Raw genomic sequence first — 57,671 nt, 5'->3', positions numbered from 1 at the left:
TCTCGAAGCAGCGCGGCGCGGAGATGTCCTCCAGGTTGATCCCGGCGAAGCCGGGGGCGATCGCCTTGACGATGGCGACGATCTCGTCGGAGTCCTGGGTGTCCAGGCAGATCGGCCAGGCGTCGATGCCGGCGAAGCGCTTGAACAGGGCGGCCTTGCCCTCCATGACCGGCAGCGCGGCCTCCGGGCCGATGTTGCCCAGGCCCAGCACCGCCGAGCCGTCGGTGACGACGGCCACACTGTTGCGCTTGATGGTCAGGCGGCGGGCGTCCTCGGGGTTCTCCGCGATCGCCATGCAGACCCGGGCGACGCCCGGGGTGTAGATCATGCTGAGGTCGTCACGGTTGCGGATCGGCAGCTTGGAGGACATCTCGATCTTGCCGCCGAGGTGCATCAGGAAGGTGCGGTCCGAGACCTTGCCGATCGACACGCCGTCGATCGTGCGCAGCTTCTCGACGATCTCCTCGCCGTGCACGACCGAGGAGGCCGCCACCGTGACGTCGATCCGCAGCGCCTCCAGGCCGGAGGCGGTGACGTCGAGACCGGTCACCGATCCGCCGGAGGACTCCACGGCCGTGGTGATCGCACTGACGGCGTTGCCCCTGGCCGGGACCTCCAGCCGTACCGTGATCGAGTTGGAGACACTGGGCACCGTCGCCATCGACGCTTCCTTCTTCCGTCTGTCCCGCAGGCTCAACATCTTGTTGAAGGCATCGCCTGCGCATGCTGGGACTCGATCGTCGCACCTTCCGAGGGGTAGCCAGAAATAACGTTCATTGAGTGTGCGGATCCGACAATCCCACCCGAACGCCGCCGGGCTCCCGCCGCTCACTCCTTGCCTCCTCCGGCCGATGCGTTACATTGGACGGGACACCGGCTCGATCCAAGCCCCCGGGCCCAACCTTCGTCCCTTCGAGGGACCACTTGCCGCGAGGCGAGCATGGCGGGTCGGTGTCATCAACGTCTGAAGGCCCCTCACCAACCGGTGAGGGGCCTTCGTGCTGCGGTCCGTCAGCCGTGCAGCAGCGCGGGCACGCCGGCCGCGTCCGGCAGGTCGTCCGGGCCGGAGAGCACGGTCAGCCGCTGGGTCGCGCGGGTCAGCGCCACGTACAGCACCCGCAGGCCCGCCTCCGACTCGCCGGCGATGCCGGTCGGGTCGGCCACCACGGTCGCGTCGTACTCCAGGCCCTTGGCCTCCAGACTGCCCAGCACCACCACGCGCTCGCCCAGGCCCTCGGCCCAGCCCGCCGCCTCGGTCCTGCGGTCCATCGGCACCACGATCGCCACGGTGCCGTCCACCTCGGTCAGCAGCCGCGACAGCTCGGCCCTGGCGGCCGCGCCGAAGGCCTCCGGCGAGGGGTCGGCGACGGCCGCGAAGCGCGGCTCCACGCCGACGTGGCGCACCGCGCTCGGCGAGGGGGTGCCCGGTGCGGCCAGCGCCAGCACCTTGGCCGCCACCTCGGCGATCTCGGCCGGGTTGCGGTAGTTCACGGTGAGCGTGAAGCGGCGGCGCGGCTTGCCGGCGAGCACCTCGTCCAGCGCGCCCTGGGCCTCCTGCGGGAACGGCCAGGAGGACTGTGCCGGGTCCCCGACGATCGTCCAGGTGGCCATCCGGGCCCGCCGGCCGATCATCCGCCACTGCATCGGGGTGAGGTCCTGCGCCTCGTCCACGATGACGTGCGCGTACTCCTTGCGCTCGACCGGCAGGCTGTCGCGCCGGCGGGCGCTGCGGTCGGCGAAGGTGGTGACCTCCTCCAGGCCGCTCAGCAGGTCCACCGCGTCCACCTCGCGGAACTTCGGGCGGGCCGGCTCGCCGAGCAGCACCTGGAGCTCGTCGATCAGCGCGACGTCGTGCGCGGACAGCGCGCCCTCGCCCGCCGCCGACAGGTGGCGCCAGGAGGCGGCCAGCAGCCTGGCCTCGTCCGGGGTGACGGCCCTGCGGGCGATCCGGTTGGTGTGCCGGTGCTGCCGCAGCGTGCCGAGCACCCGGCGCGGGGTCACGGCCGGCCACCAGGCGTCCAGGAAGTCCAGGAAGGAGGCCTCGTCCGAGACGTACTCGTCGAAGGACTCCTTCTCCTCCTGGCGCTGCTCGCGGGCGTAGTGGTCGGCGGGCTTCGGCAGGTCCCTGGTGGCCTGCTGCCACAGGGCGTCCAGCAGCAGCCGGCGGGCGCGCGGGCGCAGCAGGTTCAGCGGGGTGCCGCCGGAGCCCACCACGTTGCCGCGCACGGCCTTCAGCCGGCCGGCGTCCAGCTTCAGCACCTCGCCGCGGGCGACCACCTTCAGCTCCTCCGGGGCACCCAGCTCCAGCGCCGCCCGGGCGGCCCGGCGCAGCAGCTGCACCATCCGGGCCGAGCCCTTGACCCTGGCCGCCTCGGGGGTGTCGTAGGTGCCCGCCTCGATGCCGTCCACCAGCGAGCCGACGGCCCGGATGGCGACCTGGCCCTCCTCGCCGAGCGAGGGCAGCACGCCCTCGGTGTAGGAGACCAGCAGCGGGGTCGGCGAGACCACCAGGATGCCCCCGGCGTAGCGGCGGCGGTCCTGGTAGAGCAGGTAGGCGGCGCGGTGCAGGGCGACCGCGGTCTTGCCGGTGCCGGGGCCGCCGGTGACCAGGGTGGCGCCCGCGGCCGCGGCGCGGATCACCTCGTCCTGCTCCCGCTGGATGGAGGAGACGATGTCGCGCATCGAGTGGCTGCGGGCGCGGCCCAGCGAGGCCATCAGCGCGCCGTCGCCGACCACGGCCAGCTCCTCGCCGTCCAGGGTCGGGGTGAGGTCGGGACGCAGCAGGTCGTCCTCGACGCCGATCACCTTGCGGCCCTTGGAACGGATCACCCGGCGGCGGATCACCCGGCCGGGCTCGACCGGGGTGGCGCGGTAGAACGGCGCGGCGGCGGGCGCGCGCCAGTCGATCACCAGCGGACCGTACTCGGCGTCCAGCACGCCGAGGCGGCCGATGTGCAGGGTCTCGGCGACGGCCGGGTCGGCCCGGTCGAGCGGGGTATCCGACGGGATGCCGTGCTCCTCGGGGGCGTCCGCCCGTTGGAGGTCGATCCGGCCGAACAGGAAGTCCTCGAACTCGTTGTTCAGGCGTTGGAGGTGGGCGCCGGCCCGGTAGACCTGGGCGTCCCGCTCGGCGAGCGCGCCGGGAGTACCGACCTGGACCCGCTTGGCGGCGTCCTCCAGGATGTACTCGGCCTCGGCGAGCTTCTCCTCCAACCGGTGGTAGACGGTGTCGAGGTGCTGCTGCTCACCGGCGATCTCGCGTGCGCGGACGGTCTCGTGGTCGGTGGCGGGGGTGGTGGGCGTGTTGCTCTGCATGGCCTCGGTGGTAGCGGCGGAATCCGGCTCCGGAAAACGAGCGGACGGATGATCCTACGCCGCGACCCCCCGGCCGCGCTGCTCCGGAGCGGACAAAAGTCGAAGGCCGCCCTCCGCTGAGCGGTGGACGGCCTTCGGCATGAACATGGGGTGGTGGAGATGCCGGGAATCGAACCCGGGTCCAGTGGAGTTAATTCAGGGCTTCTCCGAGCGCAGTCCGCTGTGCTTTTCTCGGCCCTGGCGGTCACACGGACAAGCCGCCAACAGGCCCAGCTGCTGTTTGATTTCCCATCCACCCTCGCAGCCCGGGCGGACGGTTGAGTTCCCTAGATTATGCCAGGGTCCGGGTCGGGAACTCCCCGGTCTGACACCCAAGCGCTATCGGTGCTTATTAGGCAGCGAGAGCGAACTGCTGGGAATCGCGCTTAGAGTTGGCGATTATTTTTTTGCGACACGTGGTTTACGAGATCATTGCCGCGTTCCTCGGCTCGCTTCCCCTGTTTCAACATCCCCTGTCGAAACCGATCATCCCCATGTTTTTTTGAGAAACAGCTCGGACGGTGATCGTCCGTGTTGCTTGCGCCATACTACGCGAGGCGACGGGCGAGGGTCCAGCGGATTAACCCTGGCGCCGCCGGGCGGCCGCCACCGCACGGGCCGTCTCGCGGGTGTCCTGCTTCTCCCGCAGCGTCTGGCGCTTGTCGTAGAGCTTCTTGCCGACCGCGAGTGCCAGTTCGAGCTTCACCCGGCCGTCCTTGAAGTACAGCGAGAGCGGGACCAGGGTGTGACCCGCGTCGCGGACCTTGGTCTCGATCTTCTGGATCTCCATCCTGTGCAGCAGCAGCTTGCGCTTGCGCCGGGCCGCGTGGTTGGTCCACGTCCCCTGGGTGTACTCGGGGATGAAGACGTTGTCGATCCACGCCTCGTGGTTCTGGATGTAGGCGTAGCCGTCGACCAGGTTGGCCCTCCCCTCACGCAGCGACTTGACCTCGGTGCCGGTGAGGACGAGGCCGCACTCGTAGGTGTCGAGGATCGTGTACTCGTGTCGCGCCTTCTTGTTCTGCGCGATCAGCTTCTGTCCGGTTTCCTTTGCCATAGCGCGGCCATTCTCGCACTTCGACGCCGGATGGGGCAGCTGCTTTAGCGGCCGGGCTAGGCGAGGGTGCCGAGCCCGGACAGCACCCGCAGGGCCAGCCCGTCGGCCTCCTCGCCGGAACCGGCCGGGACGTCGGGGGTCAGGCCGGTGCCGTCCAGCGTGCGGCCGGCCGGGGTGTGGTAGCGGCCGACGGTCAGCTCCAGCACGGCGCCGTCGGCGAGCCGGCTGGGCTGCTGGACGGTGCCCTTGCCGAAGGTCCGCGAACCCACCACCACGGCGCGGCTGCGGTCCTGGAGGGCGCCGGCCAGCAGTTCGGCGGCGCTCATCGTGCCGCCGTCCACCAGCACCACCAGCGGGGTGCGCTGGTCGCCGCCGGGCGGGGCGGTCAACTCCCTGGTCTCACCGCGCTCCTGGTACGAGCCGACCGTTCCGCCGTCCAGGAAGATCCCGGCGGTGCCGGCCGCCTCGTCCACCAACCCGCCGGAGTTGCCGCGCAGATCGAGCACCACGCCGGCGTGGACGGCGCGCAGCGCGGCGCGCACCTGGTCGGCCACGCCGCTGGTGAAGCCGCGTACGGTCACCCGCAGCACGCCCTTGCCCAGCTGCTCCGCGGTGACCTGCCGACTGTCCAGCAGCACGCGCCGCAGTCGCAGTTCGCGCACCTCGGCGCCGCCGCGCCGGACGGCCAGGGTGACCTCGGAGCCGGCCCGCCGCTCGTCGCCCTGGCCGCGCAGCCGAGCGACCACCTCGGTCACCGGCAGGCGGTCCGCCTGGTCCTGGCCGATCCGCAGCAGCCGGTCGCCGGGGGCGATCCCGGCCGCGGCGGCCGGGCCGTCCGGCGCGACCTGGGCGACCTCGGTGACGCCGTCCTCACCCCGGCCGACCGAGAGGCCGACGCCCGGGTACCGGCCGTCCAGGCCCTGGCTGAACTCCGCGTACTCCTGGGCGCTGTAGTACGCGCCCCAGCGGTCGCCGCCGGCCGCGAGCAGGTGCTCGGCCTGCTGCTCGGACAGGGCGGCGCCGGCCGGGTCCGCCGGCAGGCCGCCGACGGCCGCCGGGGCGGTGTCGGCGGAGGGGCGGTGCGGCGGACCGCCCGGATCGCCCCAGGCACCGGTGGCCGCGCCGGTCAGCAGCACGGCGCCGAACACCAGGCTGAGAGCGGCCACCTGGCGGGCCCTGCGCGGATTCTGCAGCATGTCACGGGAGTGTAGACACCGGTCCGCGCGGGACGGGCCGCAACGGTGGACCGCGGAACGCCGACGGCCCCGGACGGCGCAGTGCCGTCCGGGGCCGTCGGGGTGTCCCCGAATCAGACCTTGAGGTACTTGCGCAGCGTGAAGAACGCCGCGACGCCGGCCATTCCCATGCCCACCACGATCAGCAGCGGTATCACCGCCAGCACCGAGCCGAGCCCGATGAAGTGGATGAACTGCACCCGGTCGGCCAGCCAGTTCTGGACGAAGAAGTGCCCGCCGACCAGCAGCCCGGAGGCCATCGCGGCGCCGAGCAGCGCCGAGAAGGCCGCCTCGGCGATGAACGGCATCTGGACGTAGAAGTTCGAGGCACCGACCAGGCGCATGATGCCGGTTTCACGCCGTCGGCTGTACGCCGACACCCGGACGGTGTTGACGATCAGCAGCAGGGCGACGAAGAGCATCAGCACCATGATCACGAAGGCCGCCGTCTGGAGGCCGTTGAGCAGGCCGAACAGGTTCTCCAGGATCTTCCGCTGGTCCTCGACCGACTTGACGCCGGGCTTGCCGGCGAAGGCGCTCTGGATCACGTCGTACTTGGTCGGGTCGTTGAGCTTGACCCGCCAGGACTGCGGCATGGCGTCCGGGCCCAGGACGGAGATGAGCGGGTTGTCCGGGTTCATCTCCTTCCAGTGCTTGTACGCCTCGGCCGAACTCTCGTACGTGGACGACTGGACCACCGAGGTCATCTTGTCCAGCTGGTCCTTGATGTCCTGGACCTGCTGGTCGGTGGCCGCGCCCTTGTCGCACTGGGGCGAGTTGCGGGCATCCGCCTTGGTGCAGAAGTAGATGCTCACCTCGACCTTGTCGTACCAGTACCCCTTCATGGAGTTCACCTGGTCGCGGACCAGGAGCGAGGAACCGGCGAGGGCGAGGGAGAGCGCGACGCTGACCACGACCGCGATGGTCATGGTCAGGTTGCGTCGGAGACCCACACCGATCTCCGACAGGACGAACTGGGCACGCATGCGGGAAACAACTCCAGGGTCGGTACTGCTCGTGGTCTGGCGGTCCGGGCCGGCGGCCCCACGGGTCAGCGCTGGTCGGTCAGTGCTGGTATCCGTAGACGCCGCGGGCCTGGTCGCGGACCAGCAGCCCCTTGTCGAGCTCGATGACGCGCTTGCGCATCTGGTCGACGATGGCCTGGTCGTGGGTGGCCATCAGCACCGTGGTGCCGGTGCGGTTGATGCGGTCGAGCAGCTTCATGATGCCGACCGAGTTCTGCGGGTCGAGGTTGCCGGTCGGCTCGTCCGCGATCAGCAGCATCGGACGGTTCACGAAGGCACGGGCGATCGCCACGCGCTGCTGCTCACCACCGGACAGCTCGCCCGGCATGCGGTCCTCCTTGCCGCCCAGGCCGACCAGCTCCAGCACCTCGGGCACCACCTTGTTGATGGCGCTCTTGGGCTTGCCGATCACCTCCAGGGCGAAGGCGACGTTCTGCGCGACCGTCTTGTTCGGCAGCAGGCGGAAGTCCTGGAAGACGGTGCCCAGCTGGCGGCGCATGTGCGGCACCTTCCAGTTGGACAGCTTGCCGAGGTCCTTGCCCAGCACGTGGACCGCGCCCGTGCTGGGCCGCTCCTCGCGCAGGCACAGGCGGAGGAAGGTGGACTTCCCCGAGCCGGACGAGCCGACCAGGAAGACGAACTCACCCTTCTCGATCTCCAGCGAGACGTTGTCCAGGGCGGGACGGTTCTGCTTGGGATAGGTCTTGGAGACGTTGTCGAATCTGATCACGGCTGCATCACGGAGGCCATCCTAGGCGGCGCCAGTCCTCGCTCGATCCGCCCCGGAGGCCCGGTCCGCGGGCGGGCGAAAGGAGGGCAGAGGGCCGCTCCCGGACTGGGACCATACGCGAATCGGCAACCGGCCCGCAGGGACCGCCCGTGACAGCGTCCGGACCATGGGAGAGAATGTCCGTTTATGCCCCGAATATTGCGAGGCATCTCACAGCCCGGGAGCCGGAACCGCCGGAACCTGGCAGAGTGGAGGGAGCGACCGCGCCCGGCCGCTCCCCCGTACAGGGCAGTCCATGGAACCAAAGCCCCGTCCGGTGCGTTGGCAACAGCAGCGAGGAGGAGATCGCATGACCTGCGACCATCTGGTGTGCGCCAACTGCAACGGCCGCGTCAGCGACGGGCGTTGCCCGGTGTGCCGGGCCAACCGGGCCCGGATTCAGGAGCAGCAGGGGCCGTTCGCCGCGCTCTCCCCCGCGGTGCTGCTGGCCCTGCTGGCCGGGCTGCTCGCGGTGGCGCTGATCGCGCGGCAGGCACTGGCCTGAGTTCCCCTGACGTACGAGAAGGCCCCCGACCGCTGCGGTCGGGGGCCTTCGTCATGTCTGCTGTCACCCGGCGTGCTACTCGGCGCTGGTCTCGCGCTGCTTGCGCCGGCGGATGCCGGCCTCGATGCTGTGCCTGATGTTCATCGAGGCCGGAATCCTCACGCCTCGTTCGAGGTTTCCCGCTGCTTGCGCCAGCGGATCCCGGCCTCGATGAAGCCGTCGATGTCGCCGTCCAGCACGGCCTGCGGGTTGCCGGCCTCGTACGCGGTGCGGACGTCCTTGACCATCTGGTACGGGTGCAGGACGTAGGAGCGCATCTGGTTGCCCCAGGAGCTGCCGCTGTCCTTGAGGGCGTCCATCGCCGCCTTCTCCTCCTGGCGGCGCCGCTCCAGCAGCTTGGCCTGGAGGACGTTCATCGCGGACGCCTTGTTCTGGATCTGCGAGCGCTCGTTCTGGCAGGAGACCACGATGCCGGTCGGGAGGTGCGTGATGCGCACCGCCGAGTCGGTGGTGTTGACGCCCTGGCCGCCGGGGCCGGAGGCGCGGTAGACGTCCACCCGCAGCTCGCCCTCGTCGATGTCGACGTGGTCGGACTGCTCGACGACCGGGAGGACCTCGACACCGGCGAAGGAGGTCTGCCGGCGGCCCTGGTTGTCGAACGGCGAGATGCGCACCAGGCGGTGGGTGCCCTGCTCGACCGAGAGGGTGCCGTAGGCGTACGGCGCCTTCACGGTGAAGGTCGCCGACTTGATGCCGGCCTCCTCGGCGTACGACGTGTCGTACACCTCGGTGGGGTACCCGTGCCGCTCGGCCCAGCGCAGGTACATGCGCATGAGCTGCTCGGCGAAGTCGGCGGCGTCCACGCCACCGGCCTCGGCACGGATGTTGATCAGCGCCTCGCGGGAGTCGTACTCGCCGGACAGGAGGGTGCGGACCTCCAGCTCCTCGACCGCCTTCTGGAGGGCGACGAGCTCGGTCTCGGCCTCGACGCGGGTGTCCGCGTCGTTCTCGGCCTCGGCGAGCTCGAACAGCACGCCCAGGTCGTCGATGCGGCTGCGCAGGCCCTCGACCCGGCGCAGTTCGCCCTGGAGGAAGGAGAGCCGGCTGGTCACCTTCTGCGCGTTCGCGACGTCGTCCCACAGGGTGGGGGCGGCTGCCTCCTCCTCCAGGACCGCGATGTCGGCCCGGATCTTGTCCAGGTCGAGGACGGCCTCGATCGACCCCATGGTCGTATCGAGGTTCTTGAGCTCTTCGGAAGGATCGACGGCTGCCACGCCCCCAGGGTAATGGTTCCGGGAGTGGTCATGGCGACACCCCCGGTTCCTCAGGAGTCCCGGCCGCCGTCACGCCCGGGGCCGGGCCCCGGCCTCAGGGCGCCCGCGAGGCCGTGCCCGACACCGCGGGACGGGCCGGGTGCCCCTCGTCGGGGACGGTGGCCGCGAAGGCCGTCCAGGCCGCGGCGGCGCCCGCCAGCAGCAGCACGGTGGCCAGCAGGACGGCCAGCAGCCGGCGGCGGCGCAGCAGGGCCTGGCGGTCCCTGCGGTGGCCGGGGGCGGCGCGCTGGGCGCGGGACTCGACCGCGTACGCGGCCAGCTCGTCGGCGGACGGGCGGCGCAGGCTGGTGTGGGTGTCCCGGGTGGAGTCCGGGGCGGCCCCCGGCACCAGCGGGACGGCCGGGCCGCGGCGACGCTTGTGGGCGCCGGGGGCTGCGTCGATCTCGGCGTAGACGGCCTCGCCCGGGGTCAGCTGCTCCTCGGCCGGGGCGCGGCCCTGGCCGGGCACGGCGAGCACCGGCAGGCCGGCCAGCGAGGGCAGCTGCTCGCGCAGCCTGGCGGCCAGCTCGGCGGCGCGCAGCCGGGAGGCGGGGGCCTTGGCCAGGCACTCGGAGATGATCCGCCACAGCCCGTCCGGGAGGCCGGGGATCGGCGGCACCTGCTCGGTGACGTGCCGGCGCAGCACCGCGCCGGTGTGGCCGCCGCCGAACGGGGTGAAGCCGGCCAGCAGCTCGTACAGCACGGTGGCGAGGGCGTAGATGTCGACGGCGGCGCGCGGCTCCAGGCCCTCGATGATCTCGGGGGCGAGGTAGTCGGGGGTGCCGATGATCCGGGTGGCCCTGGTCCGGCGCGGGGCGTCGACCAGGCGGGCCACGCCGAAGTCGGTGAGCTTGGCGCGCGGGGCGCCGCCCGGTCCCGGGGCGGCGGCGAGGTCGAGCAGGACGTTCTCCGGCTTGACGTCGCGGTGGACGATCCCGGCGGCGTGCGCGGCGGCCAGGCCGTCGGCGACGTCGGCGATGACCGAGGCGGCGGTCTGCGGCGGCAGCGCGCCGTCCCGCTCCAGCCGGGAGCGCAGGTCGGTGCCCTGGACCAGCTCCATCACCAGGGCGAGGTCGCTGCCGTCCACCACCATGTCGCGCACGCCGACCACCCGGGGGTGGTCGAGGCTGGTCAGCGCGGTGCGCTCCTGGACGAAGCGGCCGACCAGCACCTGGTCGGCGGCGAGGTCCTCGCGCAGCAGCTTGACGGCCACCGGGCCGTCGGGCCCCTCACCGAGCCAGACCGTCCCGGCCGAACCCCGGCCGATCACCTGGTGGACGGTGTACCGGCTGCCGATCTTGCGTGCCAATGCTGCTCCGTGGGCGGCGCGGGAGCGCTCCGGGGGTCCGGCGCGCTCGGTGGGGCGGGACAACAGCGACCAACCTACGCGCCCGGAGGCCCCGCGGGGGCCGCCCGAGGGGCCCGGGGCCGGAGTCTCGGCCGAGAAATCCCACAAACTGTCGACAAAGCGTCAATATCGACGTCCGGGGCGGTCCTGAGCCCCGGTCGGCTCCGGCCCGGCCCCGGACGGCGCTACTTGCCGACGACGCTGTTCACCCAGTCGCGCGCCGAATCGAACCAGCCCACGACGTTGTCCCAGTAGTGGGGCAGCGGCGTGAAGTTCCACAGCGCCGCCCCGGCCAGGGCCAGCACCAGCAGCACCATCAGGCAGCCCTTGAAGCAGCCGAGCCCCGGGATGTACATCCGGTTGCGGCTGCGCGGGCGCGGCTCGCGGGCGGGTGCGGGCTCGCGGCGGGCCGGCGCCGGCGGCTCCTCGCGGCGCTGCGGCGGGGCCTCCCGGTGCTGCGGCGCCGGCGGCTCGGCCCTGCGGGCCACCGGGGCGGGCGCGGGCGGCGGCGGGTAGCCGCCCTGCGACTGCGCCTGCCCGTACCCGGCCGGGGCCTGCCGGTAGCCGCCGGCCGACTGCGGACGGCCGCCGCCCCGGGCGCCGGGGTGGCCGCCCTGGCCACTCTGACCGGGGTGGCCGCCCTGGCCGCCCTGGTAGGGCGGCGGGGCCACCGGCGGGCGCTGGGCGTAGCCGGGCGGGGGCGGGGGCTGGCGGTAGCCGCCGGGCGGCTGCTGCTGCCCCGGCCGCCTGCCGGGCGCGCCCTGGCCGCCATGCCCGCCCTGGCCGGCCTGGTAGGGCGGCGGGGCGAGCTGCGGCGGCGGGTAGTCCTCGTAGTCCTCGGGGCCGAAGTAGCCGACCTGGGTCTGCTGGTTGCGGTCCCGCGCCGCGCGCAGCTGGGTCTGCCACGGGTGCGGCTCCTCCTCCTGCGGCGGCCCGGCGGGCGGGGGCGGCGGCGCGGCGACGGGCGGCATCATCCGGGTACGGTCCTCGGCACCCTGCGGGGGCGCGGCCGGCGGCTGGGTGCCCATCACCCGGGTCGCCGCGGCCGGGTCGAACTGCCCCCCGCCCGGGGTCGGCGGCAGCAGCTGGGTGCGGTCCTCGGTGCCCGGGGCCATCGCGCCGGGCACCGCGGGCGGCAGCAGCGGCACGGCGGCGGGCACGACGGTCGGCTGCGGGTCCGGCACCAGCAGGGCGCCGACCGCCAGCGCCTCGTCCACCGCCACCGGGGAGGCGTGCACGCCGACCCCGGCCGCGACCACCCGCAGGGCGCGGGCCAGCGAGGTGGCGCCGGGCCGCTGGGCCGGGTCCTTGCGCAGGCAGCGCTCGATCACCGTCCAGAGCGGCTCGGGCATGGTGCTGGGCCGCTGCGGCTCCTGGGCCAGGTGGGCCTGGAGGAGGGCGAGCGCGCTGTCGCCCTGGAACGGCTGGCGGCCGGTGACCAGCTCGTACAGCATGATCCCGGCGCCGTACACGTCCACCGCGGAGGTCTGCGGGCGGCCCTCGGCGGACTCCGGCGCGACGTAGGCGGGGGTGCCGACGAACTCGTGGGTGCGGGTGACGCCCGGGGAGTCGGCGAGCCGGGCGATGCCGAAGTCGGTCAGCAGCGGGTGCATCTGCTCGGTTCCGTCCACCAGGATGGAGGCGAGCAGCACGTTGGCCGGCTTGAGGTCGCGGTGGACGATCCCGTCCGCGTGGCTGGCCGCGAGCGCGTCCGCGACCTGGGCCATCAGCAGGGCACCCGCGATCGGGCTGAACGGGCCGTGGGCGCGCAGGTAGCGGGCCAGGTCGGGGCCCTCCACCAGGTCCATCACCAGGGCCAGCAGCTCGCCCTCGACGACCAGGTCGCGGACCCGGACGATGTTGGGGTGGGTCAGCCGCAGCAGCAGCGAGCGCTCGCGCAGGAAGCGCATCACCACGTCCGGGTCGGCGGCCAGCTCCTCGCGCAGCACCTTGATCGCCACCCGCTGCCCGGGCGCGCAGCCAGGCACCTGGACGTCCTCGCGCACCACACCGCGCCAGACGGTGCCCGTCGCACCTCGCCCGAGGGTCTCATCCAGCAGATACTTGCTGCCGACTGGCCGCACCTGTCGCACTCCTCGCCGTGCCGCCCGCGCGGGGCGCTCCTCCGCCGGTGCGGTGAGCCTGCCGGGCCCGTGTCTGCGGCCACTCTAACGGTGTCCGTTGGGGTTTTCGGGGTGCCCGGCGGGCCTTCGGAGCAGGGTTGGGGGACATCCCCTAGGGGAGTACCCGGAGCCGGTCCCCCGGCTCGTCCCCGGGCTCGTCCCCGGGCTCGTCCCCGGGCCCATCCGCAGGCCCGTCCGCAGGCCCGGGTCGCGACGGTTGACCTGACCCACCGTCGCCTCCAACATGGCGATGATCGCAAGATCGTCAAATCCGGTACGGTGCGCGGACCGTCCGTGACGGATGGCAGGATGGACACTCGGCACTCGTGTGGCCCACACGGTCGCCGCGACCGCCCGGTGCGTCCGCGACGGCACCGGGCAGCGGTACCAGGCTTCACATCAGCAGAAGGGACCCGCGGGCGAGATGCAGATCCGGCTGACCGTCCTCCGACCGCGCAGCGGCCCGTCCGCCGCCGGCTCCGCCATTCCCTACGTGGACGTGCTGGTCACCGCGCCCGTCGGCACCGCACTCGGCGCCATCGCGGGCGCACTGGCGGGTGCCGTGGGCGTGCGCGGGCCACGGGCCGCCACCCACGTGCACCTGTACGCCGGGGCGCACCGGGTGGACGAACACACCCTGCTCGGCCACCCGCCACTGCTCGACGGCGCCGTCCTCAGCCTGAACGAGCCCGACCCGACCGCCGACGACCCCGACGACGCCCCCGCCGCCGCCGAACTGCGCGTGGTCGGCGGCCCGGACGCCGGCGGCGTGCACCGGCTGCACGGCCGGGAGATCCGGATCGGCCGCTCCGCCGAGGCCGACGTCCCGCTCGACGACCCGGACGTCTCCCGGCTGCACCTCTCCCTGCACCTAGGCGAGGACGGCCGGATCTCCGTACGCGACCTCGGCTCCACCAACGGCACCACCCTGGACGGCCGGCTCGTCCCGCCGGCACCGCCGGAGGCCGCCGTCCCGCTGGAGCCCGGCGCCGTGCTGCGGATCGGCGAGTCCACCCTGCAAGTGGCCGCCCCCGACCCGGCCGAGGCCGTCGGAGCCGTCCGCACCGCCCTGCCGGACGGCCACGGCCACCTCCAGCTCGCCGCACCCGGCCCGGTCAGGCCCGCACCGCCGGTGGCCGAGCCGCCCGCCGCCCCCGAACCGGCGCCCGGCCGCGGCCGCGGCCTGTTCTCCCTGCTGCCCGGCCGCGCCGCCGAGCCGCCCGGCCAGGAGAGCGCCGAGCGCCACCACGCCGCGGTACGGCTGCGCCAGACCGCCGCCCAGCGCGAGCGCTGGCCCGACCTCGCCACCCTGCTGCTGAACGCCGTCGGCCCCGGCCCCCGGCTCTGGGAGCGCGGCCCCGGCCACCCCGACGCGCTCACCCTGCGCCTCGGCACCGCCGACCGCCCCGGCGGCCCCGGCACCACCCCGGGCACCATGCTGCCCGCCGTCCCGGTCACCCTCGACCTCCAGACCGCGGGCAGCCTCGGCCTCAGCGGCCCGCGCGAGCGCCTGGACGCGCTCACCCGCGCCGTCGTCGCCCAGCTCGCCGCGCTGCACCCGCCGACCGGCCTGAGCCTGGTCGTGGTCGACGCCGACCCGGCCCGCGCCGTCGAGGAGCGCGCCGACACCTGGGCCTGGGCCCTGTGGCTGCCCCACCTGCGCCCGGTCGACGGCCAGGACTGCCGGCTGCTGATCGGCCTCGACGACGAACAGGCCACCGCCCGGCTGACCGAGCTCACCGCCCAGCTCAACGGCCCGAGCGGCCTCGGCGGCCACGGCGCCACCGTGGTCGTGGTGGACGGCCGCCCGGCCACCGAGGCCGCCCGGCAGGCGCTCGACCTGCTGCTGCGCCAGGGCCCGGCGGTCGGCATCTTCCCGATCTGCCTCGCCGAGCAGCCCGAGCTGCTCCCCCGGGGCCTCGGCGCCACCGCCCTGATCACCGGCGAGGTCGGCACCCAGCTCTCGCTGGACCGCCCGGTCGCCCGCGGCCGGGAGACCCTGCACGAGGTCTCGCTGGACGCCGTCTCGGACGCCTGGGCAGAACGGCTGGCCCGCGTCCTCGCCCCGCTGCGCGAAGCCGCCCCGGCCACCCGCGGCCCGCTGCCCGACGCCCTGCGGCTGCTCGACCTGCTCCAGCTCGACACCGTCACCCCGGCCAAGCTCTCCGCCCGCTGGGAGGCCCACGCCGGCGGCATCGGCGCCGCCACCGCCCTGCTCGGCACCACCAGGGACGAGCTCTGCACGCTCGACCTGGCCGACCCGGAACTCACCCTCCCCTCCCCCGACCCGGGCGGCCCGCACCTGCTGATCGGCGGGGCCCACGGCTCCGGCAAGACCGAGCTGCTGCGCACCCTGGTCGCCTCGCTCGCCGTCTCCGAACGGCCCGAGCGGCTGACCGTCACGATCGTCGAGGGCCGGGCCACCGAGGAGGGCCTGGACGGCTGTACCGAGCTGCCGCACGTCACCGGCCGGGTGAACGCCGCCACCGACCCGCGCGCCGCGCTGCTCGCGGCCGAGGCGCTGGAGGACGAACTCGCCCTGCGGGAACGGCTGTTCGACGGGCTGGACTTCGCGTCCTGGCACGCCACGCGCATCCTGGACGGGCACGGCCTGGACGGGCGCGGCCTCGACGAGCACCGCCTTGACGAGCACCGCCTCGACGGGCGGGACGCGGGCGCGGAGCGCCCCCAGGTCCCGGTGCCCGCCACCGTCGGCGGCGGCCCCGCCATCACGCCCCGGGTCATCCCGCCGCGCAGCGCGGAGGGCCCCCGCCCGTCCGACGGCCCCGCCGCCACGCCCGTACCCGCCCGGCTGGTCGTCGTCGTCGACGACTACGACGCGCTGCTCTCCCCCACCTCCCCGGCCGGCCGGCCGCTCGCCCGCGCGCTGGCCGCCGTCGCCCGCCGCGGCGGGCCGCTCGGCGTCCACCTCGCCGTCGCCACCGGCCGCCCCGAGGAGAGCGCCGGCACCGAGGTGGACGAGGCCGCGCTGCTCCGGATCGCGCTGCGCACCGACGACCCGGCCGACTCCGACCTGCTGATCCACCTCGGCGACGCGGCCGCCCTGCCCGAGGACACCCCGGGCCGCGGCTACCTGCGGCTGCCGGACGGCGGCGTCAGCGCCTTCCAGACCGCCCGGATCAGCGGCCGCATCCCGCGCACCGCCACCCTGCGCCCCACCGTGGTCGCGATAGACCCGCTCCAGCTCGGCGCCCCGCCGGCCCGCCGCCCGGTCCGCGAACTCGGCAACGGCCCCACCGACCTCGCCCTCCTCGCCAGCGCCCTCCAGCGCGCGGCCGCCCGCTGAGCCCAGCACCACACCCCGTTGCCGCTTCGGCCCCGCCGAAGCGGCAACGGCGTCTTCCGGTCCCCTGCGTAGGAGGTCGGCGGGGTCGACTTCCCGTGCTCAGGGGTGGGTTGCGCGGGTGCGGCAGTGGGTGAGGGCGTGGGTGATGCGGCGTTCGGAGGGGAGGGTGGTGGCGAGGAGTTCCCCGGCGGTGACGAGGGTGGTCCAGTAGAGGGTGGGGTTGCCGGTGCGGGGCAGGGGTTGGGCGGCGGCCAGGGAGAGGTAGGCGTCGGTGAGGTTGCCGGTGGTGAACCAGCGCTGAAGCCCGTGCTGATGGCCGGGGCGGATGCCGCCCATCGCGTCCATGGCGACCAGGAAGTGCTCGACGACGGCGAGTTCGGTGTCGGTGAGGGACTTGGGGATGTCGAAGACGCCGAGGGCTTCGAGGAGTTCGCCGGTGTCGCTCTCGGTGTCGGGGCGGGGGTCGGCGAGGAGGGCGTCGTAGCAGTCGGTCAGGCGGCGGGTGGTCTCGGCCTGGGGGATGTCGAGGGCGAGGCAGACGGCGCGCGCGACGCGGAGGGGCTGGTGGCCGAGGCGGGCGATCAGGGCGTAGGTGGCTGCGGGGGTGGCGCCACGGGAAAGCGTGTGGCGGGCGAGGGTTGAGAGGTGCACCGGGAATCGAACTTTCAGACGAGGGTGGCGGAGGAGGCGACGAGAGCCCGGACGAACCTGCCGATGCCGCACGGGCGGAGGTGACTCCCCCATTGTTCGGCGAGTTCGTCAACGGGGCGGAGCACGCGGGGACGGCGGGACGTGAGCATGAGGGAGCACCTTGAAGGGAAGGAAGATGGAGCCAGTCGCACCACCGTCGGCGATTTACTGACGACGAGTAGTCAGTTGTCCACGGGAGTGGCATGTTCAAACGGAATTCGGGGATGACGGTCCGGGCATCCGGTGGAACCACAACGGCTGGTATTACTGGGACATGCAGGAAGAGACCGCACGCTCCGCGATCGACACGTTCATCTCCGCGTTCAACGCCTCGGACGACAGCTATGTGACCGCCCTGCTCCCGCAAGCCCTGACCTCGGACGTGGTCTTCTGGGGGCCGCTGGGCCGCAGCGAAGGGATCGAGGCGGTCGAGCGGTTCGTGCTGGACATCCGGCGCCACCCGGCGGGGACCGGCACGATGGTGCGCTGCTCAGCGGTGGACATGCCTGGCGAATGGGCCCGGTACCAGTGGGTCTTCACCACGCCCGATGGAGGCCCCCGCCTGGTGGGGACGGATGTCGTCCATCTGCGACGGAACCTCATCGACCAGATCATCGTCTTCGCGGGGGAGATCGAGCCGTTCGCCTCCTGAGTCGCCCTTCTGTCGCCGCCCTTCCCCTGGACTTGCCCCGTCGGCGTCCGGGGGCTGTGCTCGCGGTTGGTCAGGCCGCGGTGTCGAGGGGGCGTCCGCCCCGGCGAATGCCCTTTTCGCTGCGGGTGCGGGAGCACGGGGAGCCGGCGGCGCCGACTTCCCACGCAGGGGGTGGGGGCGCACTTGATGCGCGAGGCGGGGCTTCACGCTCGAACGGTTCGCACTCCGCGTAATCGATGTGCTACTTTCCGCATCATCGACAGAACATAGGAGACCCCGGCGGTGGTGGAACACCCCGGGGTCGGGCACCAGGAGCAGCAACTCCCCATGCGGATTCATCGTAGCGCGCATGCGCGTGCGTTCACCGTCCTTCCGAACGGCCTGTTGCAGGACCGCCGGCTCAGTTTCACCGCGCGCGGCCTGCTCGCTGACCTCCTCTCCCGCCCCGACGGGCGCCGCGAGGACGGGCGGCAGATGGCGGACAGCAGCCCGCAGGGGCGCGGCGCCGTCCGACGGGCGCTCAACGAGCTGAGGAACGCCGGGTACTACCGGGTCGACACGGTCCGGATGCCCGACGGGACACTCCGTTCCGAGACCCACGTCTTCGACACCCCGCAGCCCGCACCGGCTGCCCACCCCCCGGACTTCGGCGCAGGGGGCACCGGCCGCCCTGTCACCCCTCCCGTAAAGGACCCGGGGAAAGAAACCACCCTCCCGGATGAACAGTGCGAACCGGATGGACCGGATGAACGGGGTGAACCTGATGAACAGACCAGGTCCGCCGTGGCCGTGCTGTTCCGGGTGATCCGGCCCGAACCCCGCCTGCGCCTCGGCGACGCCGAGGCCCGGACACTGGCACCACTCGTCACAAAGTGGCTGCTACGAGGATGCGGCGAGGCCGAGTTGGCCCACGCCCTGCTCCCCGGACTGCCCCGGGCGATGCACTCCCCCGCCGCGATCCTCCGGGACCGCCTGCAACGCAAACTGCCACCGGAACGGCCGGCCGCGCAGCCCCCACCGGCCCCGTACGCCGAGTGCGGCCGCTGCCACGACCCGGTACCCCGCCCCGGCATCTGCCGCGCCTGCGCGGGCCTCGGCACGAGAACCGTCGCCGTCGGCACCGGCGCGACCGCCACCTCCGGCGGCGTCGCCCGGGCCCGCGCGGCCCTGCGCGCACGGCTCGGCCCGCCCGCGGTGGCACTCGACTGCTGACCACCACGGGCGGGCCGCACCGAACCGTCAAGCGGCCAGACCCTCAGGCGGTCAGGCGCACTTGATCTCGCGGTTCACCACGGCCATCCCGGCGACCTTGTCGCCGTCCACGGTGAACTCGTACTGCCAGCCCTGCTGCCCCTCGACCGGCATCACGTACTTGCCGCTCTTGGCGAGCTGGAGGCCCTTGGCGCCGTACGCCTGCTGGAGCGCCTCCACGGTGGAACCCGCGCCGACGCCCTCGGCCGTCTTCGCCTCCGCCGGCGCGGCCAGCTCGCGCAGGCCCGTCGCCGCGAAGGAGACCCGACCGGTGGCCAGGTACGCCTTGTCCTTGGCCTCCTGGGCGAACCGCAGGTCGACCAGGGCCATCGTCGAGTCGGCGATCGCCTTGGCGGCGTCGGCCGATCCCTTGGCCGCGGCGGCGGAGCCCGCGGCGGCGGCCGCCGCGTCCTTGGCGGAGGCGTTCGGCGGCAGGGTGCCACCCGGCGCGGGCGCCTTGCCCGAGGCCGCGTCGGCCTTGGCGCTCAGGTCCTTGTAGCGGGCCTCGGTGGCCGCCTCGGCGGTCATCCGGGCCTGGTCCGGCGCCGGGCCGCCCTTGTAGACGAAGTCCGTGCAGCCACCGAGCAGCGAGACCGGCGCGCTCTCCAGGGCGCCGGTGGCCAGCCCGGCGTCCTTGGCCATCCCGGGCGTCAACCCCCGGTACCCGGCCGCCGCGAAGGCCTCCGGGCCCTTCGAGGTGGGCGCCGCCGAGGGCGTCGCCACGGGCGCCCCGGCGGTGGCCGGAGCCTTCGCCGCGTCCTTCGTGTCGCTCTTGTCGCTCTTGTCGTCGGACGTACAGGCCGCCGCACCGGCGACCAGCAGTACCACCGAGATGCCCACGCCCACCGCGCGGACCGAGGCCCGGTTCTTCCCCATGTCACAACCCCCACTTGATCGTTCGCGGCTCACCGTACCGAGCGCGCGACCGTGATCCACAACCGGTTTCTCAGGCGCAGTACGTGTTGTGCCTGACCAGCGCGAGGCCGGCGACCCTGCCCTCGGCCATGGTGAACTCGTAGAACCAGTCCGGGCCGCCGTTGCCGCCCTCGGCCGGGAGCTCGTACCCGCCGTCCTCGGCCGGCTGCGGCGGCGTACTGGCCGCCGCGGTCGCACCGGCCCCCTGCCCGGTGCCCTCGCCGCCCTCGCAGGCCGCCGCTCCTGCCGCGACCAGAGCCGTCGTCAGCACGGCCCCCACCACGCGCGCGCCGCGCGCCGTCCCCACGGTCATCCCATCCTCTTCATCGATCGCACACACTAGCGAACGTGCGGGTACGGTCCACCACCGGCTGCCACTCGGGCCGAAGGGGCCCGTGTCCGCGGACACGGGCCCCTTCGCGCGCGCCGGTCAGTGGCCCGGCGGCTGGGCGGCGAGGCCGCGGGTGTAGTGGGCGGCGGCGAGGACCGAGGCCATCAGCTCGGAGTCGAGCACGGAGGCGTCGGCCAGTCGGGTGGCCGCCGCGTGGGAGGCGATGAGCGTCTTGGTGACCCGCAGCGCGGCCTCCGGGCGGCGGGTGACGGGCCTGATCCACTCCTCCACCGCCGCGTCCAGTTCCCGCTCGGGAACGACGCGTTGCAGGATGGCGAGCTCCCCCGCCTCCACCGCGCCGACCGGGCGGCTGGTGAGGATGATCTCGCGGACCCGGGCCGCGCCGACCTCGTGGAGCAGGCGGGGCAGCAGGCCGCCCCAGGCGACGGGCAGGCCCAGGGCCAGCTCGGGCAGCCGGAAGACGGTGTTGTCGGCACCGACCCGCAGGTCGCAGGCGAGCGCCAGGGCGAAGCCGGCGCCGGTCGCCCGGCCCTGGACCCGGGCGACGGTCACGGCGGAGCTGTTGGTGAGGGCGTCGCAGACCCGGCGGGCCCGGTCCCCGTAGCTCCGAATGCCGCCACCGGTCGGGTCCTCGTCCAGGCTCCCGAAGAGTTCGTCGCGGTCGCCGCCGAGGCAGAAGTCCCGGCCGGCCCCGGACAGCACGATCACGCGCACGCCCGGGTCGGGTACGGCCAGGACGACGAGGAGCTCGTCCAGCATGGCCGAGGTGACGGCGTTCCCGGTCGCCGGGCTGTCCAGCTCGATGCGGAGCACGGGGCCCTGGCGCTCGGTACGGACCGCACGGGCCGCCACGGGCGCGGGAACGGGCGCGACGACGGGCTCCGGGACGGGTCCGGGAACGGGCTCGGGGTACGGGTGCGGCAGGTACGACGGCTGCGCCGCGTGCGGCGGGTACTGCGGCGCCTGCGGTATCCGGGGCACCTCGGGCATCTGCGGGGACACGTTCATGCGGCCACTCTCAGGGACGTCACCCGGTGGAAGACCATCCGGGGCGCGTACTCGGGCGGGCTCACCGCCCGCAGGGTCGGGAAGCGCCGCAGCAGCCGGCCGAGCAGGGCCCGCGCCTCCAGCCTGGCCAGGCCCGCGCCGAGGCAGTAGTGGGCGCCGCCGCCGAAGGTGAGGTGGTCGCCGCGGCGGAGCAGGTCGAAGGTGTGCGGGTCCGGGTTGCGGCGCGGATCGCGGTTGGCCGCGCCGTACATCACGTGGACCATGGTGTCCTTGGGGAGGAACACCCCGGCCAGCTCGGTGTCCTCGCCCGCGACACGGCTGTTGACGCGGATCGGCGGGTCGAAGCGCAGCGCCTCGTCGATCGCGGCGTCGATGTGCTCCGGGTGCTCCCGCAGCCACTCCCACCGGCCGGGCGACCGCAGCAACGACCACACCAGCGAGGAGAGCAGCGTCGCCGTGGTCTCCAGCGAGGCGATGGTGACGAACATGGTGAGCTGGTAGACCATCCGGTCGGTGGCCTCGCGGTCGCCCTCCAGCCCGTCCCAGGTACGGATCCAGCCCGCGATCACGTCGTCGCCGTCGTTGTCGCGGCGCTCCCGGACGAGGCGGGTGAAGTACCGGCGCAGCTCCATGGTGGCCTGCTCGGAGACCGCCAGCTGGCTCTTGGTGGGCAGCAGCTCCTGGGCGTGCACCTGGTTGTGGGTCATCGTCAGGATGTGCGGGTAGTCCGCCGGGTCGATGTCCAGCCAGCGGCCGACGGTGCCGATCGGCAGCTGCTCGCTGACCAGGGCCGAGAGGTCCGCCTCGCCGTCCGTCCGTATTCGCTCGGCCAGGCGGTCGAGCAGCCCGGTGACGTCGGCCTCGATCTCCGGCTGCATGTCCCGCAGGGTGGCGTGGTTGAAGAGGTTCCCGAGACTGCGCCGCTGCCGGGTGTGCTCGGGGGCGTTGAGCCGGGAGAGCGTCCGGCTCATCTCCCGGGTGGCGACGGCCTCCCAGCGCTCCGTCCCGGTCTGCCGCTCCTGCCAGGCGAAGTCGGGGACGAGCCAGGTCCTGCCGCGCAGGACCTGGTCGCACGCGTCGTAACCGGTGACCAGGTAGCCGCCCCAGGGAGCCGGGACGAGGTCCCCCAGCGCCCGCAGCTCGTCGTAGACCGGGCTCGGGTCGGCGAGGCCCTCGGCCGACCGGAGCCTGCGCAGGAGCGGTACGGCGGCCCGGCGGTCGACCCCTCCGCCGGGACTCACCTGGTCCGCGGGGCGGGCTTCCAACATGGCGGTCACACGGGGCTCCTAACGCGCGGGCGGGCAGTACGGCGGCGTACTACCCAGCAACAGCGCGCTCAAGCGTCGATCCGTGTTGCCCCCGTCACGTACTGCGCGGCCGTCGCACGCCGTTCACCGCGCGGTGACACGGGCGCTTCCGACGGCCCGACAGCCCGCGGCCCCGGCAGCCTGTCAACGTGTCAGGCGACCGGCCCGAGAGCCCCCGGACCCCGCCGGATCGGGCCCCCGACGCCCTCAGACCCGGAACACGTCCAGGAAGGAGCTCCACCACCCCTTCTTCTGCGGAGCCCGGCCCGCCGCGGGGGCGGTCTGCGGGTACGGCTGCGCCGTCTCGGAGCCGGCCGACGGCCGGTCGGACGACCCGCCCGAACCGGTGTCCGCCCCCGCGACCGGCCGCGTGGTGCGGGCGGCCACCGGGCTGAACCGCACCGGCAGCGAGACCAGACCGCGCTGGAACGGCCCCGGCCGCCACTCCACGCGCTCCGCGGGCACCGCGAGCGTGACGTCCGGGAGCGCGTTGAGCAGGCACTCGATCGCGCTCAGGGCGATCAGCTGGGCCGGGGACTTGGCCGGGCAGGCGTGCGGGCCCGCACCCCAGGCCAGGTGGGCGCCCTTGCTGAGGGTCAGCCGGGCGTCGGTCAGCGCGGGGTCGCTGTTGGCGGCGGCGAAGCTGATCACCACCGGGCTGCCCGCGTCCATCGGGACCCCGCCCACGTTGAGGTCCTGCATCGGGTAGTGCGTGGCGTAGTTGGCGATCGGCGGGTTGTTCCACAGCACCTCGTCGAGGGCTTCCTCGATGCGCAGCCCGGAACCGCCCTCGCCGGACAGCAGCAGGAGCAGCGCGTTGCCGATCAGGTTGCGCTCGGGCTCGACTCCGGCGCCCATCAGCATGACCAGCTGGTCCTTGAGCTCCTCGTCCCGCAGGCCGGCCGGGTGCTGGATGAGCCACGAGGTGATGTCGTCGCCGGGCTGACGGCGCTTCAGCGCCACCAGGTCCATCAGGCAGGAGGTCAGGTCCTCGTTGGCCTGCATCACGTCGAGGCCGTCGAAGAGCGCGGACATGCTGCGGGTCAGCCGGTCGCCGATGTCGGCCGGGCAGCCGAACAGCTGGTTGAACAGCAGCAGCGGCAGCAGCTTGGCGTAGTCGTTGAGCAGGTCGGCCCGGCCCAGCGCGCTGAACTGGTCGATCAGGTAGCCGGCGATCCGCTCGACGTGCCGGTTGAGCCGGTTGTCGTTGAGCCGGTCCAGGCTCTCGGTGACGGCCTTGCGCAGCCGCAGGTGCTCGGCGCCGTCCGTGAAGAGGCAGTTGGGCCGGTAGAACATCATCGGCAGGACGGGGCTGTCCAGCGGCACCCGGCCTTCGTTCAGCGCCGCCCAGCGCCGCGAGTCCCGGGCGAACATCCCCGGGTTCTGGAGCACCCGCAGCGCGGCCTCGTGCGAGGTGACCAGGGTGGCGTCCACGCCCGGGGCCAACTCCACCGGCGCGGCGGGACCGTGGGCGCGCAGCTTGTCGTAGACCGCGCCGGGGTCGGCCGAGAACATCTCCCCGTAGAGCGGTGTGCTCACGCCGACGTGCATCGGGCAGCCCGGCGGAGCCGACTGCGGGGCGGGTCGCTGCGGAGAATCCATGGGTCGTTCCTTGGAGGTGGCCCCGGGCGGGTGCGGACCCGGGAGACGTCGGGAGAGGAAGGCGTGGGGGAGGTCAGGAGGCGCGGGCGAGCAGGTGCCGGACGAGCGTCAGCAGCGCGTCGGCCGAGGAGCGCTGGTCCCGCGCGTCGCAGAACACCACCGGGGTGTGCGGCAGCAGGTCCAGCGCCTCGCGCAGCTGGTCCTCGGTGTAGTCGCTCTGCCGGTCGAAGCTGTTGACCGCCACGGCGTACTCCAGGCCGTACTGCTCGATCAGGTCGATCACCGGGAAGGAGTCCGCGAGGCGGGTCGGGTCGGCCAGCAGCAGTGCGCCCAGCGCGCCCCGTGCCATGTCCTCCCAGAGCTGCATGAACCGCTGCTGGCCCGGCGTGCCGAACAGGTACAGCACCAGGTCGTCGCCGAGGGTCAGCCGGCCGAAGTCCAGGGCGACGGTCGTGGTCTTCTTGTCCGGTACGCCGTGGAGGTCGTCGACGCGGATGGACGCCTGCGTCATGCTCTCCTCGGTGCTCAGCGGAGCGATCTCCGACAGGGCCCCGATGAGCGTCGTCTTGCCGACCGCGAAGTGCCCCACGACCAGGATCTTGACAGCGGTCGTCACCGCGCCCGGGACGTAGATGTCCTCAGGCGAACCGGCGTTGAAGTCCATGCAGTACCTTCTCTAGAAGTCTCGGATCCGGGGCCTGGGCCGGCGGCGGGGCCGACCGGCGCAGCAGCCGTCCCTCGCGGATCAGGTCCGTCAGCAGCAGCCTCACGACTCCCACCGGCAGTTCCAGCCGTGCCGCGACCTCGGCCACCGAGAGGTAGCCGCCGGAGCACAGCTCCCAGATCGCCAGGGTCTCCGGGCTCGGCAGGCCGGGGAGGTCCTGCTCGGGCGCGATGGTGACCAGGGTGATCAGAGACAGGTCGTCCGCATCCGGTAATTCGCGCCCACCGGTGATGACGTAGGAGCGGATGAAGCCGCCGGTGACCCGCTGTTCCTCGCCGCCCCCGGTCATGAGCCGCTGAGCGTGCTCTGGCGCGGCGCGGCCGACATCGCCCGTCCGAGTGCGCCCACCTGCTGCTGCATCCGGAAGGACATCGCCTCCATGTCGACGTCGGGGGCGGTGGAAGCCGCCAGGTACGCGCCGCTGCCGGCCGCGATCAGGAAGATCCAGCCGTGGTCGTACTCCAGGAGGGTCTGTCGCCAGACCCCGCCGCCTCCGCCGACGAACGGGGCGACCGCGCGGCTCAGCGACTGCATCGAGCTCATCGCGGCGGCGTTGGTCTCCGCCTCGTCACGGCCGATGTCGCTGGACCGTTCGAGCAGGAGGCCGTCGGCGGAGACGAGGATGGCGTGCCGGGCGCCGGGTACCTGGAGTACGTCGTTGAGCACCCAGGAAAGATCGCGGCTCACTGGATCTCGGTTCCTTCCGTGGTCATGGTGGTGCGCCCGGACAGCGTGCCGCGCTGGAACGCGCCGAGGCGGGACGGCGTGTGGTGGCCGGTACCGCGCACCGGCTCCTCGGCCCGTCCGGGCTCCTGCGGAGTCGGGACGACCGACACGGAGCGCTGGCGGCGGCGCCGCGGCAGCTGTCCGTCGGCGGTCATCTCGGGTGCCGGCATCGCCGCCCCCGCCGCCGTCGGCACGGGGGCCAGGGGCGCCGCCGGCTCCGGCAGCGACACCAGCCGCTGGCCGGGGGCCTGCGCCCAGGCCGCCGCGGGCTGCTCGGGCGGCGCGGGCTGGTAGTCGGCCTGGTACTCGGGCTGGTAGTCGGTGTGCCCGGTGACGACCGGGGCCGTGACCTCGTTGCTGAGCAGCTCGGCCGGCAGCAGCACCACGGCCCGCACACCGCCGTACGGGGAGACCGAGTCGACGGAGACCCGGAAACCGTAGCGGGCGGCCAGCATGCCGGAGACGGCGAAGCCGAACTTCGGGGGGTTGCCCAGGCTGGTGAGGCTGATCGGCGCGCCCGGGTTCAGGAGGGCCGCCGCGCGGTCCTTCTCCTCCTGGCCCATGCCGAGTCCGGCGTCGTCGACGATCAGGCAGACGCCGGTGGGGACGGCCTGGACGCTGACCTCCACCGGGGTGTCCGGGGCGGAGTAGTTGGTCGCGTTGGCGAGCAGTTCGGACAGCACGACGGCGACCGGCTCGACGACCTTGCTGGCGAGCGCGACACTGACCCGGGAGTGGATCCGCACCCGGTCGAAGTGCCGGATCCGGCCCTGGGCACTGCGGACCACGTCGTAGACCGAGGCGACGCTCTCCCTGCGGCCCAGCCAGCCGCCGCAGAGCACCGCGATGCCCTGGGCGCGCCGGCCGAACTGGCTGTTCGTGTGGTCGACCGTCATCAGGTCGGCGAGGATCTGCGGGCTGTCGCCGTACTTCCGCTGCACCCTCTCGATGACGACCTGCTGCTCGTCGGCCAGGCCCTGCAGCGTCCGCATCGCCGCCTTGAGGACGGCCTTGGTGTCCTCCTCGGCGTCCCGGCGGACGTCCGTCAGCTCGGACGCGTGCTGGCCCCGCAGGCGGTCGTGCAGCACGGCGAGCTCGTCGCGCTGCCGCTGGGCCAGGGCGCCCGCCTCCTCCAGGGAGGCGTTGCGCCGCCGCAGGGCGAGGTTCGTCCTGCGGGCCTGGACGGCCGCTCCGACGGCTGCGAGCATCACCACGATGAAGACCCAGAAAAAGGGTTCCTGCACAAATGACGTCATGAAACTCTCTTCAGGTGGCATCGCGCGGAGCCGGTCCGGGCCCCAATACGCGAATGGGACTGGCGGCCTGAACCTCCCCGAAAGGCACCTGATGTCACATCACATCGCGGTGCTTATCCGGCACGAGACCTGCGGCGACGCCTATCGCGGAGTCAGCCTACTGCAACTCTTGTCTCGTCAGAACAGCTACCAAAAAGGGCAGTTGGGGCGAAATTCCACGACCTGCCGGGAACTCTGGCGAGAATTGGTGGAGTTCGTGATGCCGCGTTAACCGCAGGGACACATTCCCCTCGCGCCCGGGTTCACGCGCAGAGTGATCCCGTCGTCACCCTCCGGAATTCTCCGTTCTCCGAAAGCGTCCTCCGCCGCGGGAATCCGCCGCCCACCGGAAGCCCGTCCCCGGAACCGCCCGCCGGCCGGGCCCGGGACGCGAAAGCGGCGGGCCCGCGTCCGAGGACGCGGGCCCGCCGGGAAGCAGCCGTCCGTCAGCGCATCGAACCGGTGCGCAGCAGGGTGCGGATGACGCGCATCGCGACCGAGAGGCTGGACAGCTCGTACTTGTCCGAACCCCTTATGTCGTCGAGGGTGCTCTTGGCGCGGTTCAGCAGGGTCGAGTTGAGCTCGGCCCAGGCGGCGTACCGCTCCTCCGGGGTGGCACCCTCGGCGCCGCAGGCCAGGATGTCGGCGGTCAGCGCCGCGTGCGCCGCGAAGAGCTCCTCGCGGATCGCGGCCCGGGCCATCGACGACCAGCGGTCGGTGCGGGGCAGCTCGATGATGCGGTCGAGCAGGTGCGAGATCTGGAGCCGGTCGCCCAGGTCGTAGTAGAGGTCGGTGACCTCGGCGACGTCCTTGCCGGAGCGGTCCGCGACCTCGGCGATGTCCAGGGTCGGGAAGACCGAGGAGAGGCCGGCGATCCGGGTGGCCAGTTCCTCGGGCACCCCGGCCGAGGCCAGCTCGTCGTACACCGACTCGAACCAGGTGAGGTCCTCGCCGCGCAGCGGCTTGGGCAGCGAGGCCCAGACCTGGTTGACCCGGTCGTGGAAGAACTCGATGGTGCCGGCGATGTCGAGCGGCTGGCGGCGGTTGTTGAGCATCCACCGGGTGGCGCGCTCGACCAGGCGCCGCGAGTGCAGCCGCATCTTGGTCTGCACCCGGGCCGGGACCTTGTTGTCCAGGTCCTCGATCTCGGCCCAGATCGGCTCCAGGTCGAAGACGGCCCGCGCGGCGGTGTGCGTCCGGGCGATCTCCTCGTAGGTCGCGCCGGTCTCCTCCTTCAGACGGAAGGCGAAGGTGCAGCCACCGCGGTTGATCGTGTCGTTGACGATCAGCGTGGTGATGATCTCGCGGCGCAGCGCGTGGTTGTCGATCGCGTCGGCGAACCTCGACCGCAGCGCGCTCGGGAAGTACTCGTGCAGCGCGGTGCGGAAGAACGGGTCGTCCGGCAGATCGGTGGCCAGCAGCTCCTCGGCCAGGATGATCTTGGTGTACGCGAGCAGGACGGACATCTCGGGCTGCGAGAGGCCGCGGCCGCTCTGCTGGCGCTCACGGATCTGGCGCTCGGCGGGCAGGAACTCCAGCCCGCGGTCGAGCCGGCCGGCCGACTCGAAGCGGCTGATCATCCGGGCGTGGACGTTGACCATGCTGTGCGCCTGGGCGACGGCGTTGGCCAGCACCACGTTCTGCGCGTAGTTGTTGCGCAGCACCAGGTGGCCGACCTCGTCGGTCATCTCGGCCAGCAGGATGTTGCGCTGCTTGACCGTCATGTCGCCCTCGGCGACCACCTGGTTGAGCAGGATCTTGATGTTGACCTCGTGGTCCGAGGTGTCCACACCGGCGGAGTTGTCGATCGCGTCGGTGTCGATCCAGCCGCCGGTGCCCTCGGGGCCGCCGGAGGAGGCGTACTCGATGCGGCCGAGCTGGGTGCAGCCGAGGTTGCCGCCCTCGCCGATGACCCGGGCCCTGATCTGCTCGCCGTTGACGCGGATCGCGTCGTTGGACTTGTCGCCGACCTCGGCGTTGGTCTCGGTGGAGGCCTTGACGTAGGTGCCGATGCCGCCGTTCCAGAACAGGTCGACCGGGGCCTGGAGGACCGCCCGCATCAGCTCGGCCGGGGTCAGCTTGCCCGCCTCGACGCCGAGCGCGGCCCGGACCTGCGGGGTCAGCTGGATCGACTTCGCCGACCGGGGGAACACCCCGCCGCCGGCCGAGATCAGCGACTTGTCGTAGTCGGCCCAGGAGCTGCGCGGCAGCTCGAACAGGCGGCGGCGCTCGGCGTACGAGACGGCCGCGTCCGGGTTCGGGTCGAGGAAGATGTGGCGGTGGTCGAAGGCGGCGACCAGCCGGATGTGCTCGCTGAGCAGCATGCCGTTGCCGAAGACGTCGCCGGACATGTCACCGATGCCGATGACGGTGAAGTCCTCGGACTGGGTGTCGACGCCGAGTTCGCGGAAGTTGCGCTTGACCGACTCCCAGGCGCCGCGGGCGGTGATGCCCATGCCCTTGTGGTCGTAGCCGGCCGAGCCGCCGGAGGCGAACGCGTCGCCCAGCCAGAAGCCGTAGGACTCGGCGACGCCGTTGGCGATGTCGGAGAAGGTCGCGGTGCCCTTGTCGGCGGCGACGACCAGGTAGGTGTCGTCCTCGTCGTGGCGGACCACGTCGGCCGGGTGCACGACCTCGCCGCCGACCAGGTTGTCGGTGATGTCCAGCAGCGCCGAGATGAAGGTCTTGTACGAGGAGACGCCCTCGGCCAGCCAGGCGTCGCGGTCCACCGCCGGGTCCGGCAGCTGCTTGGCGACGAAGCCGCCCTTGGCGCCGACCGGGACGATGACGGTGTTCTTGACCATCTGCGCCTTGACCAGGCCCAGGATCTCGGTGCGGAAGTCCTCGCGCCGGTCGGACCAGCGCAGACCGCCGCGGGCGACCTTGCCGAAGCGCAGGTGCACGCCCTCGACCTGCGGCGAGTAGACCCAGATCTCGAACGCCGGGCGCGGGGCCGGCAGGTCCGGGATGGCCTTCGGGTCGAACTTCATCGACACGTAGGAGTGCCACTCGCCGGAGCCGGCGCGCTGGAAGAAGTTGGTCCGCAGGGTGGCCTTGATGAGGTTCAGGAAGGAGCGCAGGATGCGGTCCTCGTCCAGCGAGACGACCTCGTCGAGGGCGCCGGTCAGCTCCTCCAGGATGCCCTCGGTCAGCTCCAGGGCGCCCGAGCGGTGGCTCGGGCTCAGCCTGGCCTCGAACAGGTTGACCAGCAGGCGGGTGGTGTGGGTGTTGTTGCGGAGCGCGTCCTCCATGTAGTCCTGGGAGAACGTGGAGCCCGCCTGGCGCAGGTACTTGGCGTACGCGCGCAGCATCGTCGCCTGGCGCCAGGTCAGCCCGGCGGTCAGCACCAGCTCGTTGAAGCCGTCGTTCTCGGCCTTGCCGGTCCAGGTGGCCGCGAAGGTCTCCTGGAAGCGCTCGCGGGCCTCGTCGGTGAGCTCGGTGGCCTCGCGCAGCTTCAGGCCGAAGTCGTAGACCCACGCGGTGGTGCCGTCGGAGCGGCGCAGCGCGTACGGGTGCTCGTCCAGCACCTCGACGCCCAGGCGCTGGAGCACCGGCAGGACCTCGGTGAGCGAGATCGGGCCGCCGACCCGGTAGATCTTGAAGCGGCGCTCGTCGTCGCCGGCGCCGACCGGCTGGTACAGGTTCAGGCGGAAGTCGCCCTCGCCGTGCAGCGACTCGATCTGCTTGATGTCGGCGACGGCGGTGCGCGGCGGGAAGTCGGCGCGGTAGCCGTCGGGGAAGGCGTTGGCGTACTTGTGGCCGAGTTCGGCGGCCCTCTCCTCGCCCAGCTCGACGTGCAGCTGGTCGTGGAAGCCGTCCATCCAGAACCGGGCGGCCTCGGCGAGACGGCTCTCGATCCGCTCGATGTCCGCGTCGGTGAGCTGCGGCAGCTCGGTGCCGGGGGCGACCCGGACCATGAAGTGCAGACGGGTCAGCACCGACTCGGTGGCGTACACCGTGTAGTCGATGGTGGCGCCGTTCAGCTCCTCCTTGAGGATGTCGGTGATCAGCAGCCGGATGCGCGTGGTGTAGCGGTCGCGCGGCAGGTAGATGAACGCCGAGAAGTAGCGCCCGTACTCGTCCTGGCGCAGGAACAGCCGCAGCTTGCGGCGCTCCTGGAGGTAGAGCACGCTCGTCGCGATGGAGAGCAGCTCGGAGGCCGGGGTCTGGAAGATCTCGTCCCGCGGGAAGGTCTCCATGATCTGGAGCAGGTCGCGGCCGTCGTGGCTCTCGCTGGAGAAGCCGGAGTCCTCCAGCACCTCCTGGACCTTGCGGCGGACCACCGGGATGCGGGTGACCGACTCGGTGTAGGCGGCGGAGGAGAACAGGCCGAGGAAGCGGCGCTCGCCGATCGGCTCGCCCGCGGCGTTGAACTTCTTCACGCCGACGTAGTCCAGGTAGGACGGGCGGTGCACGGTGGCGCGGCTGTTCGCCTTGGTCAGGACGAGCAGCTTCTTCTCGTGGGCCTTGGCGCGCACCGGCGCGGAGAGCCGGCCGAAGGCCTCGCTGACCGGGTGGTGGGCGTCGTCGTGACCGTGCGGGTCGGAGCGCAGGATGCCGAGGCCGGTCCCGGCGACGGCCCTCAGGACCTCCTCGCCCTCGTGCCCGACCAGGTCGTACTCGCGGTAGCCGAGGAACGTGAAGTGGTCGTCGGCGAGCCAGCGCATCAGTTCCCAGGCCTCGCCGACCTCCTGCTCGGGCAGGCCGGCCGGGGGCTGCTCGGCCAGCTCGTCGGCCAGGCGCAGCGCGCTCTCGCGCATCTTGCCCCAGTCCTCGACGACCTCGCGGACGTCGCCGAGCACGCGGCGCAGGTCGGCCTCGATGGAGCGCAGGTCCTCACGGTCGGTCTCGCGGTCGATCTCGACGTGCATCCACGACTCGACGGTCGCGTCGGCGGGCCAGTCGGTCCCGGCGGCCTGGCTGCGGGAGCAGGCGTCGACGTCCAGGATCTCCAGCAGCTTGCCGGTGATGTCGCGGCGGACGACCAGCTGGGGGTGGATCACGAGGTGGATCGCCCGGTCCTGGCGGGACAGCTCGTTGGTGACGGAGTCGACCAGGAAGGGCATGTCGTCGGTGACGACCTCGACCACGGTGTGGCCGCAGGACCAGCCGTTCTCCTCGACCGAGGGGGTGTACACCCGCACCTCGGCGGTGCCCTGCGGGCGCTTGAGGCCCACCCGGTAGTGGGAGGCGGCGGCGCCGTAGACGTCGACCGGGTCGGACTCGACCAGGTCCTCGGGCGCGGTGTGGAGGTAGTAGTGGTGCAGGTACGCGGTCAGAGCGCCGTTGCTCAGCCCCTCACCCGGCGCCGCTCCCCCCACCTGGCTGTTCTCAGCGGCTACGGCTGCCTTCTTGAGCAGTTCGGCCTTGGCTGCGTCCAGCTTGGTCTGCATGACTTCTTGACTCCTGTCGCGCGCCGTTGCGTGACTCGGTTGGTGTGTGGATGTACACCGCCGGGTCACCGCAATCCTGCCGCACCATCCGACTGAAAGGGGCTCATGGCACGCATGAAACGCCCGCCCAGCGGGTAGGACGTCTCATTCGTCCTGCAAGCCACCCGACGACGCCAGCCAGCCTAACCGGATCAATCGAAGGTGCACAGGGACAGGTAGGCGCAAACCCGCAGGAAGTCGGGTCCGTCCTGGACAGCATGTCCAAACCGGATCCTGGTGTTCACTCTCAGCCCATGTGCGGGTGGCCGTGATGGATCGGGGGGACGAAGGTCTCCTTGATCGAGCGGGCCGAGGTCCAGCGCAGCAGGTTCTGCGGGGCGCCCGCCTTGTCGTTGGTGCCGGAGGCCCGGCCGCCGCCGAAGGGCTGCTGGCCCACCACGGCGCCGGTCGGCTTGTCGTTGATGTAGAAGTTCCCCGCGGTGAAGCGCAGCTCCTCGACGGCCTGGGCGATGGCGTAACGATCCTGCGCGATCACCGAACCGGTCAGGCCGTACGGGGCGCCGCCGTCGACCCGGCGGAGCACGTCGTCCCAGCGGGAGTCCTCGTAGACGTGGACGGCGAGGATCGGGCCGAAGTACTCGGTCCTGAAGATGTCGCCCCGGTGGTCGGAGGAGACCAGCACGGTCGGGCGGACGAACCAGCCGATCGCGTCGTCGTACTGTCCGCCGGCCGCCAGTTCGATCGTCGGATCGGCCTTCGCCCGGTCGATGGCGTCCCGGTTCCGTTCGAAGGCCCGCCGGTCGATCAGGGCGCCCATGAAGTTCGACAGGTCGGTCACGTCGCCCACCGCGAGGGCGTCCACCTCGGCCAGGAAGTCGTCCTTGATCTTCTGCCAGAGGCTGCGCGGCAGGTAGGCGCGGGAGAGCGCCGAGCACTTCTGGCCCTGGTACTCGAAGGCGCCGCGGATCAGCGCGGTCCGCAGGATGTCCGGGTCGGCCGAGCGGTGGGCCAGCAGGAAGTCCTTGCCGCCGGTCTCCCCGACGATCCTCGGGTACGTGCGGTAGCCGCCGATGTTGGCCCCGATGGTCTGCCACAGGGACTGGAAGGTGGCGGTGGAGCCGGTGAAGTGCAGCCCGGCCAGCGCCGGGTCGGCCAGCGCGACCGGGGAGACCTGGAGGCCGTCGCCGGTCACCAGGTTGATCACCCCGGGCGGCAGGCCCGCCGCCTCCAGCAGCCGCATCAGGTGGTACGCGGCCAGGGTCTGGGCCGGCGCGGGCTTCCAGACCACGGTGTTGCCCATCAGCGCGGGGGCGGTCGGCAGGTTGCCGGCGATCGCGGTGAAGTTGAACGGGGTGACCGCGTAGACGAAACCTTCCAGCGGGCGGTGGTCGGTCCGGTTCCACACGCCGGGCGAGGAGATCGGCTGGTCGGCCAGGATCTGCCGGGCGAAGTGGACGTTGAACCGCCAGAAGTCGATCAGCTCGCAGGCGGAGTCGACCTCGGCCTGCTGGGCGGTCTTGGACTGGCCGAGCATGGTCGCCGCGTTGAGCGTCTCCCGCCAGGGGCCGGACAGCAGGTCCGCGGCGCGCAGGAAGACCGCCGCGCGGTCGTCGAAGGAGAGCGAGCGCCACCGCCGCCCGGCGGCCAGCGCCGCGTCCACCGCCGCCCTGGCGTCCTCCCTGGTGGCGTTGCCGAGCACCCCGAGCTTGGCGGCGTGGTGGTGCGGCTGGACGACCTCGATCCGCTCGCCGCCGCCGAAGCGCTGTTCGCCGCCGATGGTCATCGGCAGCGGGACCTGCTCGGCCGACAGCTCGTCCAGCCGCCGGACCAGCCGGTCCCGTTCCGGGCTGCCGGGCGCGTAGGCCCGCACCGGCTCGTTGACCGGGGTCGGCACCTCGGTGACTGCGTCGATGGGCATGACGGCTCCGTCCTGGCGGCTGGTCGGGTGTGACACCAGCCTGACCAGCCCGGGCGGGATCCGCCCGTTCAGACACGCGGGCGGCGGACGTGGCGCCCGCCACGTCCGCCGGGACGTGCCGTGGCCCCGGGGCGCTCCCCCGGGATCAGCCGGCGATCCGGCCGGCCAGCTCGACCGCCTCGGCCAGGCTGTCCACCACCGGGACGCCGACCGGCTCCAGCTTCTCCCTGGTGTGCGAACCACCGGTGTACAGCACCGCGTGGGCGCCCGCCCCCAACGCCGCGAGGGCGTCGTCCGCGGCGTCGCCGATCAGCACGGTGCGGGCCGGGTCGACCTGCCGGGCGAGCGCGGCCAGGTGCCGGGTCAGGTGCTCCGCCTTCTGCCCGCCGGACGGGCCGCTGCGGCCGTCCACCCGCAGGAAGCTGCCGGTCAGGCCGAAGGTGTCGACCAGCGGGAGCAGCTTGTCGTGCTCGTACATCGACAGCAGCGACTGGCTGTGCCCGGCCGACTGCCAGCCCGCCAGCAGGTCCCGCACGCCCTCGGTCAGGCCGCACCCGGGGCTCAGCTCGCCGTAGCGGACGTGGAAGGCCTCGTCGAGCTCCAGCCACTCCTCCGGGGAGGGCATCCGGCCGAGCAGCCGCTCGTAGAAGCGGGGGATCGGGATCTCGTACTGCTCGCGGTACTGCTGCATGGTCATCGGACCGACGCCGATGGTCGCGAACGCGGCGTTGCTCGCTCCGAGCACCGCCTCCATGTCGTGGAAGAGGGTGCCGTTCCAGTCCCAAACGATGTGAGTGCGCACGGGGTGAAACGGTAACCCGATCGGGCGACCCGCCGGTAGGGCGGAACTCACGCGAGCAGCGAGGAGATCTCCTGGGTCGCGAACCAGAGCAGGTCGTGGTCCTCCGCGCCGTCCACGGTGAACTGGGCGTCCTGGTCGCCCGCGTCGGCCGCGGCCACCGCCGCCACCGCCGCCGCCACGTCCGTGACCACCTCGGTGTCCGCCACGTCGGCGTGCACCGCGGCCGCCTTGGCCAGCCGCACCGGGCCGGCCAGCACCACCCGGCCGAGCGAGGCCTGGTCCTGGTACTCGTCGCCGGGGAAGGGCCGCACCGACGCGTCGGCCACGTCCAGCGCCACCACGACCCGGCGGCGCGGGGCGTCCCCGTCGGCGGCCAGCAGCCGCAGCGAGGACTGCGCGGCCCGGTTCAGCGCCGCGTACTCCAGCTCCTCGATGTCGTCGCTGACGTACCACTCGCGCAGCGCGGGCGTCACGGCGTACGCGGCGGACTGGTCCAGGGCGCCGCCCTCGTGTGCCGCCGCCAGGCCGGTCAGGGTGGTGGGCACGTACACGCGCATCGGTGGCACTCTCCGGTTCGTCCAGCGGGGTTCGTCCAGCGGCACAGATTCTCCAGCGCCCCAAGAATAAGCTCCGCGCGGGCCCCGGTGGCCGGCTCCCGCTCACCGACCGGCGCCCAGGGCCTCCCTGCTGGTGCGCAGGGCGCTCTCCAGGACGGCGCCGCGGCGGGCCGGGTCCATCATGTTGGGACCCATCACCGCGAGGTCCGCCAGGGTCGGCGCGAGCAGCCGCACCCGGACGCCCTCGGCCCGCAGCAGCGCGGCCTCGCGGAGCAGCTGCCGGGTGACGGCGCGGCGGTAGCGGCTCACCAGCTGGGCCAGCACGCCGCGCGGGCGGTCCCTGGCGCGCCACTCGCGCAGCGCGGCCAGGGTGTCGCGGCCGCGGCCGAGCGGGCCTTCCCGGCCCTCCTGGGGGACGCCGGCGTTCCGCGGGTCCAGCCGCAGGGCCATCGGGGCCAGCACGTACACCTCGTCCAGCCCCCGGCCGAGCATCAGGTCGGCGTTGGTGGCGGACCAGCAGCCGCCGTCCACGTAGGCCGAGCCGTCCAGGCGCACCGGCGCGAACCATCCTGGGATCGCGCAGGAGGCCATCACGGCGTCGGGGACCGGCACGGCCGGGGCCTCCGGATCGCCGAAGACCACCCGGTGGCCGCTGCGGTAGTCCACGGCCACCACCCGCAGCGGTGATCCCGGGCCGGGCGGGGCGTCGGCGTCGGGCGGGCCGTCGGCGTCGGGCGAGCAGCCGTCGGGGCCGAGCAGGCCGCGCACCAGCTCGCCGACCGGCGCCAGCGAGCCGCGGCCGTGTGGGGCGATCGCCGAGACCATGGTCAGCAGCGGGTACTCGCGCGGGTGCCGGACGGCGTCGCGCAGCAGGCCGGGCGAGCCGATGCCGGCCCGGGGGCGGGGCGGCAGCGCGCCGCCGACGGCGGCGTCGTAGTCGAAGGGCACCCCGGCCAGCGGGCCCTCGGTGATCGACAGGCCGCGCTGGTGGTCGCGCAGCTGCTCGGGGCGGACGCCGCCGGCCAGCATCGCGGCGAGGATCGCGCCCGCCGAGGTGCCGAGCAGGACGTCGGCCTCCCCCGGCTGGCGCCCGGTGGCCTCCTCGACGGCGCACAGCGCACCGACCGTCCAGGCCGCGCCGAGCATCCCGCCGCCACCCAGCACCAGGCCGCGCCGGGTCGGGCCCGCGGCGGGCGGGGCGGTGCCCGCGGCCGCCGGGGTCGGCCCTGCTGCCACCCGTGTCGTCATACCGGCCGCCCCTCGTCTCGTCCTGGGAGCCCGGCCGTCCGCTCCCGGTCAGGCTCCGATGGTGCGCGCCGGGGCGGTACGGCGCAATGCGGCGGCCGCGCGCCGCCACCCGGTCCGCCCACCCCGGGCGTCCCCTTTCGGAGCGTACGGCCCGCCCCCGTACGTCAACCCGGCGCCGTCGAACGGCCCGGCCGACCCGGCGCCGCACTGGCCGGTTCCCCCGGATAGGTGAAGTCTGCGGCCCGCCACGACCGCCCGGGAAACCCGTTGCCGCCGGGTGCGGGACGCCCCCAGCCTGGACCCGTCCGTACCCGCACCACCCAGCCGAGGAGCCACTGCCGTGACCGCCCAGTGCAGCGCCCACCGCACCGCCCGCCCGCACCGCCGTCCGCACGGCGCCGACGGCTGCGACCCGGCCGGGCGCCGGCCGCGCCACCCGCGCGCCGCCTGCACCGGCGCCCCCGGGGCCGCCCCCGCCGGCGGAGCCGACTCAGGAGCGCTGGCCGCCCGCTTCGCCCGCCGGCTGGTCGAGGTGCTCACCGGCGTGCGGCCCTCCGGGCAGCTGATGCGGCACACCAGCCTGGCCGGCTACGGGCAGCTCGCCTCACTGGTCAGGGCCGGGGCGCTGCGCCGCGGCGGCCCCGTGGGCCGGCCGCGGCTCGGCCCGGTGCACGACCGCTCCCCCTCGCCGGACGCGGTCGAGGCCTGCGTCCGGGTCGACCTCGGCCGGCGGCACCACATGGTGGCCTTCCGGCTGGAGCAGCGCGGCCCGGCCGGGCAGTGGCAGTGCACCGCCGTGGAGGCCCGGTGAGCGCCCTGGCACGCGTCCGTCGGTGCGGCACCCGCACCCGGCGGTACACGACGGCGCAGGGCGCCGTCCCGGACCGGGAACGGCGCCCTGCGTGGCGTCCTGACTGGTGTCCGCCGTCCGGCCCGGGCTCGGTGCCCGGGCCGGACCGCACGGCCGGCTCAGCCCTTGCGGCGGCGGCCCTTGGTGGACTTGGCGGCCTTGCGGCGCTCGGCGCGGGTCATCCCGTCGCCCTCGTCCTCCGGCGCGAGGTCCTCGAAGTCGCCCTCGATGACACCGCCGCCGACCTCGTCCGAGGGGGCCGTGTAGTGCAGCCGCTGCGGCTTCGGGGCCTCCAGGCCCTTGGCCTTGATCTCCGGGCGGGCGGCGTCCTTCTCCAGCTTGTCGAGCACCACCTGGGCGTCCTCGACCGGGACCTCCTCGACCTGCTGCTCGACCTGGACCTCCAGGTTGAACAGGTAGCCGACGGACTCCTCCTTGATGCCCTCCATCATCGCGGTGAACATGTCGAAGCCCTCGCGCTGGTACTCGATCAGCGGGTCGCGCTGCGCCATGGCCCGCAGGCCGATGCCCTCCTGGAGGTAGTCCATCTCGTAGAGGTGCTCGCGCCAGCGGCGGTCCAGCACCGACAGCACGACCCGGCGCTCCAGCTCGCGCACGATCTCCGCGCCCAGCTGGTCCTCGCGGGCGCCGTACTCGGCCTGGATGTCCTCCTGGATGGACTTGATCAGGAACTCGGGGGTCAGCCCGGCCTGGCCGCCGGCCTCCTCCTCCAGCTCCTCCAGGTCGAGGGTGAGCGGGTAGAGCTGCTTGAGCGCGGTCCAGAGCTTGTCCAGGTCCCAGTCGTCCTCGAAGCCCTCGCCGGTGGCGGCCCGGACGTACGCCTCGACGGTGTCGTCCATGAAGTGGCCGACCTGCTCCTGGAGGTCCTCGCCCTCCAGCACCCGGCGGCGCTCGCCGTAGATGACCTCGCGCTGGCGGTTGAGCACCTCGTCGTACTTGAGGACGTTCTTGCGGATCTCGAAGTTCTGCTGCTCGACCTGGGTCTGCGCCGAGGCGATGGCGCGGGTGACCATCTTGGACTCGATCGGCACGTCCTCGGGCACGTTGGCCATCGAGAGCACGCGCTCGACCATGCCGGCCTTGAACAGGCGCATCAGGTCGTCGCCCAGCGACAGGTAGAAGCGGGACTCGCCCGGGTCGCCCTGACGGCCGGAGCGGCCGCGCAGCTGGTTGTCGATCCGACGGGACTCGTGCCGCTCGGTGCCGAGGACGTAGAGGCCGCCGGCCTCCTTGACCTCGTCCTGCTCGGCCTTCACCGAGACCTTGGCCTTCTCCAGCGCGGCCGGGAAGGCGGACTCGTACTCGTCCGGGGTGTCCGTCGGGGTCAGCCCGCGCTGCGCCAGCTCGGCGGCGGCCAGGTGGTCGGCGTTGCCGCCCAGCATGATGTCGGTACCGCGGCCGGCCATGTTGGTGGCGACGGTGACGGCGCCCTTGCGGCCGGCCTGCGCGACGATCTGCGCCTCGCGCTCGTGGTGCTTGGCGTTCAGCACCTCGTGCGGGATGCCGCGCTTGCGCAGCTCCTGCGACAGGTACTCGGACTTCGCGACCGATACGGTGCCGACCAGCACCGGCTGGCCCTTCTCGTGCTTCTCGGCGATGTCCTCGACCACGGCGGCGAACTTGGCCGGCTCCGACTTGTAGATCAGGTCGGGCTGGTCGAGGCGCAGCGGCGTCTTGTTGGTCGGGATCGGCACCACGCCGAGCTTGTAGATCTGGTGGAACTCGGCGGCCTCGGTGGTGCCGGTACCGGTCATGCCCGCGAGCTTGTCGTACAGGCGGAAGAAGTTCTGGAGGGTGATGGTGGCCAGGGTCTGGTTCTCGTTCTGGACCTCCACCCCTTCCTTGGCCTCGATCGCCTGGTGCATGCCCTCGTTGTAGCGGCGGCCGGCCAGGATGCGGCCGGTGTGCTCGTCCACGATCATGACTTCGCCGTTCATGACGACGTAGTCCTTGTCGTTCTTGTACAGCTCCTTCGCCTTGATCGCGTTGTTCAGGAAGCCGACCAGCGGGGTGTTCACCGACTCGTAGAGGTTGTCGATGCCCAGGTAGTCCTCGACCCTGCCGACGCCCTCCTCCAGGACGCCGACGGTGCGCTTCTTCTCGTCGACCTCGTAGTCGCGGTCGACCTTCAGGCGCTGCACCAGCTTGGCGAAGTCGGCGTACCACTTGGTCGCCTGGTCGGCCGGGCCGGAGATGATCAGCGGGGTCCTGGCCTCGTCGATCAGGATCGAGTCGACCTCGTCGACGATCGCGAAGTTGTGGCCGCGCTGGACGAGTTCGTCCCTCGACCAGGCCATGTTGTCGCGCAGGTAGTCGAAGCCGAACTCGTTGTTCGTGCCGTACGTGATGTCCATCCCGTACTGCCGCTTGCGCTCGGCGGGCGTCATGCTGCCCAGGATCACGCCGACTTCGAGGCCGAGGAAGCGGTGCACCCGGCCCATCCACTCCGAGTCGCGCTCGGCGAGGTAGTCGTTGACGGTGATCAGGTGGACGCCCTTGCCGGTCAGGGCGTTCAGGTACGCGGGCAGGGTGCCGACGAGGGTCTTGCCCTCACCGGTGCGCATCTCCGCGACGTACCCGTGGTGCAGGGCCGCGCCACCCATCAGCTGGACGTCGTAGTGCCGCTGGCCGAGCACCCGCTTGGCGGCCTCGCGGACGGTGGCGAACGCCTCGGGGAGGATGTCGTCCAGGCTCTCGCCGTCCACCAGCCGCTGCTTGTACTCGTCGGTCAGAGCGCGCAGCTCGGCGTCGGTGAGGTTGACGAAGTCCTCTTCGATGGAGTTGACCTGGGCAGCAATCCGCTGCAGCTTGCGAAGGATCTTGCCCTCGCCGGCGCGCAGGATCTTGTCGAAGACGGACACTTGAGCGGGCTCCTTGCCTGTATTGGCACTGGACGACTGCACGGGGGGTCCACCCCACCGCACGGGCCATCGTATGCGAGGAGTCCAACCCCCCGGGAGGTGCGTCAGCACGGTATTCCCGTGTCACCCGCGCGAGCACATGGCCCGATAGCACCGTCCACCGGGGCAAAACGGTCGGCGAGCCGGAGAGTTGGCCGCCCGCGGCCGCGACCGGCGGGCGGAACGGCGGACCGGCGGGATATTCGGATGCCCGCCCTCCCGCCCGGCGGAATAATCCGTTCATGGAAGAAACCGCCACGGAACCGGCCACCCTCACCACCGAGCGGCTCGTCCTGCGCGCCCCTCGGGAGTCCGACATCGACGCGGTCTTCGCCGCCTGCCAGGACCCGGAGATCCAGCGCTGGACGGTCGTGCCGTCGCCGTACCGGCGCGAGGACGCGGAGTACTTCGTGCGCGATCTCGCCGTCGAGGGCGGGCGCACCGGAGCGAACCGGATCTGGTGCGTGTTCGAGCGCGGCTCCGGCGCCCTGGTCGGTTCCCAGGCGCTCGTCCTGCGCCCCCACGATCCGGGCTCCGCCGAGATCGGCTGGTGGGCGGTGAAGGAGTTCCGCGGCCGCGGCTACACCACCGAGGCCGCCCGTGCCGTCTCCCGCCACGGCCTGCGCGAGCTCGGCCTGCGCCGCCTGGAGTGGCAGGCCTACGTCGGCAACGAGGGCTCCCGCGCGGTCGCCGAGAAGGCCGGCTACCGCTTCGAGGGCACCCTGCGCTCGTACGCCGAGCAGCGCGGCGTCTTCCACGACGCCTGGATCGCCTCCCTGCTGCCCGCCGACCTCCACTGAGCCCGTCCGCACCGTCGGTGCACCGGGATACGCTCGCCGCCATGACTGCCGCCGTCCCCCGCCCCGCGCCCGTCACCACCCTCGGTGCGGACGAAGCCCGCCGGATCGCCCTGCGCGCCCAGGGCCTGCTGGGAGCGCCCGACCGCAGGGCCGGGGTGCGCGGGGTGCTGCGGCACCTGGGCGCCGTCCAGCTGGACACCATCTCGGTGCTCGCCCGCTCCCACGAGCTGATCCCGTACGCCCGCCTCGGCGCGGTCGGCCGGCCCGCCGTGGAGGCGGCCTACTGGGGCGGCGGCACCAGCTTCGAGTACTGGTCGCACGCGGCCTGCGTCCTGCCGGTCGAGGAGTGGCCGCTGTTCGCCTTCCGACGCCGCCGCTACCGCGACCGCGGCCACCTCTGGGGCTACCAGGTCACGCCCGAGACCTACCGCGGCGTGCTCGACAAGCTGCGCGCCGAGGGGCCGTTGACCTCCACCGAGCTGGGCGGCGCCAAGAAGACCGCCGAGTGGTGGGACTGGTCCGACACCAAGATCGCGGTCGAACGGGCGCTGGCCTTCGGCGACGTGGTCTGCACCGAACGCCGGAGCTGGAAGCGGGTCTACGCCCTGGCCGAGCAGGCCGTCCCGGACGCCCTGCTCGGGCAGCAGCGGTCGGACGAGGAGTGCGTGCGCACCCTGGTCGCCCAGGCCGGCGCCGCGCTCGGCGTGGCCACCAGGACCGACCTGCTGGACTACCACCGGCTGCGCGCCGAGGAGTTGGACCCGGTGCTCGCCGACTGCGGGCTGGTCCCGGTCGAGGTGGCCGGCTGGGGCCAGGACGGCGCCCCGGCCGCCGCCTGGGCCGACCCGGCCGCCCTCGCCGCACCCCCGCGCGGGCGCCACCGCACCACGCTGCTCTCGCCGTTCGACTCGCTGGTCTGGGACCGCGCCCGCACCGAGCGGATCTTCGGGATGACCCACCGGCTGGAGGCCTACACCCCCAAGCACAAGCGGGTGCACGGCTACTTCGCGATGCCGCTGCTGACCGGCGGCCGGCTGGTCGGCCGGGTCGACCCGGCCCGCGAGGGCCGCACCCTGGTCGCCCGCCAGGTCTCGCTGGAAGGCGGCGGCACCCGGCACGTCGAGGCGCTGGCGACGGCCCTGCGCGAGGCCGCCGACTGGGTCGGCTGCGACGAGGTGCGGGTCGGGACGCTGCACGACGAGCGGCTGCGCCCGACCCTGGAGAAACTGCTGGCGGACCGGTAGGTCCCGGCCGGCTCACCCTATTTCGAGGATCTTCTCCCGCATCGCGTACACCACGGCCTCCATCCTGGAGTGCAGCTGGAGCTTCTCCAGGATGTTGCGCACGTGGTTCTTCACCGTGTTCTCGCTGATGAACAGCTCCTTGGCGATCTCCCGGTTGTTCATCCCGGTCGCCACCAGCTTGAGCACCTCCAACTCCCGGTCGGTGAGCCGGGGTGCGGGCACCAGGTCCCGGTCGTCCGAGCGGCGCTGGATCATCGACTTGAACTCGGTGAGCAGCTTGGACGCCATCGAGGGGCTGATCTGCGACTGCCCGTCGGCGACCGCGCGGATCGCGGTGGCGACCTCGTCGGTGGAGATCTCCTTGAGCAGGTAGCCGGTGGCCCCCGCCTTGATCGCCTCGTAGAGGTCGGCCTCCTCGTCGCTTATCGTCAGCATGATGATCTTGGTGCTGGGCGCCACGTCCTTGATCGCCGTGCAGGCCTCGATCCCGCTGCGGCGCGGCATCCGGACGTCCATGAGGATGATGTCGGGCAGCAGGTCAGCGGCCTTCAGCACCGCCTCGGCGCCGTCCCCGGCCTCGCCGACGACCTTGATGTCCGGCTCCTCCGCGAGGACGATCTCCAGACCCCGCCTGAACAGCGCGTGGTCGTCCACCACCAACACGCGGATCGGCTCACCCCGGCGCGGCTCGTACGCAGGCTCCTCCTCCGCCCCCAACGGCATCCCGGGCCTGCCGGGCCCCAGCCCGAAGTGATCCCCCATCCGCTCCTCCCCCTTCGCGGGTCGTCGTGCGCCAATCATTCCACGCCCCGAACCCGCCACGGTCACGCTCCGATGCCGATTCCCCCGCATCGGGTGACCCCGCCCCGGGACACGGCGCCGTTCGAACCGCCCTGCCCCCGAACGCCGGTGACCCCGGCGGCCGCGGCCGCCGGGGTCACCCCTCCATCGCTGCTCGGACGGTCAGTCCTCGCCGTCGGACCCGCCGATCGCGCCGCCCGCCCCACTGCCCGCCCCGGCCGCGAGGTCGGTCTGGAGGTGGATGACGCCGTAGTTGTAACCGTGCCGGCGGTAGACCACGCTCGGCAGACCGCTGTCCTTCTCCACGAAGAGATAGAAGTCGTGGCCGACCAACTCCATCTCGTAGAGCGCCTGGTCCAGCGCCATGGGGGCGGCCGGGTGCGTCTTCTCCCGGACCACCAGCGGGCCTTCGCCCTCCACTTCCACGGATCCCATCATGGTCTTGCGGACAGCGCCGTTCGTCTCGTTCTCCGGCGCCGTCGTCTCCGGCAGCGAGGCCAGGGACGCGGTCGCCTCGGCGACGCTGATCGGGGTGCGGCCGTTGGCGCCGCCCTTGTGCACCCGGCGCCGGTCCGCGGACTTGCGCAGCTGCGCGTCGAGCTTCGCCGACGCCAGGTCGAGCGCCGCGTACGGGTCCCCGGCGGCGGCTTCGGCCCGGATCACGGGGCCGCGGCTGCGGAGAGTGATCTCCACCCGATCGGAGCGGTCGGCCTGCCGCGGGTTGTGCTCCTTGGACACCTCGACGTCGAGGCTGATGGCCTTGGCGTCGAACTTCTGGACCTTCTCCAGCTTCTCGGCCACGTGCTCGCGGAACCTCTTGGGCACCTCGGTCTTGCGGCCCTTGACGACGATGTCCACGCAGAACTCCGATCCCTCGTGCTGACGCCGATCCGGGTGCTACCGGACCGGACTGAGACCCAGCTGGACCAGCCCGTCCACTGCCGGCCCCCCGCCCCCCGCCGCCAGCGGCGGGAAACGACTGGCCCTCACCTCACTTCCTCCCCACCAGGGACGTTTGAAACCCCCTGGGCCTTATCGAACACCTCACACGGGTTTTTCGCCTCCTCAGGCGATAAGGAGGGTATGACCCGATACTGCGGTCGGGCGGTCAAGCTGGTGCACCCTGTCTACCCTCCCGTGGGTGAAGTATGGGTAAATGCCTGGACAACGCCCCCCATACGGCCGATCCTGTGCTGACTCTCCGTGTCTGCCGCCGCCAGGAGCAGCCGTGCCGACGTCCCCCTCCTCTACCCGCCCGCCGTCCGTCCAAGGACCGCTCGGCCACGCGCTGGCCGGCCTGCTGGACGTCCTGCTGCCCGCCGACTGCGCGGGCTGCGGCAGCGAGCGCACCCAGCTCTGCCCGGCCTGCCGGCACGCGCTGGCCGCCGCCAGGCCCGCCCCCACCCTGCTGCCCTGGGCGCACGCCGCCGCGCCGTACGCCGGTCCGGTCCGCCAACTGCTGCTCGCGCACAAGGAGCGGGGCGCGCTGCGGCTGGCCGGGCCGCTCGGCGAGGCCCTCGGCCGGGCGGTGCGCTCCGCCCTGGGGGCACGGGCCGGGGCCGCGCCGCTACTGCTGGTCCCGATGCCCTCGGCGCGCTCCGCGGTCCGCGCCCGCGGACACGATCCGACGCTGCGGCTGGCCGGGGCGGCCGCCCGCTCGCTGCGCCGGGCCGGCCTCGACGTACGGACCGCGCCGCTGCTGCGGCACACCAGACCGGTCGCCGACCAGAGCGGGCTGAACGCCGCCGAGCGGCGCCGCAACCTGCACGGCGCGCTCACCGTGCCGCCGCGCGCCGGGACGGGGCCGGCGGGCGTGACTCGCCTGGCGGGCCTGACCGGCCGTCACCCGGTGCTGGTGGACGACCTGGTGACCACCGGGGCCAGCCTCGCCGAGGCCGCCAGGGCCCTGGCCGACGCCGGGCTGCCCGCCCTGGCCGGAGCCACGGTCGCGGCGACGGCGCACCAGGCCGGCTGACCGCCGGCACCCCGTCAGCCCACCGCGAGGGCGCGGGGAAGACGCCAGGGAGGCACAGGAAGGCCCCGGGGAGCCCCCGGGAGGGCGCGCGGCCCCCACCCGAACGCCCCGTCAGCCCGCCCGGGCCTCAGCCCGCGTAGAAGAAGGACCGTGGCTTGTCGATCAGCGAGGTCTCCCGCCACTGGTTGTTGACCAGGCGGAAGGCCTTGATCTCGCTCGGCTTGCCGTCCGTCTGCTTGACCTCACCCATCGCGAGCACCGACGGCACCTGAGCCAGGCGGTCCTGCCGGGACTCCGAGGCCGCGACGGTCAGCATGCTCTCGGCGCTCTGCAACTGGGTGTCCGTGCTCTGCGAACCGTCGGTGCTGATGAAGTACAGCTGCTGGGTCCGGTCGGCCTCCTTGCCGAGCACGACCAGCTGGTCGCTCTCCGCCCAGGACACCGAGGCGACGTCGGTGAGCGTGGGAGCGGCCCGGCGCAGATCGGTGATCTTCACGGTCGGCGCCTGCGGGGTGCCGCCGTGCACCACCAGCCCGAACATCAGCGAGCGGATCGCCGAGCCCTGGGTCCTGACCACCAGGGCGACCCGGAGGCCGTCCGAGGAGATCTTCAGCGCCTGCACGGTCTGTCCGGTCAGCCCCTCGACCGACACGGTGTACGGCTTGGCGCCGCGCACCATCACCACCCGCGGTGCCTGCTTGTTGTGGTCCACCACCCAGAGGTCGCCGCGGCCGTCCCAGCTGGGCGAGTCGAAGCCGTCCTCCTTGTCGCCGCCCTTGGCCGGCGAGCTGAGCACCGGCTCGCCCATGGCCACCGCGTTGTCCGCCAGCGGCACCGAGTAGACCTGGTGGCCGTCCTCGCTGATCGCGGCGGCCTGGTTGGCGCCGCGGCTGACCGCGAAGACGCCGAGCGGCGGCTTGGTGTTCGACTGCGGCTTGCCGAGGATGCCGCGGACCGGGTCGCCGGGGCGCCCCTCGTCGGTCGCCACCAGGGCGCCGTCGGCACGCTGGTAGTACTGCGTCGGGGCCGCCTGCCCGGCCAGGGAGCCGGGACCGGTGGCCGGGCTGTCGCCGCGGGTGGCGGTGCAGGAACCGCCGGGCCCCTTCAGTTCCAGCTTGTCGAACTGGCCCTTGCCCTGGTCGGCGAGGGTGTAGAAGAGCTGGGTCGCCATCCGGCGGCAGGCCATCGGCTCGCCGAGGTCGGCCGCGCCGAGCTGCACGTGGGCGCCCTTGGAGTCGTCCATGGTCACCCGCTCGACCCTGGTGCCGTCCGGGAACGCCGTCCTGACCACCTGCGAGAGCCACTTCGAGGGTCCGTCGGCCACCGCCTGGGCCGCCGAGGCCAGCGGGTCCACCCGGCGCCGCAGGTAGATCGGGTCGGCGACCAGCACCTCCTGGCCGACGTTCCCCGAGGCCACCGCCGACGGGTCGGGCGCGGTGTAGAAGAACCGCTCGACCTGCCGGAAGCTGTTCCGGAAGTTGGTCTCGTTCATGATCACGCCGGACGGCAGCTTGTCGATCCGCCACTCGCCGTCCTTCCGGACGAAGGTGAAGTCGGAGACGCTGTTGTTCTGCCCGGCGACCAGCCGGTACGAGTGCTTCTCGTCGACGTTGGCGACCAGCTGCCCGCTCACCGGCACCGAGACCGTGGTGTCCGCGTCGGTGACGTCCTGGCCGGCCGGGATGGTCGTGGACGCGAGCACCACGATCCCCAGCTCCGGCTTCCAGTCCGCGGCGGCGCTCTCGGTGAGGTACTTGCGCGCGGTGTCGTACCCCTCGTCGGCGGTCACCGCGTCCAGGAACCCGGTCAGCAGCTCGCGTGGCTTGGCGCCCTTGCCGGGCGCCACCGGGTAGACCCGGGCCTGGAGGTTCTTGTCGGCCGAGCCCTGGGACAGCTCCACCCTGGTGATGCCGCCGGAGTCGGGCATGGCCGCGCAGCCGCTCGCCACCAGGGCGCCGAGCAGCCCGCCGACCACCGCGAGGACCCGCGGCTCAGTCCTGTTGCTCGTCCTTCGCACGCTGCGACCCCTCCGCGTCCGTCGTCCCACCCGTGGCGTCCGGCTCCGCCGTCCGCTGTGCCACCGACAGCCGTCCCGGCGTCGGGTCCACCATGACCTGGGCGCCGGTGGCCCCGTACCCGGCCGCCGCCCGCACGTCCGAGGGGTCCGCGCGCGGGCCCTCGGGCAGCCGGCGCCGGCCCAGCCCCGGGCCGATGTTCAGCACCCCGCCGAGCCCGCTGCCGAGGCCGTTGCCCTCCGGCGTCTCCGCGTGGTCCTCGACGGCGGCCGTCGCCGTCGATCCCGCCGGGCTGATCGCCCGCCGGTACGGTGTGCCCTGCGCGCCCAGGCCCCGGTTGTTGCGGGAGTCCTCCGGCTCCAGCCGGAACGGCGCCCTGGTGATCTCGCCGCCGCGGGTGCGCGGCAGGGTGAGCCGGAAGTGCGATCCACCGCCCGGCTCGCCCCAGGCCTGGAGCCAGCCGCCGTGCAGGTGGGCGTCCTCGACGGCGATGGACAGGCCGAGGCCGGTGCCGCCGGTGGTCCGCACCCGGGACGGGTCGGCCCGCCAGAAGCGGTGGAACACCCGGGACGCCTCGCCCGGCTTGAGACCGATGCCGTAGTCGCGCACGCCGACCGCGACCGCGCCGTCCGCGGAACCCAGCCGGACCACCACCTCGCGGCCCTCGCCGTGCTCCAGGGCGTTGACCACCAGGTTGCGCAGGATGCGCTCGATCCGGCGGGAGTCCACCTCGGCGAGCACCGGCTCGCCGTCGCCGCGGATCACCACGGCGCTGCCCTTGGCCTGGGCCAGCGGGTCCGCGGCCTCCAGCACCCGGGCCACGATCTCGCGCAGGTCGACCGGCTCGGCGTCCAGGATCGCGGCGCCGGCGTCGAAGCGGCTGATCTCCAGCAGGTCGGCGAGCAGCGACTCGAAGCGGTCCAGCTGGCCCTGGAGCAGCTCCGCCGAGCGGGCCGCCATCGGGTCCAGGTCCTCGCGGCTGTCGTAGATCAGGTCGGCGGCCATCCGGACCGTCGTCAGCGGCGTGCGCAGCTCGTGCGAGACGTCGGAGACGAACCGCCGCTGCACCCGGGACAGCTCCTCCAGCTGGCGGATCTGCGCCTGGAGGGCGTTGGCCATCCGGTTGAAGGACTCCCCGAGGCGGGCGATGTCGTCCGTCCCGGTGACCTTCATCCGCTCCTCCAGGTGCCCGTCGGCGAGCCGCTCGGAGATCCCGGCGGCCATCCGGACCGGGGTGACGACCTGGCGCACCACGACCCAGGCGATGCCGCCCATCAGGATCACCACGAACACGCCGGCGGTCGCCAGGGTGCCGGTGACCAGGTTGAGGGTGTCGGTCTCCTGCCCGAAGGAGAACACGTAGAACAGCTGGTACGGCGTCCCGCCCGGGCCGACGAACTGCATGCCGAGGGCCAGCCCCGGCTCCGACTTGACGCTGCTCTCGGGCGAGCGGTGGATCCGGGTCGGCTGGTCGAACATCTGCTGGGTGGGCTCGGAGCGCAGCTTGGCCCGCAGGGAGTCCGGGATGCTGTTCGGCTGGATGTCGCCCGAGTAGCGCGGCGCGAAGCCGGCGGTGTCCGGGACGACGGTGCCGGTGCCGGGGGCCATCGCGATCACCGAGTACACGGTCTGCCCGCTCCCGGCCAGGTCGTTGACCTGCCGCAGCAGCCAGGTACCGACCTCGTCGACGGCCGGGTCGCCGCCGCCGCGCAGCTTCTGCTCCCCGGCCTCGTCGATCTTCTTCTGCTCGACCTGGAAGCCGATCCTGGCCTGCGCGCGGGCGGCGTCGATCTTGGTGTCGAGCAGGCCGGTGCGCACCTGCGCCACCACGACCACGCCCAGCACCAGGACCACCGCGATGGACGCCAGCAGGGACACCGCGACCACGCGCAGCTGGATCGACCGGCGGTACAGCGTGGCCACCCGGTGCACGGGGCGGCGCAGCTGACGCTTCACCAGCCCGACCGCACCCGCGGGGCCGCGCCGGCGGCGGGTGGTCGAACTCAGCACGTCGCCGCGCACGGCCCCGGCCCCGTCGGTCGCGGAACCCGACGGGGTGTCGTCTGCCCGGTCCGTCACGTCAGCTGGGTCCGGCCTTGTAGCCGACGCCGCGGACGGTCACCACGATCTCGGGGCGCTCCGGGTCCTTCTCGATCTTGGAGCGCAGGCGCTGCACGTGGACGTTGACGAGGCGGGTGTCCGCCGCGTGCCGGTAGCCCCAGACCTGCTCCAGCAGCACCTCGCGGGTGAACACCTGCCAGGGCTTGCGGGCCAGCGCGACCAGCAGGTCGAACTCCAGCGGGGTCAGCGGGATGCCCCGGCCGTCCCGCTTGACCGAGTGGCCCGCCACGTCGATCACCAGGTCGCCGATGGTCAGCTGCTCGGGAGTGGGCTCCTCGGCGCGGCGCAGCCTGGCGCGCACCCGGGCCACCAGCTCCTTGGGCTTGAACGGCTTGGTGACGTAGTCGTCGGCACCCGATTCCAGGCCCACCACGACGTCGACCGTGTCGGTCTTCGCGGTCAGCATCACGATCGGGATGCCGGACTCCGCCCGGATCTGCCGACAGACGTCGATACCGTCCCTGCCGGGCAGCATCAGGTCCAGCAGGACCAGGTCTGGCTTGGTCTCCCTGAACGCGGCTAGCGCCCTGTCTCCATCCGCGACGAAAAACGGCTCAAAACCCTCACCACGCAGCACGATACCGAGCATCTCGGCCAGTGCGGAGTCGTCATCAACGACGAGGACGCGTCCCTTCATGCGTCCATCTTCTCATTACCGGATTGTGACCTGCCGCACAGCAGTGCCAATGCTCCAGAACGGCCAACTCCCCTGCCGGTGCATTCCGGCCATACCGGGCGAATAACCCTGCCGGGGCGGCTCGGAACGCCTCGCGGACCACCACCCGGCCCGCCCCGGAGGGCCGTTGCCGATCGGCAACCCGATCACCGTGGGGCCGGTTTCCGGCCCCATGGCACGATGGGCGCTGCGCGCGGGCGGAGACCGCCCGCAGTCGCGCCCCTGACGCCCTCCGAGGAGCAGTGATGACCGACACCCCGGGCTGGGCCTCGCCCAGCTCGTCCGAGCCGCCCCGCGACGGCGCCCGGCCCCCGGCCGACGCGCCCGCCGCCGTGCCCGGGCCGTCGGCACCACCGCAGGCCACCCCCGGCTGGACCGGCCCGGCCGGCGCCCCCCGGCAGGAACAGCACGGTGGGCAGCAGTGGGGGCAGCAGCAGCCCGGCGGCCGACGCCCGTACGGCTGGGGCGCCCCGCTGAGCCCCAAGCCGGGCGTCATCCCGCTGCGCCCGCTGACCGTCGGCGAACTGCTGGACGGCGCCGTCACCACCGTCCGCCGGCACTGGCGCACCGTGCTCGCGTTCTCGCTCGGCCTCGCCGTCGTCTCCCAGGCTGGCACCGTCCTGGTCAACCTGCTGGTCAAGGGCAGGACCGGCGCGGCCACCCCGACCCTGCGGATGCTGGCCGGGCTGCCGCTCGACCTGCTGCTCACCGTGTTCGCCACCGCGCTGCTCACCATCGTGGTCAGCCGCGCCGTCCTCGGCCGGCCCGTGACCGCCGGGGAGGCCTGGCGCGACGCCCGTCCCCGGCTGCTGCAACTGCTCGGGCTGACCGTGTTCACCCTCTTGCTGGGCCCCGGGGTGATCCTGCTCGGCCTGCTCCCGCTGATCGGCTACTCCGCCGCCGGCGCGGACTCCGACGCGATCGCCGGCCTGCTGACCCTGGTCGCCCTGCTGACCGCGCCCGTCGCCATCTGGCTGTGGGTGCGCTTCAGCCTCGCCGCCCCCGCCCTGATGCTGGAGAAGCAGGGCGTGCTGACGGCGCTGTCGCGCTCGCGGCGCCTGGTCCGCGGCGCCTGGTGGCGGGTCCTCGGCATCACCGTCCTGGCCCAGATCCTGGCGTTCATCACCGCGATGATCGTCATCGTCCCGTTCCAGTTCCTCGGCCTGGCCCTCGGCTTCGAGAGCCTCGACGGCCAGGGCCTGCCCACCACCGCCGACCAGGGCACCGCCATGGTGATCCTGCTGGCGGTCGCCGGGATCATCGCCGGCACCTTCACCACCCCGTTCATCGCCACCGTCGGCGTGCTGGTCTACATCGACCAGCGGATCCGCCGCGAGGCCCTGGACATCGAGCTCGCCCGCGCCGCCGGTCTGCCCGACTACGGCGGCACCGGCCGGAACGGGCCGGGCGACCCGACCACGGCGAGGCGCTGAACCGGATGCCCAGCTGGGGGGACAGGCTCCTCGTCGCGGGCGGCGCCCCGGTCACCGTCCCGCGTGACCCGGCGCGCGACGCCGCCCGCGACGAGCTTCTCGACGCGGAGTACCACAAGCACGACCCGTCCGTGCTGCAACGGATCACGGACTGGTTCTACGACCACATCGCCGACGCGCTCGACAGCATCTCCGGCGAGGGCACCAGCGGCACCACCGGACTGATCCTCTTCCTGATCGTCGCGGTGCTGATCGGCGCCGCGCTCTGGTGGCGCCTCGGCGCACCCCGCCGCACTGCCCGCACCGTCCAGGACGTGTACGGCGCCGAAGGCCCGCGCAGCGCCGCCCGGTACCGGGCGGACGCCGCCGGGCACGCCGCCGCCGGACGCTGGACCGAGGCCGTCCGCGAGCAGATGCGCGCGCTGGTCCGCGGCCTGGAGGAGCGCACCCTGCTCGACACCCGCCCCGGCCGCACCGCCGACGAGGCCGCCGCCGAGGCCGGCCGGGCACTGCCCGAGCACGCCGCCGCCCTGGCCGCCGCCGCCCGGACCTTCGACGACATCGCGTACGGCGAACACACCGCCGACCAGGACGCGTACCGGCTGCTGCACGAGCTCGACCAGACGCTGGAACGCACCCGCCCGGTCCTCACGCCCGACCAGGCCGCCGTCCCCGCCCCGACCCCGGGAGGAGCGGCATGACCGGCACCGTCCCCACACCCGCCCCGGTGCCGCCCGTCGAAGCGCCCGCCGCCGCCCCGACCAGCCTCGCGCCCACCGCGCGCACCCTGTGGCGCCGGGCCCGCTGGTACCTGGCCGTCCTCGCCGCCCTGCTGATCGGCGCCGCCGCCGTGTCCGCGCTCGGCCAGGACCGCCGCTACCCGCCACTGGACCCGCGCTCGTACGACCGCGACGGCACCCACGCCGTCATCGCGCTGCTCGAACGCCAGGGCCTCAAGGCCGGGTTCACCACCGACCCGGCGCTCTCCCCGGGCGGTCAGGACACCCTCGTCCTGCCCGAGCCCGACCTGCTCAGCCCCGCCCAGCTGCACGGCATCGCCGCCGCCCGGCACCGGCGACTGGTGCTGGTCGCCCCGGGACCGGCCGCGCTCACCGTGCTCGCCCCCGGTATCCGGCTCTCCGACGACGCGGGCGGGCCGCCGTACGCCGCCGTCCGCTCCACCCCCGCGGAATGCTCCCTCCCCGAGGCCGTCCAGGCCGGCAGCGCCCAGCAGGGCGGCATGCTCTACACCAGCGGCAGCCGCGGCGAGGGCTGCTACCCCCGCGGCCACGGCTACCCGCTGGTCCACCTCCCGGCCGGCGACGGCGACCGGGACGTCATCGTGCTCGGCAGCGGCACCTTCCTGCACAACGGCCGGCTGACCGAGGACGGCGACGCCTCCCTCGCCCTCGGCTTGCTCGGCTCGCAGCCCCGCCTCACCTGGCACCTGCCCGACTACTCCGTCCCGCTCCCCGAGAGCTCCCGCACCAAGACCTTCGAGGACTACCTCCCGGACGGCTGGCGCTGGGCCGGCTACCAGCTCGCCGTCGCCGCCGTGCTCGCCGCCCTGTGGCGCGGGCGCCGGCTCGGCCCGGTGGTCAGCGAGAACCTGCCCGTGGTGGTCCGCGCCGCCGAGACCACCGAGGGCCGCGCCCGCCTCTACCGGCGGGCCAGGGCCCGCGGCCGCGCCGCCGAGGCCCTGCGCGGCGCCGCCGCCCACCGTCTCGCCCCCGCTCTGGGCGTCCCGCTCCAGGCGGGCGCGCCCGACCCCGAGGCGCTCTGCGCCGCCGTGGCCGGCCGGCTGCCCGAACGGCCCGCCGGGGACGTCCGGGCCCTGCTGTACGGCCCGCCCCCGACCGACGACGCCGCGCTGCTGCGGATCGCCGACGACCTCGACGCCCTCGAAAGGCAGGTACGGAACCCGTGACCGACCAGGCAACCGCCCAGCTCCGCTCCGTCCCCGGCACGGCACCCGCCACCCCCGCCACCGATCCGCACATCGACCCGCGCGGCGCGCTGACCGCCCTGCGCGCCGAGATCGGCAAGGCCGTCGTCGGCCAGGACGCCGCCGTGACCGGCCTGGTCGTCGCCCTGCTCTGCGGCGGCCACGTGCTGCTGGAGGGCGTCCCCGGCGTCGCCAAGACCCTGCTGGTGCGCACCCTGTCCACCGCGCTCAGCCTGGGGACCAAGCGCATCCAGTTCACCCCCGACCTGATGCCCGGCGACGTCACCGGCTCGCTCGTCTACGACGCCCGCACCGCCGAGTTCTCCTTCCAGCCCGGCCCGGTCTTCACCAACCTGCTGCTCGCCGACGAGATCAACCGCACCCCGCCGAAGACCCAGGCCGCCCTGCTGGAGGCCATGGAGGAGCACCAGGTCACGGTGGACGGCGAGCCGCGCGCGCTGCCCGTCCCGTTCCTGGTCGCCGCGACCCAGAACCCGGTCGAGTACGAGGGCACCTACCCGCTGCCCGAGGCCCAGCTGGACCGCTTCCTGCTCAAGCTGGTCCTGCCGCTGCCCGACCGCGACCAGGAGTTCCAGGTGCTCTCCCGGCACGCCGCGGGCTTCGACCCGCGGGACCTCGGCGCGGCCGGCGTCCGCCCGGTCGCCGGCCCCGAGCACCTGGCCGCCGCCCGCGAGCAGATCGCCAGGCTGACCGTCTCCCCCGAGGTCCTCGCCTACATCGTCGACCTCTGCCGGGCCACCCGGCAGTCCCCGTCGCTGTCCATCGGCGTCTCCCCGCGCGGCGCCACCGCCCTGCTCGCCGCCTCCCGCGCCTGGGCCTGGCTCGCCGGCCGCGACTACGTCACCCCGGACGACGTCAAGGCGCTCGCCCTGCCCACGCTGCGGCACCGGGTCGCCCTGCGCGCCGAGGCGGAGATGGAGGGAGTCACCGCCGACTCCGTCATCCAGGCCGTCCTCGCCCAGACGCCCGCGCCCCGCTGAGTCCGGCTCTCGCCGCAGCTCTCGCCGCAGCTCTCGCCGCACCGCTGACCGCACCGCACCACTGACCGCACCCGATCCGGCTCTCCGGCTCACGGCCCTCCCGCTCACGGGCTTCCGGGCTTCCGGCATCCGGGTTTCCGAAGGAGCGCACCGCATGGCCCTCACCGGGCGAACCGCCCTGCTCGCCGCACTCGGCGCGCTCGTCGTGGGTCTGCTGCTGCCGTCCTGGACCGGGATCGGCCTGGTCACCGGTGCGGTGCTGGTCGCCGTCGCGGTCGACCTGGTGCTCGCCGCCCCCGTCCGCGGCCTGCGGTTCGGGAGGGCCGGCGACACCACCGTCCGGCTCGGCGAGCCCGCCACGGTCGAACTGACCGTCACCAACCCCTCCGGCCGCCCGCTCCGCGGCCTGGTCCGCGACGCCTGGGCCCCCTCCGCCTGGCGCCCCGGCACCGCCGAGGCCGCCTCCCGGCACCCCCTGGACCTCCCCGGCGGCGAACGGCGCCGGGTCACCACCGTGCTCACCCCCACCCGCCGCGGCGACCACCACGCCCACCGGGTGACGGTCCGCTCGCTCGGCCCGCTCGGCCTGGCCGGCCGCCAGGGCTCGCACCTCGTCCCCTGGACGGTCCGCGCGCTGCCCCCGTTCACCAGCCGCAAGCACCTGCCCTCCCGGCTCGCCCGGCTGCGCGAACTCGACGGCCGCACCTCCGTGCTGACCCGCGGCCAGGGCACCGAGTTCGACTCCCTGCGCGAGTACCTGCCCGGCGACGACGTCCGCTCCATCGACTGGCGCGCCAGCGCCCGCCGGAACACGGTCGCCGTCCGCACCTGGCGCCCCGAGCGCGACCGGCACATCCTCGTCGTCCTCGACACCGGCCGCACCTCGGCCGGCCGGGTCGGCGACGCACCCCGCCTGGACGCCGCCCTCGACGCCGCGCTGCTGCTCACCGCCCTCGCCACCCGGGCCGGCGACCGGGTCGACCTGCTCGCCCACGACACCCGCAAGCGCGTCGCGGTGGCCGGCGGTTCGGCCCACGAGGTGCTGCCCGCCTTCACCAACGCCATGGCCGGCCTGGAACCCGCGCTGCACGAGACCGACATGCGCTCGCTCGTCTCCACCGCCCTCAGGATGGCGCCGCACCGCTCGCTGATCGTGCTGCTCACCGGCCTGGACGCGGCACCCGTCGAGGACGGCCTGCGCCCGCTGCTGCCCATGCTCACCAAGCGGCACGAGGTCGTCCTCGCCTCGGTCGCCGACCCCCAGCTGGACGTCCTCGCCGCCGGGCGGGGCACCCTGGAGGCGGTCTACGGCTCGGCGGCAGCCGAGCAGACCCGCGCCGACCGCCGGGCCACCGCGGAGCGCCTCACCCGCCACGGCGCCACCGTCCTGGACGCTCCGCCCGCCCGGATCGCCCCGGCGCTGGCCGACACCTACCTGGCACTGAAGGCCGCCGGGCGGCTCTGAGCCCCCGGCACACTTCCGCGCCAGGCGCTTCAGCCCGTCCGACGGTCCTTCAGCACCGCATTGAGCCGCGCCGCCTGACGGGTCAGATAGTCGCGCTCGGCGAGGTTGGGCGCCTCGTGCGCCGCCACCGCGTACAGCCGGGCCGCCGTCACCACGTCCCCGTCGCGCTCGTGCAGGTACGCCGCCACCGCGGTACGCCTGGGCAGCGAGTCGTCCAGCTCCGCGAGCGCCGCCAGCCCGGCCCGCGGACCGTCCGCCTCGCCGACGGCCACCGCGCGGTTGAGCCGCACCACCGGGCTCCCGGTCAGCCGGACCAGCTCGTCGTACCACTCGACGATCTGCACCCAGTCCGTCTCCTCGGCGGTGAGCGCGTCGGCGTGCAGCGCCGCGACCGCCGCCTGGGCCTGGAACTCGCCCAGCCGGTCCCGGGCCAGCGCCCGCTGGAGCACCGTGATGCCCTCCGCGATCAGCCCGGTGTCCCACTGGGCCCGGTCCTGCTCGGCGAGCGGCACCAGACCGCCGTCGGGCGCGGTCCGGCTCGCCCGCCGGGCGTGGTGCAGCAGCATCAGCGCCAGCAGCCCCGCCACCTCGGGATGGTCGACCACGGCCGCGAGCTGCCGGGTGAGCCGGATGGCCTCGGCCGCGAGGTCGACATCGCCGGAGTAGCCCTCGTTGAAGACCAGGTAGAGGACCCGGAGCACGGTGGCGACGTCCCCGGGCTGATCGAACCGGACGCCCGCGACGGTGCGCTTGGCCCTGCTGATCCGCTGCGCCATGGTCGCCTCGGGCACCAGATAGGCCCGGGCGATCTGGCGGGTGGTCAGCCCGCCCACGGCGCGCAGGGTCAGCGCGACCGCCGAGGAGGGCGTCAACGACGGGTGGGCGCACAGGAAGTAGAGCTGGAGCGTGTCGTCCGCGTCGGCCGCGGGCCCCGGTTCCGGCTCCAGGTCGACCAGGTCCTCCCGGCGTCGACGGGCGGTGTCCGACCTGGTGGCGTCCAGGAACTTCCGCCAGGCCACGGTGACCAGCCAGCCCTTGGGATCGCGGGGCCGTTCGGCCGGCCAGACCCGGACCGCCTCGACCAGCGCCTCCTGCACGGCGTCCTCGGCCGCCGCGAAGCCTGCTCCGCGGCGGACGAGGATGCCGATGACGCTCGGCGTGAGGCTCCTCAGCAGGGCCTCGTTCATCCGAACTCACCTGTCCCGTAAGTCACTTGGAACTCCACTGGCCCCCGTCCCCGGGATCACTCCGTGATGGTGGGCGGGGCCGCCAGGAACGGCCGCAGCTCCAGCCACTCGTGGATCGGTCTCCCACCGGCGCCCGGGGCGGCGGAGAGCTCACCGGCCAGTTCGAGGGCGCGCTCGTAGCTGTCCACGTCGATCACCATCCAGCCGGCGATCAGGTCCTTGGTCTCGGCGAACGGCCCGTCGGTGACCGGCGGCCGGCCCTCCCCGTCGTACCGGACCCACGTGCCCTCGGGCGCGAGCGCCTGGCCGTCGACGAACTCGCCGGTCTGCTCCAGCCGGGCCGCGAAGTCCTGCATGTACTTGATGTGGGCCGCGACCTCCTCCGGCGTCCACTGGTCCATGGGGGTGCAGTCGACCGCGGCCGGGGCGCCCCGGTAGTGCTTCAGCAGCAGGTACTTGGCCATCGTCTTCTCCTTGGAGCCGGTGCCACCCATTGTGGCCGCGTTCACCCCGGGGACGGTGCCGGGCACGGGTTCTCGACACAGCCGGCCAAGATTTTTTCCGGTGTGCCCGCGGCCGCCGGCCCCACTGCCCCCTGTCCTGGCTCACCGACGACCCGGAAACGCAAAGAACCCCCATCCGGGATTCCCGGATGGGGGTTCTTCAGAAGAATTGTTCGGCGGCGTCCTACTCTCCCACAGGGTCCCCCCTGCAGTACCATCGGCGCTGTAAGGCTTAGCTTCCGGGTTCGGAATGTAACC

General features: G+C 73.2%; 45 protein-coding genes, 1 rRNA gene and 1 other RNA gene (1 of these 47 running past the window's edge). 13 read left to right on the top strand and 34 right to left on the bottom strand.

The window, feature by feature from the left end; all coding sequences use genetic code 11:
- From ACZ7C5_RS25280 to ftsE, 7 genes are all read right to left on the bottom strand, one after another.
- Nucleotides 1–661: the 5' portion of an NAD-dependent malic enzyme gene (locus ACZ7C5_RS25280; protein WP_401090786.1), read on the bottom strand. It extends 812 nt beyond the left edge of the window; only the first 661 of its 1,473 coding nucleotides appear in the window; its start codon is at nt 659–661; the stop codon falls past the left edge of the window.
- A gap of 350 nt (nt 662–1,011) precedes the next feature.
- Nucleotides 1,012–3,315 (bottom strand): HelD family protein, encoded by a 2,304-nt coding sequence (locus ACZ7C5_RS25275; RefSeq protein WP_470323510.1) that lies wholly within the window; start codon nt 3,313–3,315, stop codon nt 1,012–1,014.
- A gap of 151 nt (nt 3,316–3,466) precedes the next feature.
- Nucleotides 3,467–3,848: a transfer-messenger RNA gene (ssrA, locus tag ACZ7C5_RS25270) on the bottom strand.
- Between the two features lie 86 nt (nt 3,849–3,934).
- A complete protein-coding gene (gene smpB, locus ACZ7C5_RS25265) occupies nt 3,935–4,411 on the bottom strand; it encodes an SsrA-binding protein SmpB (protein WP_188298095.1) in 477 nt (158 codons plus the stop codon).
- Nucleotides 4,412–4,467: 56 nt separating this feature from the next.
- Nucleotides 4,468–5,607 carry a S41 family peptidase gene (locus ACZ7C5_RS25260; protein ID WP_470323509.1) on the bottom strand — a complete coding sequence of 380 codons (1,140 nt, stop codon included), beginning with the start codon at nt 5,605–5,607 and terminating at the stop codon, nt 4,468–4,470.
- A gap of 113 nt (nt 5,608–5,720) precedes the next feature.
- A complete protein-coding gene (gene ftsX / locus ACZ7C5_RS25255; RefSeq protein ID WP_188298093.1) occupies nt 5,721–6,632 on the bottom strand; it encodes a permease-like cell division protein FtsX in 912 nt (303 codons plus the stop codon).
- A gap of 79 nt (nt 6,633–6,711) precedes the next feature.
- The gene (gene ftsE, locus ACZ7C5_RS25250; protein WP_030059730.1) at nt 6,712–7,401 is read right to left on the bottom strand and encodes a cell division ATP-binding protein FtsE; all 690 of its coding nucleotides are present in this window, start codon (nt 7,399–7,401) and stop codon (nt 6,712–6,714) included.
- A 349-nt stretch (nt 7,402–7,750) separates the two neighbouring features.
- On the opposite strand from ftsE, the gene ACZ7C5_RS25245 reads away from it, so the two are divergent.
- Nucleotides 7,751–7,945, top strand: a complete 195-nt coding sequence (locus ACZ7C5_RS25245; protein ID WP_188298092.1) for a hypothetical protein — start codon at nt 7,751–7,753, stop codon at nt 7,943–7,945.
- A gap of 158 nt (nt 7,946–8,103) precedes the next feature.
- Here ACZ7C5_RS25245 and prfB read toward each other — a convergent pair whose 3' ends face one another.
- The 3 genes from prfB to ACZ7C5_RS25230 form a co-directional block, all read right to left on the bottom strand.
- Nucleotides 8,104–9,219, bottom strand: a complete 1,116-nt coding sequence (gene prfB / locus ACZ7C5_RS25240; RefSeq protein ID WP_401090781.1) for a peptide chain release factor 2 — start codon at nt 9,217–9,219, stop codon at nt 8,104–8,106.
- A gap of 94 nt (nt 9,220–9,313) precedes the next feature.
- Entirely contained in the window at nt 9,314–10,567 is a 1,254-nt protein-coding gene (locus ACZ7C5_RS25235; RefSeq protein ID WP_401090779.1) for a serine/threonine-protein kinase, read from the bottom strand.
- A 224-nt stretch (nt 10,568–10,791) separates the two neighbouring features.
- Nucleotides 10,792–12,690: a serine/threonine-protein kinase gene (locus ACZ7C5_RS25230; RefSeq protein WP_470323508.1), complete on the bottom strand. Its 1,899-nt coding sequence runs from the start codon at nt 12,688–12,690 to the stop codon at nt 10,792–10,794.
- A 367-nt stretch (nt 12,691–13,057) separates the two neighbouring features.
- On the opposite strand from ACZ7C5_RS25230, the gene ACZ7C5_RS25225 reads away from it, so the two are divergent.
- On the top strand, nt 13,058–16,036 hold the full coding sequence (locus ACZ7C5_RS25225; protein WP_470323507.1) for an FtsK/SpoIIIE domain-containing protein: 2,979 nt from the start codon (nt 13,058–13,060) through the stop codon (nt 16,034–16,036).
- Nucleotides 16,037–16,135: 99 nt separating this feature from the next.
- On the opposite strand, the gene ACZ7C5_RS25220 is transcribed toward ACZ7C5_RS25225, so the two are convergent.
- Nucleotides 16,136–16,687 carry a hypothetical protein gene (locus ACZ7C5_RS25220; protein WP_188295952.1) on the bottom strand — a complete coding sequence of 184 codons (552 nt, stop codon included), beginning with the start codon at nt 16,685–16,687 and terminating at the stop codon, nt 16,136–16,138.
- 313 nt (nt 16,688–17,000) lie between these two features.
- Here ACZ7C5_RS25220 and ACZ7C5_RS25215 point away from each other — a divergent pair, with 313 nt between their 5' ends.
- Both ACZ7C5_RS25215 and ACZ7C5_RS25210 read left to right on the top strand, forming a co-directional pair.
- Nucleotides 17,001–17,378 carry a nuclear transport factor 2 family protein gene (locus tag ACZ7C5_RS25215; RefSeq protein ID WP_401090773.1) on the top strand — a complete coding sequence of 126 codons (378 nt, stop codon included), beginning with the start codon at nt 17,001–17,003 and terminating at the stop codon, nt 17,376–17,378.
- Nucleotides 17,379–18,161: 783 nt separating this feature from the next.
- Complete coding sequence (locus tag ACZ7C5_RS25210; RefSeq protein WP_470323506.1) at nt 18,162–18,590, top strand: hypothetical protein; 429 nt, start codon at nt 18,162–18,164, stop codon at nt 18,588–18,590.
- Between the two features lie 51 nt (nt 18,591–18,641).
- On the opposite strand, the gene ACZ7C5_RS25205 is transcribed toward ACZ7C5_RS25210, so the two are convergent.
- The 14 genes from ACZ7C5_RS25205 to ACZ7C5_RS25140 form a co-directional block, all read right to left on the bottom strand.
- On the bottom strand, nt 18,642–19,505 hold the full coding sequence (locus ACZ7C5_RS25205) for a hypothetical protein (protein ID WP_470323505.1): 864 nt from the start codon (nt 19,503–19,505) through the stop codon (nt 18,642–18,644).
- Between the two features lie 70 nt (nt 19,506–19,575).
- A complete protein-coding gene (locus tag ACZ7C5_RS25200; protein ID WP_401090767.1) occupies nt 19,576–19,857 on the bottom strand; it encodes a hypothetical protein in 282 nt (93 codons plus the stop codon).
- 117 nt (nt 19,858–19,974) lie between these two features.
- Complete coding sequence (locus ACZ7C5_RS25195; RefSeq protein ID WP_470323504.1) at nt 19,975–20,904, bottom strand: enoyl-CoA hydratase/isomerase family protein; 930 nt, start codon at nt 20,902–20,904, stop codon at nt 19,975–19,977.
- Nucleotides 20,901–22,034 carry a cytochrome P450 gene (locus tag ACZ7C5_RS25190; protein WP_401090949.1) on the bottom strand — a complete coding sequence of 378 codons (1,134 nt, stop codon included), beginning with the start codon at nt 22,032–22,034 and terminating at the stop codon, nt 20,901–20,903. Before ACZ7C5_RS25190 ends, ACZ7C5_RS25195 begins: the two co-directional genes overlap by 4 nt.
- Nucleotides 22,035–22,418: 384 nt before the next feature.
- Entirely contained in the window at nt 22,419–23,813 is a 1,395-nt protein-coding gene (locus tag ACZ7C5_RS25185) for a cytochrome P450 family protein (RefSeq protein ID WP_470323503.1), read from the bottom strand.
- Nucleotides 23,814–23,886: 73 nt separating this feature from the next.
- Nucleotides 23,887–24,477, bottom strand: a complete 591-nt coding sequence (locus ACZ7C5_RS25180; protein ID WP_401090762.1) for a GTP-binding protein — start codon at nt 24,475–24,477, stop codon at nt 23,887–23,889.
- Nucleotides 24,452–24,826: a DUF742 domain-containing protein gene (locus tag ACZ7C5_RS25175; protein ID WP_401090760.1), complete on the bottom strand. Its 375-nt coding sequence runs from the start codon at nt 24,824–24,826 to the stop codon at nt 24,452–24,454. Before ACZ7C5_RS25175 ends, ACZ7C5_RS25180 begins: the two co-directional genes overlap by 26 nt.
- Nucleotides 24,823–25,224 (bottom strand): roadblock/LC7 domain-containing protein, encoded by a 402-nt coding sequence (locus tag ACZ7C5_RS25170; RefSeq protein ID WP_188295958.1) that lies wholly within the window; start codon nt 25,222–25,224, stop codon nt 24,823–24,825. The genes ACZ7C5_RS25175 and ACZ7C5_RS25170 overlap by 4 nt, the downstream gene beginning before the upstream one ends.
- Complete coding sequence (locus tag ACZ7C5_RS25165) at nt 25,221–26,519, bottom strand: ATP-binding protein (protein ID WP_401090758.1); 1,299 nt, start codon at nt 26,517–26,519, stop codon at nt 25,221–25,223. The genes ACZ7C5_RS25170 and ACZ7C5_RS25165 overlap by 4 nt, the downstream gene beginning before the upstream one ends.
- Before the next feature lie 485 nt (nt 26,520–27,004).
- Entirely contained in the window at nt 27,005–31,951 is a 4,947-nt protein-coding gene (locus ACZ7C5_RS25160) for an NAD-glutamate dehydrogenase (protein ID WP_401090756.1), read from the bottom strand.
- 286 nt (nt 31,952–32,237) lie between these two features.
- A complete protein-coding gene (gene pruA / locus ACZ7C5_RS25155; protein WP_401090947.1) occupies nt 32,238–33,863 on the bottom strand; it encodes an L-glutamate gamma-semialdehyde dehydrogenase in 1,626 nt (541 codons plus the stop codon).
- Nucleotides 33,864–34,014: 151 nt separating this feature from the next.
- Nucleotides 34,015–34,671: an HAD family hydrolase gene (locus ACZ7C5_RS25150; RefSeq protein ID WP_470323502.1), complete on the bottom strand. Its 657-nt coding sequence runs from the start codon at nt 34,669–34,671 to the stop codon at nt 34,015–34,017.
- Between the two features lie 47 nt (nt 34,672–34,718).
- Nucleotides 34,719–35,228 (bottom strand): DUF6912 family protein, encoded by a 510-nt coding sequence (locus tag ACZ7C5_RS25145; protein WP_401090753.1) that lies wholly within the window; start codon nt 35,226–35,228, stop codon nt 34,719–34,721.
- Between the two features lie 102 nt (nt 35,229–35,330).
- The gene (locus tag ACZ7C5_RS25140) at nt 35,331–36,464 is read right to left on the bottom strand and encodes a patatin-like phospholipase family protein (RefSeq protein ID WP_401090751.1); all 1,134 of its coding nucleotides are present in this window, start codon (nt 36,462–36,464) and stop codon (nt 35,331–35,333) included.
- Between the two features lie 352 nt (nt 36,465–36,816).
- Here ACZ7C5_RS25140 and ACZ7C5_RS25135 point away from each other — a divergent pair, with 352 nt between their 5' ends.
- Nucleotides 36,817–37,287 (top strand): Rv3235 family protein, encoded by a 471-nt coding sequence (locus tag ACZ7C5_RS25135; RefSeq protein WP_470323501.1) that lies wholly within the window; start codon nt 36,817–36,819, stop codon nt 37,285–37,287.
- 158 nt (nt 37,288–37,445) lie between these two features.
- Here the strand turns inward: ACZ7C5_RS25135 and secA are convergent, their stop codons facing one another.
- Nucleotides 37,446–40,208, bottom strand: coding sequence for a preprotein translocase subunit SecA (gene secA, locus ACZ7C5_RS25130; protein WP_401090747.1), 2,763 nt, complete (start codon nt 40,206–40,208; stop codon nt 37,446–37,448).
- 281 nt (nt 40,209–40,489) lie between these two features.
- On the opposite strand from secA, the gene ACZ7C5_RS25125 reads away from it, so the two are divergent.
- Both ACZ7C5_RS25125 and ACZ7C5_RS25120 read left to right on the top strand, forming a co-directional pair.
- Entirely contained in the window at nt 40,490–41,047 is a 558-nt protein-coding gene (locus ACZ7C5_RS25125) for a GNAT family N-acetyltransferase (RefSeq protein ID WP_470323500.1), read from the top strand.
- A gap of 41 nt (nt 41,048–41,088) precedes the next feature.
- Nucleotides 41,089–42,291, top strand: coding sequence for a winged helix-turn-helix domain-containing protein (locus ACZ7C5_RS25120; protein ID WP_470323499.1), 1,203 nt, complete (start codon nt 41,089–41,091; stop codon nt 42,289–42,291).
- Between the two features lie 12 nt (nt 42,292–42,303).
- Here the strand turns inward: ACZ7C5_RS25120 and ACZ7C5_RS25115 are convergent, their stop codons facing one another.
- Together ACZ7C5_RS25115 and hpf are read right to left on the bottom strand one after the other, a co-directional pair.
- A complete protein-coding gene (locus tag ACZ7C5_RS25115) occupies nt 42,304–43,053 on the bottom strand; it encodes a response regulator (RefSeq protein ID WP_188300880.1) in 750 nt (249 codons plus the stop codon).
- Between the two features lie 201 nt (nt 43,054–43,254).
- The gene (gene hpf, locus ACZ7C5_RS25110; RefSeq protein ID WP_188300879.1) at nt 43,255–43,950 is read right to left on the bottom strand and encodes a ribosome hibernation-promoting factor, HPF/YfiA family; all 696 of its coding nucleotides are present in this window, start codon (nt 43,948–43,950) and stop codon (nt 43,255–43,257) included.
- A gap of 370 nt (nt 43,951–44,320) precedes the next feature.
- Between hpf and ACZ7C5_RS25105 the strand changes: the two genes are divergently transcribed.
- Complete coding sequence (locus ACZ7C5_RS25105) at nt 44,321–45,067, top strand: ComF family protein (protein ID WP_470323498.1); 747 nt, start codon at nt 44,321–44,323, stop codon at nt 45,065–45,067.
- A gap of 127 nt (nt 45,068–45,194) precedes the next feature.
- Here the strand turns inward: ACZ7C5_RS25105 and ACZ7C5_RS25100 are convergent, their stop codons facing one another.
- Genes ACZ7C5_RS25100 through mtrA form a run of 3 tightly spaced genes read right to left on the bottom strand, consistent with a single transcriptional unit; the run spans nt 45,195 to nt 49,840 of the window.
- Nucleotides 45,195–47,084 carry an LpqB family beta-propeller domain-containing protein gene (locus ACZ7C5_RS25100; protein WP_401090739.1) on the bottom strand — a complete coding sequence of 630 codons (1,890 nt, stop codon included), beginning with the start codon at nt 47,082–47,084 and terminating at the stop codon, nt 45,195–45,197.
- Entirely contained in the window at nt 47,059–49,161 is a 2,103-nt protein-coding gene (gene mtrB, locus ACZ7C5_RS25095; RefSeq protein WP_401090737.1) for an MtrAB system histidine kinase MtrB, read from the bottom strand. The genes ACZ7C5_RS25100 and mtrB overlap by 26 nt, the downstream gene beginning before the upstream one ends.
- Before the next feature lies 1 nt (nt 49,162).
- On the bottom strand, nt 49,163–49,840 hold the full coding sequence (mtrA, locus tag ACZ7C5_RS25090; protein WP_030247322.1) for an MtrAB system response regulator MtrA: 678 nt from the start codon (nt 49,838–49,840) through the stop codon (nt 49,163–49,165).
- Between the two features lie 284 nt (nt 49,841–50,124).
- On the opposite strand from mtrA, the gene ACZ7C5_RS25085 reads away from it, so the two are divergent.
- From ACZ7C5_RS25085 to ACZ7C5_RS25065, 5 genes are all read left to right on the top strand, one after another.
- Nucleotides 50,125–51,312 carry a DUF7847 domain-containing protein gene (locus ACZ7C5_RS25085; protein WP_401090736.1) on the top strand — a complete coding sequence of 396 codons (1,188 nt, stop codon included), beginning with the start codon at nt 50,125–50,127 and terminating at the stop codon, nt 51,310–51,312.
- A gap of 5 nt (nt 51,313–51,317) precedes the next feature.
- Complete coding sequence (locus tag ACZ7C5_RS25080) at nt 51,318–52,013, top strand: DUF4129 domain-containing protein (RefSeq protein ID WP_470323497.1); 696 nt, start codon at nt 51,318–51,320, stop codon at nt 52,011–52,013.
- Nucleotides 52,010–53,239: a DUF4350 domain-containing protein gene (locus ACZ7C5_RS25075; protein ID WP_401090733.1), complete on the top strand. Its 1,230-nt coding sequence runs from the start codon at nt 52,010–52,012 to the stop codon at nt 53,237–53,239. The genes ACZ7C5_RS25080 and ACZ7C5_RS25075 overlap by 4 nt, the downstream gene beginning before the upstream one ends.
- Nucleotides 53,236–54,258: an AAA family ATPase gene (locus tag ACZ7C5_RS25070; RefSeq protein WP_401090731.1), complete on the top strand. Its 1,023-nt coding sequence runs from the start codon at nt 53,236–53,238 to the stop codon at nt 54,256–54,258. Before ACZ7C5_RS25075 ends, ACZ7C5_RS25070 begins: the two co-directional genes overlap by 4 nt.
- A gap of 154 nt (nt 54,259–54,412) precedes the next feature.
- Nucleotides 54,413–55,723 carry a DUF58 domain-containing protein gene (locus ACZ7C5_RS25065; RefSeq protein ID WP_401090729.1) on the top strand — a complete coding sequence of 437 codons (1,311 nt, stop codon included), beginning with the start codon at nt 54,413–54,415 and terminating at the stop codon, nt 55,721–55,723.
- Between the two features lie 29 nt (nt 55,724–55,752).
- Here the strand turns inward: ACZ7C5_RS25065 and ACZ7C5_RS25060 are convergent, their stop codons facing one another.
- From ACZ7C5_RS25060 to rrf, 3 genes are all read right to left on the bottom strand, one after another.
- Complete coding sequence (locus ACZ7C5_RS25060) at nt 55,753–56,910, bottom strand: RNA polymerase sigma factor (RefSeq protein ID WP_470323496.1); 1,158 nt, start codon at nt 56,908–56,910, stop codon at nt 55,753–55,755.
- Between the two features lie 56 nt (nt 56,911–56,966).
- A complete protein-coding gene (locus ACZ7C5_RS25055; protein ID WP_401090945.1) occupies nt 56,967–57,374 on the bottom strand; it encodes a YciI family protein in 408 nt (135 codons plus the stop codon).
- Between the two features lie 210 nt (nt 57,375–57,584).
- Nucleotides 57,585–57,671, bottom strand: a 5S ribosomal RNA gene (gene rrf / locus ACZ7C5_RS25050); the annotation flags it as partial.

It is taken from the genome of Kitasatospora sp. NPDC036993 (assembly GCF_055607525.1).
Note: the sequence above shows the minus strand (reverse complement) of the source record. Positions and strands in the feature narration are given on the sequence as shown.

Coding starts and splice junctions, on each gene's coding strand:
- ACZ7C5_RS25275 (WP_470323510.1), bottom strand. CDS start 3,315: ATGCAGAGCAACACGCCCACCACCCCCGCCACCGACCACGAGACCGTC.
- ACZ7C5_RS25080 (WP_470323497.1), top strand. CDS start 51,318: ATGCCCAGCTGGGGGGACAGGCTCCTCGTCGCGGGCGGCGCCCCGGTC.
- ACZ7C5_RS25055 (WP_401090945.1), bottom strand. CDS start 57,374: ATGGCCAAGTACCTGCTGCTGAAGCACTACCGGGGCGCCCCGGCCGCG.
- ACZ7C5_RS25245 (WP_188298092.1), top strand. CDS start 7,751: ATGACCTGCGACCATCTGGTGTGCGCCAACTGCAACGGCCGCGTCAGC.
- ACZ7C5_RS25165 (WP_401090758.1), bottom strand. CDS start 26,519: ATGACGTCATTTGTGCAGGAACCCTTTTTCTGGGTCTTCATCGTGGTG.
- ACZ7C5_RS25125 (WP_470323500.1), top strand. CDS start 40,490: ATGGAAGAAACCGCCACGGAACCGGCCACCCTCACCACCGAGCGGCTC.
- mtrA (WP_030247322.1), bottom strand. CDS start 49,840: ATGAAGGGACGCGTCCTCGTCGTTGATGACGACTCCGCACTGGCCGAG.
- ACZ7C5_RS25120 (WP_470323499.1), top strand. CDS start 41,089: ATGACTGCCGCCGTCCCCCGCCCCGCGCCCGTCACCACCCTCGGTGCG.
- ACZ7C5_RS25145 (WP_401090753.1), bottom strand. CDS start 35,228: ATGCGCGTGTACGTGCCCACCACCCTGACCGGCCTGGCGGCGGCACAC.
- ACZ7C5_RS25085 (WP_401090736.1), top strand. CDS start 50,125: ATGACCGACACCCCGGGCTGGGCCTCGCCCAGCTCGTCCGAGCCGCCC.
- ACZ7C5_RS25205 (WP_470323505.1), bottom strand. CDS start 19,505: ATGGGGAAGAACCGGGCCTCGGTCCGCGCGGTGGGCGTGGGCATCTCG.
- smpB (WP_188298095.1), bottom strand. CDS start 4,411: ATGGCAAAGGAAACCGGACAGAAGCTGATCGCGCAGAACAAGAAGGCG.
- ACZ7C5_RS25260 (WP_470323509.1), bottom strand. CDS start 5,607: ATGCTGCAGAATCCGCGCAGGGCCCGCCAGGTGGCCGCTCTCAGCCTG.
- ACZ7C5_RS25180 (WP_401090762.1), bottom strand. CDS start 24,477: ATGGACTTCAACGCCGGTTCGCCTGAGGACATCTACGTCCCGGGCGCG.
- ACZ7C5_RS25215 (WP_401090773.1), top strand. CDS start 17,001: ATGCAGGAAGAGACCGCACGCTCCGCGATCGACACGTTCATCTCCGCG.
- ACZ7C5_RS25195 (WP_470323504.1), bottom strand. CDS start 20,904: ATGAACGTGTCCCCGCAGATGCCCGAGGTGCCCCGGATACCGCAGGCG.
- ACZ7C5_RS25060 (WP_470323496.1), bottom strand. CDS start 56,910: ATGAACGAGGCCCTGCTGAGGAGCCTCACGCCGAGCGTCATCGGCATC.
- ACZ7C5_RS25185 (WP_470323503.1), bottom strand. CDS start 23,813: ATGGATTCTCCGCAGCGACCCGCCCCGCAGTCGGCTCCGCCGGGCTGC.
- ACZ7C5_RS25160 (WP_401090756.1), bottom strand. CDS start 31,951: ATGCAGACCAAGCTGGACGCAGCCAAGGCCGAACTGCTCAAGAAGGCA.
- ACZ7C5_RS25075 (WP_401090733.1), top strand. CDS start 52,010: ATGACCGGCACCGTCCCCACACCCGCCCCGGTGCCGCCCGTCGAAGCG.
- ACZ7C5_RS25200 (WP_401090767.1), bottom strand. CDS start 19,857: ATGACCGTGGGGACGGCGCGCGGCGCGCGCGTGGTGGGGGCCGTGCTG.
- ftsX (WP_188298093.1), bottom strand. CDS start 6,632: ATGCGTGCCCAGTTCGTCCTGTCGGAGATCGGTGTGGGTCTCCGACGC.
- ACZ7C5_RS25175 (WP_401090760.1), bottom strand. CDS start 24,826: ATGACCGGGGGCGGCGAGGAACAGCGGGTCACCGGCGGCTTCATCCGC.
- ACZ7C5_RS25065 (WP_401090729.1), top strand. CDS start 54,413: ATGGCCCTCACCGGGCGAACCGCCCTGCTCGCCGCACTCGGCGCGCTC.
- ACZ7C5_RS25115 (WP_188300880.1), bottom strand. CDS start 43,053: ATGGGGGATCACTTCGGGCTGGGGCCCGGCAGGCCCGGGATGCCGTTG.